53 protein-coding genes, 1 tRNA gene and 2 pseudogenes (2 of these 56 cut by a window edge) are annotated in these 56096 nt (G+C 64.9%); 33 read left to right on the top strand and 23 right to left on the bottom strand.

Annotated features, from left to right (window positions below; genetic code table 11):
* Both LPJ38_RS25020 and LPJ38_RS25015 read right to left on the bottom strand, forming a co-directional pair.
* Positions 1-1477, bottom strand: the 5' portion of a protein-coding gene (locus tag LPJ38_RS25020) for a class I adenylate-forming enzyme family protein (protein ID WP_145633988.1). The gene continues 26 nt to the left of window position 1, outside the view; 1477 of the gene's 1503 nt are visible here — the first part of the coding sequence; its start codon is at positions 1475-1477; the stop codon falls past the left edge of the window.
* 4 nt (positions 1478-1481) lie between these two features.
* A complete protein-coding gene (locus LPJ38_RS25015; RefSeq protein ID WP_167520496.1) occupies positions 1482-3344 on the bottom strand; it encodes an extracellular solute-binding protein in 1863 nt (620 codons plus the stop codon).
* Between the two features lie 259 nt (positions 3345-3603).
* On the opposite strand from LPJ38_RS25015, the gene LPJ38_RS25010 reads away from it, so the two are divergent.
* Positions 3604-4428 (top strand): invasion associated locus B family protein, encoded by an 825-nt coding sequence (locus LPJ38_RS25010; RefSeq protein ID WP_145633961.1) that lies wholly within the window; start codon positions 3604-3606, stop codon positions 4426-4428.
* A gap of 71 nt (positions 4429-4499) precedes the next feature.
* Here LPJ38_RS25010 and hspQ read toward each other — a convergent pair whose 3' ends face one another.
* The gene (gene hspQ / locus LPJ38_RS25005) at positions 4500-4832 is read right to left on the bottom strand and encodes a heat shock protein HspQ (RefSeq protein WP_008564941.1); all 333 of its coding nucleotides are present in this window, start codon (positions 4830-4832) and stop codon (positions 4500-4502) included.
* Between the two features lie 106 nt (positions 4833-4938).
* Here hspQ and LPJ38_RS25000 point away from each other — a divergent pair, with 106 nt between their 5' ends.
* Positions 4939-5892 carry an AEC family transporter gene (locus LPJ38_RS25000; protein WP_145633946.1) on the top strand — a complete coding sequence of 318 codons (954 nt, stop codon included), beginning with the start codon at positions 4939-4941 and terminating at the stop codon, positions 5890-5892.
* Positions 5893-5899: 7 nt separating this feature from the next.
* On the opposite strand, the gene LPJ38_RS24995 is transcribed toward LPJ38_RS25000, so the two are convergent.
* Positions 5900-7084: a UbiH/UbiF family hydroxylase gene (locus LPJ38_RS24995; RefSeq protein ID WP_145633934.1), complete on the bottom strand. Its 1185-nt coding sequence runs from the start codon at positions 7082-7084 to the stop codon at positions 5900-5902.
* 86 nt (positions 7085-7170) lie between these two features.
* Between LPJ38_RS24995 and pcsA the strand changes: the two genes are divergently transcribed.
* The 3 genes from pcsA to LPJ38_RS24980 all read left to right on the top strand — a co-directional run bounded on the left by pcsA (position 7171) and on the right by LPJ38_RS24980 (position 9723).
* Entirely contained in the window at positions 7171-7938 is a 768-nt protein-coding gene (gene pcsA, locus LPJ38_RS24990) for a phosphatidylcholine synthase (protein WP_145633920.1), read from the top strand.
* On the top strand, positions 7935-8669 hold the full coding sequence (locus LPJ38_RS24985; RefSeq protein WP_145633904.1) for a TerC family protein: 735 nt from the start codon (positions 7935-7937) through the stop codon (positions 8667-8669). The genes pcsA and LPJ38_RS24985 overlap by 4 nt, the downstream gene beginning before the upstream one ends.
* Positions 8670-8748: 79 nt before the next feature.
* Positions 8749-9723, top strand: a complete 975-nt coding sequence (locus LPJ38_RS24980; RefSeq protein ID WP_145633893.1) for a quinone oxidoreductase family protein — start codon at positions 8749-8751, stop codon at positions 9721-9723.
* A 164-nt stretch (positions 9724-9887) separates the two neighbouring features.
* Here LPJ38_RS24980 and LPJ38_RS24975 read toward each other — a convergent pair whose 3' ends face one another.
* Positions 9888-11084, bottom strand: a complete 1197-nt coding sequence (locus LPJ38_RS24975) for an acetylornithine transaminase (protein WP_145633885.1) — start codon at positions 11082-11084, stop codon at positions 9888-9890.
* A gap of 420 nt (positions 11085-11504) precedes the next feature.
* On the opposite strand from LPJ38_RS24975, the gene LPJ38_RS24970 reads away from it, so the two are divergent.
* On the top strand, positions 11505-12446 hold the full coding sequence (locus LPJ38_RS24970; protein ID WP_167520489.1) for a hypothetical protein: 942 nt from the start codon (positions 11505-11507) through the stop codon (positions 12444-12446).
* A gap of 172 nt (positions 12447-12618) precedes the next feature.
* On the opposite strand, the gene rimO is transcribed toward LPJ38_RS24970, so the two are convergent.
* Positions 12619-13938, bottom strand: a complete 1320-nt coding sequence (rimO, locus tag LPJ38_RS24965; protein WP_145633861.1) for a 30S ribosomal protein S12 methylthiotransferase RimO — start codon at positions 13936-13938, stop codon at positions 12619-12621.
* Positions 13939-14079: 141 nt separating this feature from the next.
* Here rimO and LPJ38_RS24960 point away from each other — a divergent pair, with 141 nt between their 5' ends.
* The 6 genes from LPJ38_RS24960 to LPJ38_RS24935 all read left to right on the top strand — a co-directional run bounded on the left by LPJ38_RS24960 (position 14080) and on the right by LPJ38_RS24935 (position 20738).
* Complete coding sequence (locus tag LPJ38_RS24960; RefSeq protein ID WP_145633849.1) at positions 14080-14643, top strand: hypothetical protein; 564 nt, start codon at positions 14080-14082, stop codon at positions 14641-14643.
* 229 nt (positions 14644-14872) lie between these two features.
* A complete protein-coding gene (locus LPJ38_RS24955) occupies positions 14873-15463 on the top strand; it encodes an ANTAR domain-containing response regulator (RefSeq protein ID WP_145633838.1) in 591 nt (196 codons plus the stop codon).
* On the top strand, positions 15460-16623 hold the full coding sequence (locus LPJ38_RS24950) for a CmpA/NrtA family ABC transporter substrate-binding protein (protein WP_145633828.1): 1164 nt from the start codon (positions 15460-15462) through the stop codon (positions 16621-16623). The genes LPJ38_RS24955 and LPJ38_RS24950 overlap by 4 nt, the downstream gene beginning before the upstream one ends.
* Before the next feature lie 336 nt (positions 16624-16959).
* Positions 16960-18744 (top strand): NirA family protein, encoded by a 1785-nt coding sequence (locus LPJ38_RS24945; protein WP_167520488.1) that lies wholly within the window; start codon positions 16960-16962, stop codon positions 18742-18744.
* The gene (locus tag LPJ38_RS24940; RefSeq protein WP_145633803.1) at positions 18741-20351 is read left to right on the top strand and encodes a sulfite reductase subunit alpha; all 1611 of its coding nucleotides are present in this window, start codon (positions 18741-18743) and stop codon (positions 20349-20351) included. Before LPJ38_RS24945 ends, LPJ38_RS24940 begins: the two co-directional genes overlap by 4 nt.
* Positions 20352-20585: 234 nt before the next feature.
* Positions 20586-20738: a hypothetical protein gene (locus LPJ38_RS24935; protein WP_008564887.1), complete on the top strand. Its 153-nt coding sequence runs from the start codon at positions 20586-20588 to the stop codon at positions 20736-20738.
* Positions 20739-20848: 110 nt separating this feature from the next.
* Here LPJ38_RS24935 and LPJ38_RS24930 read toward each other — a convergent pair whose 3' ends face one another.
* Genes LPJ38_RS24930 through pxpB form a run of 3 tightly spaced genes read right to left on the bottom strand, consistent with a single transcriptional unit; the run spans position 20849 to position 23413 of the window.
* Entirely contained in the window at positions 20849-21616 is a 768-nt protein-coding gene (locus LPJ38_RS24930; RefSeq protein WP_145633801.1) for a LamB/YcsF family protein, read from the bottom strand.
* Positions 21617-21647: 31 nt separating this feature from the next.
* Positions 21648-22685: a 5-oxoprolinase subunit C family protein gene (locus LPJ38_RS24925; protein ID WP_145633797.1), complete on the bottom strand. Its 1038-nt coding sequence runs from the start codon at positions 22683-22685 to the stop codon at positions 21648-21650.
* Entirely contained in the window at positions 22682-23413 is a 732-nt protein-coding gene (gene pxpB, locus LPJ38_RS24920) for a 5-oxoprolinase subunit PxpB (protein ID WP_145633794.1), read from the bottom strand. The genes LPJ38_RS24925 and pxpB overlap by 4 nt, the downstream gene beginning before the upstream one ends.
* A 257-nt stretch (positions 23414-23670) precedes the next feature.
* On the opposite strand from pxpB, the gene LPJ38_RS24915 reads away from it, so the two are divergent.
* Together LPJ38_RS24915 and LPJ38_RS24910 are read left to right on the top strand one after the other, a co-directional pair.
* Positions 23671-24369: a ribonuclease activity regulator RraA gene (locus tag LPJ38_RS24915; RefSeq protein WP_008564879.1), complete on the top strand. Its 699-nt coding sequence runs from the start codon at positions 23671-23673 to the stop codon at positions 24367-24369.
* Positions 24370-24386: 17 nt separating this feature from the next.
* Positions 24387-24791, top strand: coding sequence for a (R)-mandelonitrile lyase (locus tag LPJ38_RS24910; RefSeq protein ID WP_027542853.1), 405 nt, complete (start codon positions 24387-24389; stop codon positions 24789-24791).
* Between the two features lie 141 nt (positions 24792-24932).
* Here LPJ38_RS24910 and LPJ38_RS24905 read toward each other — a convergent pair whose 3' ends face one another.
* From LPJ38_RS24905 to LPJ38_RS24890, 4 genes are all read right to left on the bottom strand, one after another.
* Entirely contained in the window at positions 24933-25289 is a 357-nt protein-coding gene (locus tag LPJ38_RS24905; protein WP_145633792.1) for a hypothetical protein, read from the bottom strand.
* A gap of 171 nt (positions 25290-25460) precedes the next feature.
* Entirely contained in the window at positions 25461-26327 is an 867-nt protein-coding gene (locus LPJ38_RS24900; protein WP_145633789.1) for a DUF2147 domain-containing protein, read from the bottom strand.
* 193 nt (positions 26328-26520) lie between these two features.
* Positions 26521-27006, bottom strand: coding sequence for a hypothetical protein (locus LPJ38_RS24895; RefSeq protein ID WP_145633786.1), 486 nt, complete (start codon positions 27004-27006; stop codon positions 26521-26523).
* Between the two features lie 14 nt (positions 27007-27020).
* Entirely contained in the window at positions 27021-27803 is a 783-nt protein-coding gene (locus LPJ38_RS24890; protein ID WP_145633784.1) for a transporter substrate-binding domain-containing protein, read from the bottom strand.
* A 113-nt stretch (positions 27804-27916) separates the two neighbouring features.
* Here LPJ38_RS24890 and LPJ38_RS24885 point away from each other — a divergent pair, with 113 nt between their 5' ends.
* Positions 27917-28414 (top strand): DUF1993 domain-containing protein, encoded by a 498-nt coding sequence (locus LPJ38_RS24885; protein WP_145634635.1) that lies wholly within the window; start codon positions 27917-27919, stop codon positions 28412-28414.
* A 68-nt stretch (positions 28415-28482) separates the two neighbouring features.
* On the opposite strand, the gene LPJ38_RS24880 is transcribed toward LPJ38_RS24885, so the two are convergent.
* The 6 genes and pseudogenes from LPJ38_RS24880 to LPJ38_RS24855 form a co-directional block, all read right to left on the bottom strand.
* Entirely contained in the window at positions 28483-29028 is a 546-nt protein-coding gene (locus LPJ38_RS24880; RefSeq protein WP_167520487.1) for a hypothetical protein, read from the bottom strand.
* Between the two features lie 142 nt (positions 29029-29170).
* Positions 29171-30162 (bottom strand): annotated as a pseudogene (locus LPJ38_RS24875) (hydroxyacid dehydrogenase).
* 34 nt (positions 30163-30196) lie between these two features.
* Positions 30197-31297, bottom strand: a complete 1101-nt coding sequence (locus LPJ38_RS24870; protein ID WP_061848065.1) for an ABC transporter ATP-binding protein — start codon at positions 31295-31297, stop codon at positions 30197-30199.
* A 6-nt stretch (positions 31298-31303) separates the two neighbouring features.
* Positions 31304-32215 (bottom strand): carbohydrate ABC transporter permease, encoded by a 912-nt coding sequence (locus tag LPJ38_RS24865; protein ID WP_060736086.1) that lies wholly within the window; start codon positions 32213-32215, stop codon positions 31304-31306.
* Complete coding sequence (locus LPJ38_RS24860; RefSeq protein ID WP_145633781.1) at positions 32215-33153, bottom strand: carbohydrate ABC transporter permease; 939 nt, start codon at positions 33151-33153, stop codon at positions 32215-32217. The genes LPJ38_RS24865 and LPJ38_RS24860 overlap by 1 nt, the downstream gene beginning before the upstream one ends.
* A 130-nt stretch (positions 33154-33283) precedes the next feature.
* Positions 33284-34624 (bottom strand): ABC transporter substrate-binding protein, encoded by a 1341-nt coding sequence (locus LPJ38_RS24855; RefSeq protein ID WP_145633779.1) that lies wholly within the window; start codon positions 34622-34624, stop codon positions 33284-33286.
* Positions 34625-35099: 475 nt separating this feature from the next.
* On the opposite strand from LPJ38_RS24855, the gene LPJ38_RS24850 reads away from it, so the two are divergent.
* Both LPJ38_RS24850 and LPJ38_RS24845 read left to right on the top strand, forming a co-directional pair.
* Positions 35100-35927 carry a Spy/CpxP family protein refolding chaperone gene (locus LPJ38_RS24850; RefSeq protein WP_145633776.1) on the top strand — a complete coding sequence of 276 codons (828 nt, stop codon included), beginning with the start codon at positions 35100-35102 and terminating at the stop codon, positions 35925-35927.
* A 112-nt stretch (positions 35928-36039) separates the two neighbouring features.
* Positions 36040-36417 carry a response regulator gene (locus tag LPJ38_RS24845; protein WP_145633774.1) on the top strand — a complete coding sequence of 126 codons (378 nt, stop codon included), beginning with the start codon at positions 36040-36042 and terminating at the stop codon, positions 36415-36417.
* Between the two features lie 115 nt (positions 36418-36532).
* Here LPJ38_RS24845 and LPJ38_RS24840 read toward each other — a convergent pair.
* Both LPJ38_RS24840 and glk read right to left on the bottom strand, forming a co-directional pair.
* Positions 36533-36730, bottom strand: a pseudogene (locus tag LPJ38_RS24840) (hypothetical protein); the annotation flags it as partial.
* Positions 36731-36872: 142 nt separating this feature from the next.
* Complete coding sequence (glk, locus tag LPJ38_RS24835; protein ID WP_145633771.1) at positions 36873-37859, bottom strand: glucokinase; 987 nt, start codon at positions 37857-37859, stop codon at positions 36873-36875.
* Between the two features lie 268 nt (positions 37860-38127).
* Here glk and pncA point away from each other — a divergent pair, with 268 nt between their 5' ends.
* The 15 genes from pncA to LPJ38_RS24760 all read left to right on the top strand — a co-directional run bounded on the left by pncA (position 38128) and on the right by LPJ38_RS24760 (position 54412).
* Complete coding sequence (gene pncA / locus LPJ38_RS24830) at positions 38128-38754, top strand: bifunctional nicotinamidase/pyrazinamidase (RefSeq protein ID WP_145633768.1); 627 nt, start codon at positions 38128-38130, stop codon at positions 38752-38754.
* Between the two features lie 16 nt (positions 38755-38770).
* Positions 38771-39889: an alpha/beta fold hydrolase gene (locus LPJ38_RS24825; RefSeq protein WP_145633766.1), complete on the top strand. Its 1119-nt coding sequence runs from the start codon at positions 38771-38773 to the stop codon at positions 39887-39889.
* 134 nt (positions 39890-40023) lie between these two features.
* Positions 40024-42057, top strand: coding sequence for an NAD(+) synthase (locus LPJ38_RS24820; RefSeq protein WP_145633763.1), 2034 nt, complete (start codon positions 40024-40026; stop codon positions 42055-42057).
* 31 nt (positions 42058-42088) lie between these two features.
* Complete coding sequence (locus tag LPJ38_RS24815) at positions 42089-42472, top strand: GrlR family regulatory protein (RefSeq protein ID WP_145633760.1); 384 nt, start codon at positions 42089-42091, stop codon at positions 42470-42472.
* 89 nt (positions 42473-42561) lie between these two features.
* Positions 42562-43800: a DUF1236 domain-containing protein gene (locus LPJ38_RS24810; RefSeq protein WP_145633757.1), complete on the top strand. Its 1239-nt coding sequence runs from the start codon at positions 42562-42564 to the stop codon at positions 43798-43800.
* A gap of 446 nt (positions 43801-44246) precedes the next feature.
* Complete coding sequence (locus tag LPJ38_RS24805) at positions 44247-45062, top strand: sugar phosphate isomerase/epimerase family protein (protein ID WP_145633755.1); 816 nt, start codon at positions 44247-44249, stop codon at positions 45060-45062.
* 29 nt (positions 45063-45091) lie between these two features.
* Complete coding sequence (locus LPJ38_RS24800) at positions 45092-46729, top strand: ABC transporter substrate-binding protein (protein ID WP_145633752.1); 1638 nt, start codon at positions 45092-45094, stop codon at positions 46727-46729.
* A gap of 3 nt (positions 46730-46732) precedes the next feature.
* A complete protein-coding gene (locus tag LPJ38_RS24795; protein WP_145633751.1) occupies positions 46733-47716 on the top strand; it encodes an ABC transporter ATP-binding protein in 984 nt (327 codons plus the stop codon).
* Positions 47713-48699, top strand: a complete 987-nt coding sequence (locus LPJ38_RS24790; protein ID WP_145633748.1) for an ABC transporter ATP-binding protein — start codon at positions 47713-47715, stop codon at positions 48697-48699. Before LPJ38_RS24795 ends, LPJ38_RS24790 begins: the two co-directional genes overlap by 4 nt.
* On the top strand, positions 48699-49628 hold the full coding sequence (locus LPJ38_RS24785) for an ABC transporter permease (protein ID WP_167520486.1): 930 nt from the start codon (positions 48699-48701) through the stop codon (positions 49626-49628). Before LPJ38_RS24790 ends, LPJ38_RS24785 begins: the two co-directional genes overlap by 1 nt.
* The gene (locus LPJ38_RS24780) at positions 49625-50485 is read left to right on the top strand and encodes an ABC transporter permease (RefSeq protein WP_145633744.1); all 861 of its coding nucleotides are present in this window, start codon (positions 49625-49627) and stop codon (positions 50483-50485) included. Before LPJ38_RS24785 ends, LPJ38_RS24780 begins: the two co-directional genes overlap by 4 nt.
* A 248-nt stretch (positions 50486-50733) precedes the next feature.
* Positions 50734-52584, top strand: coding sequence for a dihydroxy-acid dehydratase (gene ilvD / locus LPJ38_RS24775; RefSeq protein ID WP_145633742.1), 1851 nt, complete (start codon positions 50734-50736; stop codon positions 52582-52584).
* Positions 52585-52977: 393 nt separating this feature from the next.
* Entirely contained in the window at positions 52978-53295 is a 318-nt protein-coding gene (locus LPJ38_RS24770; RefSeq protein ID WP_145633739.1) for a hypothetical protein, read from the top strand.
* A gap of 329 nt (positions 53296-53624) precedes the next feature.
* Positions 53625-53948, top strand: a complete 324-nt coding sequence (locus LPJ38_RS24765) for a hypothetical protein (RefSeq protein WP_060736072.1) — start codon at positions 53625-53627, stop codon at positions 53946-53948.
* 119 nt (positions 53949-54067) lie between these two features.
* Positions 54068-54412 carry a hypothetical protein gene (locus LPJ38_RS24760; RefSeq protein WP_145633737.1) on the top strand — a complete coding sequence of 115 codons (345 nt, stop codon included), beginning with the start codon at positions 54068-54070 and terminating at the stop codon, positions 54410-54412.
* A 142-nt stretch (positions 54413-54554) separates the two neighbouring features.
* On the opposite strand, the gene LPJ38_RS24755 is transcribed toward LPJ38_RS24760, so the two are convergent.
* Positions 54555-54710: a hypothetical protein gene (locus LPJ38_RS24755; protein ID WP_167520485.1), complete on the bottom strand. Its 156-nt coding sequence runs from the start codon at positions 54708-54710 to the stop codon at positions 54555-54557.
* Positions 54711-55349: 639 nt separating this feature from the next.
* Here LPJ38_RS24755 and LPJ38_RS24750 point away from each other — a divergent pair.
* Positions 55350-55439, top strand: a tRNA-Ser gene (locus LPJ38_RS24750).
* Between the two features lie 438 nt (positions 55440-55877).
* On the opposite strand, the gene LPJ38_RS24745 is transcribed toward LPJ38_RS24750, so the two are convergent.
* Positions 55878-56096, bottom strand: the 3' portion of a protein-coding gene (locus LPJ38_RS24745; RefSeq protein WP_145633734.1) for an H-NS histone family protein. The gene runs 102 nt beyond the window's last position; 219 of the gene's 321 nt are visible here — the last part of the coding sequence; the start codon falls outside the window, past its right edge; the stop codon is at positions 55878-55880.

The following is a 56096-nucleotide window of genomic DNA, read 5'->3' as shown; positions in this document are numbered from 1 at the left end:
AGGCCTCGACCATCAGAGGGTTAAGCCCGAGCTCGCTGAGCGCTTCGCGGGCGCGGGCATTGTCCTGGGCCCGTCCCGCCAGCCGGTGGCCGGAGAGGCGGTCGGGCAGGGCGGTGAGCAGCGCACCCTGGCCGAGCCGGCGGGCCCATTCCTGGAGATCGTTGGAGAGGAAGCGATAGCCGCCGACGGCCATGATGCCGGAGGGCGGCGCAGTGATGCAGATCGCCCCGCTCGGACGGTCGATCCGGGCGGCATAGCCGGTATCGACATAGTCGCGCGGCGGCTGCGCGATCAGGGCCTCGCCGACCGGCTGCGGCGGCGCGTAGGCCGCGATCGGCGCCATCGGCCCGCGCAGGCCGAGCGTGCCTTTCGGCGTCAGCAGTATCTCGCCGGCGATGGAGGAGCCGGACTGTTCGCGCGGCGCGCCATGCGGCCCCGGCATCACCGCAACCGGCATGCCGTCCTCGCCGCGGCGGGCGCCGAACAGGCCGGCCTCACCGAACAGATAGACGTCGGTCAGCGGCGCATGCGGTGCGATCCAGGCATCGCTTGCGGCGACCTGCTCGGGCGCGCGCCACAGGCCGATGACGTTGCGCAAGGTCGGCATCCGCGCGGCGAGGTCGGCATCGCCGAGCCGCAGTGCGAGCTGCGCGGGTGCGATCAGCACGTCGCATTCGTGCTCGGTGATCTGCTGCTCCAGCACCTCGCTCTCGAACGGATGATGCAGCGCCAGCGTGCCGCCCGAGAGCAGCCACACCGTGAGCGAGGAGGCCAATCCCGCGAACGACATCGGCGCGAACGCGGCCATCACGGTCGCGCCCTGCTTGACGTCGGCTTCCAGCGACATCGCCAGGCCACCCGCGATCAGGCTGAAATGCGGCCGCGGCACCGGACGAAAACCTTCAGCCGTGACGTCGAAGGAGATCATTGCCGCCTTGCGGCCGTCCTGGATCACGGCGCGCGTGGCGCCGGGCGGGCGCGCCAGCACGTCGTCGAGCGACGCCATGCCCTCCGGCAGATCTCTGCCGAAGCCGCAGACGTGACGGATCGAGAAGGCCTCGGCGGCCGCATGCATGGCAAGGTCGGCATAGCTGACGCCGTCGACCGTGCTCATGGTGACGATGGCGCGCGCGGCGGTACGGTTGAGCGCGGCGGTGAGTTCCGCATGGCGCCACAGCAGCGGCAGCACGGCGACGACGAGGCCGGCGCGATGGGCGGCGAGCACGGTTAGCACGAACTCGACCGTATTGGGCAGCTGGATCGCGATGACGGAATTGGCCGGCAGCCCCGATTCGACGAAATAGGCCGACAGCGCCTCGATGGCCGTATCCGCCTCGGCATAGGTCATGCGCCGCGGCTGGTGCCCGGTCACGCGCGCCTTGTTGAGCGGATCGAGCAGAGCGGGCGCGTGCGGCTGCCGGGTCAGCGTGCGCTGAAACAGCGTGTCGAGCGTCGGCGATACGGCTGGCTGGTTCACGGCGTCACTTTGCTTGATGAGCTTGCGGCGGCTCCTTCGACCACCAGGTTTCCGGCAAATAGCCGGACAGCGAAGTGGCCTTGGGTCGTTCTATCCGATTCCAGCGCGCGATCCATTGCTCGGATACGTTAAACAGGGGGATTGTGTAGAAGCCGGCGATCAGGGCGCGGTCGAGCGCCCGCACCGCCGAGACGAAATCCGTATGTTCACGGGCCTCCAAGAGCGCGGCGATCATGGCATCGACCGCGCCATCCCTGGCGCCCATGTAGTTGCGGGTGCCCGGATTGTCGGCGGCGGCACTGCCCCAATAGAAATACTGCTCGTTGCCGGGCGAGAGCGACTGATCCCAGCGGTTCTGGATCATGTCGAACTCGTAGGCGAGCCGGCGCTGGTCGAACTGCACCGGATCGACCGAGCGCACGGCCAGTTCGATGCCGGCGCGCTTGAGGTCGCGCTGGAAGGCGAGCGCGATGCGCTCCTGGTCGCGGGTCGTGACCATGATCTCGAAGGTGAAGGGCGCCTTGGTCGCGCGGTTGCGCAACACGGTTCCGTCGAGATCAAAGCCGGCCTCCGACAGCAGTTTCAGCGCGGCGCGCAGCGTGGTGCGGTCGCGCCCCGAGCCGTCGGTGACCGGCAGGCGGTAGCTGCCGTCCATGATGTCGGGCGGGATCTGCGCGGCGAAGGGTTTCAGCAGCTCGCGCTCGCGCGCATCCGCAGGGCGGCCATAGGCCGACAGCTCAGAGCCCGCGAAATAGCCGGCGACGCGCGCATAGAGGCCGAAGAAATAGTTGCGGTTGACCAGCTCGAAATCGAACAGCAGCGTCATCGCCTTGCGCACGCGAATGTCGGCGAAGATCGGACGGCGGGTGTTGAACACCAGGAACTCGGACGGTTGCGGCACGCCTGGCTTGACGGTGTCGCGGATCACCTCGCCGCTTCGCACGGCCGGAAAATCATAGCCGTCGTGCCAGCGCAGCGGCTCATACTCGACACGGAAATCATACAGGCCGCGCTTGAAGGCTTCGAACTGACCATTGGCCTCGCGAAAATAATCGAGCCTGATCTCGTCGAAATTGTAGAGCCCGCGACTGATCGGCAGATCGCGGCCCCAATAGTCCGGATTGCGCGTGAGCGTCACGCTGGCGCCGGGCTTCACGGCCGTGACGCGATAGGGCCCCGAGCCGACCGGGCTTGTCAACGTCGTCTCCTCGAATGTCGCGACGTCGATCGCGTGCTTCGGCAGGATCGGCATCAGGCCGAGGATCAGCGGCAGCTCGCGGTCATTGGCGCCGGTGAGGTCGAAGCGGACGGTGAGGGGATCGGTCGCCTCGGCCTTTGCAACCTTGGCGTAGTATTGGCGATGATTGGGGCGGCCGTGGTCGCGCAGGAGCTGCCAGGAGAACAGCACGTCCTCGGCGAGCACAGGCTTGCCATCCGAGAAGCGGGCGCGGGGATCGAGGCGGAAGGTGACGAAGGTGCGGTCGTCGTCGGTTTCGACCGTCCTGGCGAGCAGGCCGTAGAGCGTAAACGGCTCGTCCTGGCCGCGCGCGAGCAGGCTCTCGAACACGTAGCTCCGCATCTGCTGCACGGCCAATCCCCTGACGATGAAGGGGTTGAGGCTGTCGAAGGTGCCGAGAATGCCCCAGGTCATGCGGCCGCCCTTCGGGGGTTGGGGATTGGCGTAGGGCATGTGGGTGAAATCGGCCGGCATCGCCGGCTTGCCGTGCATGGCAATGGCGTGGGCTTGCTCTCCCCGCGCGCCGCCTGCCGACAGCCCGGCAGGCAATGTGAGGGCCAGAGCAAGGGCCAGGCCGAGACGGCAAAGGCGTCGTCCGGGGCCCTCGACGAGGCGCTGGAACATGAACATCGGCACACGTTGATTCGAGGACCGGCGGGCCTGAATCCTATCACAGGGAATTTCCCTGGGCGCAGCGCAGGATGTGGCCAAAGGCGCCTGTCGGCATTGATCTTTTCGTCGGCCACGCTAAGAAGGCACCCAATCGCGCAAGAGCGCCGAGCCCGTCACTTATCCGCCTCAATTGACGGGGAGAGAGCCGCGCCCAGGCGGCTAGGTTCGGCGCTTCGGAGCGGTTCGGGCACTTCCCGTTCAGAAAGGGTTTTCCGCAATGAATTTCCGTTACTTGGCCGCGTCCGTCCGGCCGCGCGGGCGACTTCTCGCCCTGTTGACGGCGACGGCGTTGGTCGTCCCGTTTGCCGCTGAAGCCCAAGCTCCCGCACCGGCTCCCGGCGCGCCTGCGCCGAAGGCGACTCCGGCCCCGAAGGCTGCGCCGCCGAAGGCCGCCCCCAAGGCTCCGGCGCCGGCGGCGTCTCCGCAGGCCCAGCCAGCGCCCGCCCAGGGCGGCCAGCAGCAGGGCGCAGCCCAGCCGGCCGATCAGCAGATCCAGCTGATCTACGCCCCCTGGACCAAGTTCTGCCTGAAGGGCCAGGACGCCAACGCCAAGCAGGTCTGCTTCACCGGCAAGGACGGCCGCATCGAATCGGGCCAGCCGGTTATTGCCGCCGTGATCATCGAGCCCGAAGGCGAGCCCAAGAAGATCCTGCGCGTGACGCTGCCGCTCGGCATGCAGCTCGTGCACGGCACCCGGATCATCGTCGACAGCAACGCACCGCTGCAACAGCCCTATGTGATCTGCTTCCAGAACGGCTGCATGTCGGACTACGAGGCCACGCCCGAGCTCATCAACAGCATGAAGAAGGGCCAGAATCTCGTTGTCCAGGCGATCAATGCCAACGGCGCGCCGCTGACCCTGCCGCTGCCGCTCGCCGGTGAATTCCAGAAGGCCTATGACGGTCCGCCGACCGATCCGAAGGTGTTCGAGGAAACCCAGAAGAAGCTCCAGGAAGAGCTTCAGAAGAAGGCCGACGAGCAGCGCAAGAAGCTCGAGCAGCAGGGTGGCGCGCCTGGCGCACCTCCGACCGCTCAGAAGTGATCGGGGCAATCCCGGACAAGAAAAAGGCGCTCGCTTCGAGCGCCTTTTTTCTGGCCGACGATCGGCGACGATCAGTTCAGCGACGGATTGCGCGGGCGATAGCCGCCGGCCTTGTCCTTGATGAAGATCTCGGCAACCTGCGAATGCCGGACCGGCTCGCCGGAGTCGTCGGGCAAGAGGTTCTGCTCGGAGACATAGGCGACGTATTCGGACTCAGCGTTCTCCGCAAGCAGGTGGTAGAACGGCTGGTCCTTGTGGGGCCGCACCTCCTCGGGAATCGACAGCCACCACTCCTCGGTGTTGTTGAATTCCGGATCGATGTCGAAAATCACGCCCCGGAACGAGAAGATCCGGTGGCGCACGACCTGTCCGATCTGGAATTTGGCGGTCCGCGCTTTGATCATTCCCCGTCGATAGACCAGGATTGTGGCCGATGCTAGTGCCCTTAGCGGGAATTAACCTTCGCGTCCGGGGTGGATAGCCCCCAATTTCTTAGAAAACACTTCAACAATGGTCGACATCCTCAATCTGGCTCTACCTTATTTCGGCTTGATCTTCGTCGGTTTCGCCTGCGGCAAGGTCAAGGCCCTGCCAGAATCAGGCCTCGCCTGGATGAACTTCTTCCTGCTCTACGTGTCGCTGCCGGCGCTGCTGTTCGCGATCATGTCGAAGACGCCGTTTTCGGAATTGAACAACCCGCCGTTCCTGATCGCGACGATGCTGTCCACGATTGTCGCGTTCACGCTGGCGCTGGTGGTCGGCAGGTTGCTTGGACGGTTGACCCTGCGCGAAGCGACGCTCGCGGGCCTCTCCGGCGGCTACGGCAATATCGGCTATATGGGGCCGGGCCTCGCGCTCGCGGTGCTCGGGTCGAAGGCGGCGGCGCCGACCGCGCTGATCTTCTGCTGCGACAGCATCTTCCTGTTCACGATCGTGCCGCTCTTGATCGAGCTCTCCGATCGCGACCATCCCTCGCTCGTGCACGCCTTCGGCGTGGTGCTGAAACAGATCGTGCTCAATCCGCTGATCATGTCGGCCTGCTTCGGCGCGGCAGTCGCGGCGCTGCATATCGAGATGCCGGTCGCGCTCGACCGCACCATCACGTTCCTGCAGAATGCCGCCGCGCCGACCGCGTTGTTCGTGCTCGGCGTGACCGTAGCGCTGCGCCCGTTCGAGCGCGTGCCGTGGGAGGTGCCGGGTGTGATCGCGGTCAAGCTGTTGATCCATCCGCTCGCGGCGTTCGGTCTGATGCTGGCTTTCGGTCCGTTCGCGCAGCCATGGGCTGCGACGGCAGTTCTGATGGCCTCATTGCCGCCGGCGCTGAACGTGTTCGTGATTGCCCGTCAGAACGAGGCCTGGATCGAGCCCGCCTCCGTTGCGGTGCTGCTCGGTACCTTCGCCTCCGTGGTCACGCTCACCAGCGTGATGTGGGCGATCCAGAGCGGCCGGCTGGTGTTTCCGTGAGGGGGACTTAGCTGCGCCAGGTCGGCGTCAGGCCCTCGCGCATCGCAAAACGGCGGAGCGGGCCGATGGCGCCGAGCAGGTGCATGCCGACGGCACGGACCGGCTGGAGTGGCAGGAAGTCATTGAGCAGGGAGCGGTTGGCCATGTCGATCGCAAAGGTCCGGCTCAGAATGTCCGGACGCCGCGTCCGGTCGTAGCGCTTGAGCACGTCGGATGCCCCGGGATCCTGGCCCGCAGCGATCGCTTCACCTGCGAGCCGAGCGACGTCGGCGGCATCGCGCAGGCCAAGATTGAGGCCTTGCGCGCCGATCGGCGGAACCACATGGGCGGCTTCGCCGACCAGTGCGATGCGATCAGCGCCGAAGGATTTTGGACGCTCGATTGCCAGCGGGAACAGGTTGCGCCCTGGCTCGACCGTCATGCGGCCGAGGATCGAATGCGACTGCTTCTCGATCGCGGCCGACAGTTCCTCATCGCTGAGGCTGCGCAGCCGTTCGGCCTCCGCGGGCGCCGCGACCCAGACGATGCTGGAACGGTCGCCGGGGAGGGGCACGAACACGCAGGGACCCTGCGGCGTGTGGAACTCGGTCGAGACATTGCGATGCGGCCGCGCATGGGCGACGTTGAAAGTCAGCGCCGTCTGCGTCAGCTCGCGCCGCGTCACGGCGATGCCTGCGGCGTCGCGGCACAGCGAATGCCGGCCGTCGGCGCCGACGACGAGCCGGGCCGAGAGGAATTGTGCCGAGGCCGTGCGGATGGCGACGTCGTCGGCTTCGATCACGACGCTTTCCGCCTCGTCGTCGAAGCGGACGAGGTTGGAAAACTCAGCCGCGCGTGCTTCGAGCGCCAGCATGAGTGAACGGTTGTCGATATTGTAGCCGAAGGCGTCGAGACCGATCTCGTGGCAGGAGAACCGGACCTCCGGTGCACGAAACAGCCGGCCGGTGTCGTCGACGAGGCGCATGATTTCGAGCGCGGCCGCCTTGTCCTTGCAGCGCGGCCAGACATCGAGGTTCTCCAGGAGATCGATCGAGGCCCCTAGCAGCGCGGTGGTGCGGTTGTCGGCATAGGGCACCCGTCGCGCCACCAGCGCGGTCCGCGCGCCGGCCTGTGCCAATGCGATCGCCGCTGCGAGGCCCGCCGGTCCGCCGCCGATCACGGCGGTGTCATGGAGTGTCGATGCGTCTGTCATGGAACGACCTTTGACACGGCCCGCGGCAAATTCAAGCCCACCTATTTTGCCTGATTTTATCACGAATTGTGCGATAGCGCGCCGCAATGGCTTATGTGCAAACCGGCCTCATTCTGATAGCAGAGGCCATGGATACCCCAGAGGATTCCCTCAAGCCCACCCCCGCGATCCGTGCCGCGGCGCTCTCGGTGCACGTCTTCACCGCGTTCGGCGCAGCGCTCGCGCTGCTCGCGATGCTGGAGGCCGTGCGCGAGCACTGGGCGGCGATGTTTCAGTGGCTGGGCATCGCTCTCGTCATCGACGCGATCGACGGGCCGATCGCGCGGCGGCTCGACGTCAAGAACGTGCAGCCGAACTGGTCGGGCGACGTGCTCGATCTCGTGGTCGATTTCGTCACCTACGTGTTCGTGCCGGCCTATGCGATCGTCGCCAGCGGCCTGCTGTTGCCGGTCGCCGCGCCTTTGCTCGGCATCGCCATTATCGTCACCAGCGCGTTATATTTCGCCGATCTGCGCATGAAGGCCGATGACAATCATTTCCGCGGTTTCCCGGCGCTGTGGAATGCGGCGGCGTTCTATTTGTTCCTGCTGCACTGGCCGCCGCTGTGGTCGACGCTGCTGGTTGCCGCGCTCGTCGTGCTGACCTTCGTGCCGTTCCACGTGCTGCATCCGGTCCGGGTCGTGCGGCTGCGCTGGCTGACGTTGTCGCTGATGGCGATCTGGGCGGTGCTCGGCCTCTACGTGCTGGCGATGGATTTCCGCGTCGGCACCGGCGTGACCGTGGCGCTCTGCGCCATCGCGCTCTGGATCACCTTCAGCGACGCTCTGATACGATTGGTGCGGTCCTTCGCATGATGCAACTCATCACCAGCCCCGAAGCGTGGGCCGCGCTCCTGACATTGACGGCGCTCGAGATCGTGCTCGGCATCGACAACGTCATCTTCATTTCGGTGCTGGTCTCCCGCCTTCCCGAGAAGCAGGCGCACCGCGCCCGGCAGATCGGGCTTGGCCTGGCGCTCATCTTTCGCCTCATCCTGCTCAGTCTCCTGGTCTGGCTGATCGGCCTCACCGCGCCGGTGTTCTCGATGAACGGCTACGCCTTTTCCTGGCGCGATCTCATCCTGATCGGCGGCGGCCTGTTCTTGATCGCGAAGGCCACGCATGAAATTCACGGCGAGGTCGAATCCGATCACGGCGGGAGCGAGAAGCAATCGACAGGCAGCGCCTTCGCCTGGGTGATCGTCCAAATCATCGTCGTGGATCTCGTGTTTTCTCTGGATTCGATCATCACCGCGATCGGCATGGCGGAGGACATCCGGATCATGGTCGCTGCGGTCGTGATTGCCTGCGCGGTCATGTACGTTTCGGCGGGCCCGGTATCGCGCTTCGTCGCGGAGCACCCGACCACGAAGATGCTGGCATTGGCCTTCCTCGTGCTGATCGGCGTCGCGCTGGTTGCGGACGGATTCCAGTTCCACATCCCGCGCGGCTATATCTACTTCGCGATTGCGTTCTCGGCGGCGGTCGAGTTCTTCAACGTGCTCGCCAGGCGCAATCGCAGCAAAGTCGGCAAGCCGCCGGGCTGAGCGTTCCAGTCCGGTCAAGTTGACAAGGCGAGCGCGATGTCTTTCGTTTGCCGTCAGGAAGATCAGAGGAGGTCAGGTGATGACCAAAGCCGTCCGTGTCCACAAGGTCGGAGGCCCCGAAGCCCTGGTCTATGAGAGCGTCGATGTCCCGGCGCCCGGGCCCGGCGAGGTGCGCATCCGCCAGCACGCGGTCGGCCTGAACTTCATCGACGTCTACTACCGCACCGGTCTCTACAAGGCGCCGGGTCTGCCCTTCATTGCCGGCAACGAGGCCTCGGGCGAGGTCACGGCCGTCGGGCCCGGCGTGACGAATTTCCATCCCGGCGACCGTGTCGCCTATTATCACAATCTCGGCGCCTATACCGGCGAGCGCAACATCCCCTGGGAGAAGCTGGTCAAGCTGCCCGACCACATCACCCACGAGCAGGGCGCCGTGCTGATGCTGAAGGGGCTGACCGTCTGGTATCTTCTGCACAAGACCTTCAAGGTCGAGCCGCATCATCGCGTGCTGATCCACGCCGCCGCTGGCGGCATCGGCCTGCTCGCCTGTCAATGGGCGAGGGCGCTCGGGGCGCACGTCATCGGCACGGTCGGCTCGCGCGAGAAGGCCGAGCTTGCCGAGGCCAATGGCTGCGACCACGTCATCCTCTACAACGAGGAGGACTTCGTCGCGCGCGTCAAGCAGATCAGCCGCAACGAAGGCTGCGACGTCGTCTACGACGGCGTCGGCAAGGCGACGTTCCCGGGTTCGCTGTCCTGCCTGAAGCCACGCGGCATGTTCGTCTCGTTCGGTAATGCGTCGGGTCCGGTGCCGCCGTTCGCGATCGCCGAGCTCAACAATCACGGCTCGCTGTTTGCAACGCGGCCGAAGCTCAACGACTATGTCGGCACGCGCAAGGACCTGCTGGAGGGCGCCGACACGCTGTTCGCCGCCGTTATCAACGGCAAGCTGCACGTGCCGATCAACCACGCCTATGCGCTCAAGGATGCCGCCAAGGCGCATATCGATCTTGAAAGCCGCAAGACCACGGGGGCGTCGATTTTGAAGCCGTAGGTGTGCGGTCATCATTCGTGCTCGTGTCCCGGACAAGCTGCAACGCATAAGCGTTGCGGCGCAGAGCCGGGACCCAGAAAGCGACAGGGACCCTGCGGAGAGATGGGCCCCGGCTCTGCAGCGCACCGCCGAAGAGGCGCTGCGCTGCGTCCGGGGCACAGGCCTTACGCCACGCGCCGTGCCGCGCCGGCCTTGGTCAGGATGCCGTCGAGACAATCGATCATCTCGGCGATCTCCGTCTTCGTGACGTTCAGCGCTGGCATGAAGCGCAACGTATCGACCTGCGGCGCATTCAGGAGCACGCCTTGCTCGAACGCCTGCGCCACGATGCCGGGCGCGATCGGCAGCTTGAGGTCGAGCGCGAGCAACAGGCCGCGTCCCCGCACGCCGCCGAGCCCGTGCCGGGCCGAGACCTTCTGCAGCTCGCTTTCGAGCAGCAGGCCGGCCTCGGTGACTGACTGCAAGAACTCCGGCTTCTTGACCTCGTCGAGCACCGCAAGCCCCGCCGCGCACATGATCGGGTTGCCGTTGAACGTGCCGCCCTGATCGCCATGGGCGAAGCAGGAGGCGCGTTCGGTCGCAAGCAGCGCTGCGAGCGGCACGCCACCGCCGATGCCCTTGCCGAGCGTCATGATGTCGGGCGCAATCCCGGTGTGCTCGTAGTGGAAGAGTTTTCCGGTCCGGCCCATGCCGGTCTGGATCTCGTCGAAGATCAGCAGCAGGCCGTGCGCCTCGGTAAGCGCCCGCAGCTCCTGGAGGAACTGGTCGCTCGCCGGCCACACGCCGGATTCACCCTGGATCGGCTCGAGCATCACCGCAACGGTGTTGTCGTTGATCAGCTTCGCGACCGAGGCGATATCGTTGAGCTTCGCTTTCTTGAATCCGGCGACCTTCGGTTCGAACAAGGGCTCGAATGCCTTCTTGCCCGAGGCCGACATCGTCGCCAGCGTCCGTCCGTGGAAGCCGCCTTCGAAGCAGATGATCTCGAAGGCGCCGCCCTTGTGCAGGCTGCCATATTTGCGCGCGAGCTTGATCGCGCCTTCGTTGGCTTCTGCACCGGAATTGGCGAAGAACACCTGATCGAAGGCGCTGTCGTCGACCAGGGCCTGCGCGAGCTTCAAGCTCGGCTCGTTGTAGAAGGCCGGGCTCGGCGTCAGCAGCCGCTTGGCCTGCGCGGTGAGCGCCTCAGCAATCGCCGGCGGCGAGTGCCCGAGACAATTCACGGCCCAGCCCTGCACGAAATCGAGATAACGCTTGCGGCCGTCATCCCAGAGGTAGGAGCCGGCGCCGCGGACGAATACGGCCTTGGGCCGTGCGGTGATGTCCATCAGCGCGTCATACGGATGGGTCGCGGTCGTCATGTCAAGCTCCTCTGGAGGCGGGTGGAAAAGCGGCGCAAAAGCAGAAAGGCCGCACCTTGCGGGTGCGGCCTTCTCGAAGACTTAGGCTGAAATCAGTGGTTCAGCGGCGTCGTCGGACATGGCGCACCCTCTCCTCGTCGTGGGAGCGACGGCGGAGCATTTCGGTGCGCTGATGGGTCCGAGCGTTGATCATGGGGCGCGTCCCTACAGCCGAACCACGGGACTTGTCAAGCGGACAGTTTGCGAAACACGCGTCCGGCGTCTGCCACTCGGTCCGATGTCATTCGCCAAGTCATCGATCGTCCGGTCCGAAACCATCGCGCCTCTGGCGCGTTTGTGATCGCAGGACGCGAATTGGTTCGAACCTGGCGCACCATAATGCAGACCAAGAGGGACGGGACCAACAGACAGTTTTCAGCCTTGTCCGATACGACGTACCCGATCGACCTCGACAGCATTTGTGGCGCATTTCCGCCGGGCATCGAGGCGCCGCGACTACTGGTCGACTTCGCCGGCTGGCTCGAGGGGCGTCCCTGGGGCAGCGTCGGCTGCTTCTCGCTGCAAGGCCAGTTTTCTGACTCCGCGCCGATCGTCGACGGCAGTCCGTTGCGCGACCGCTTTTCGCTGTTCATGCGGCTGCCTGATGGATCAGCCGTGGGCGGCTGGTATGGCGCGGGTCTCGACCGGGACAATCCGCCGATCGTGGGGCTGGGCTCCGAGGGCGATTACGAGCTGTTGGCGCCGAGCCTCGATGCGATGCTGGCAAAGCTCACGTCGCAGCAATTCGACAACGCCTGGAGCGATCTGAAACCGCATGAGGAGGTCGAGTGCCAGACGGTCGAGCTCGCACAATGGCTCGCCGGCCAGCCCGCTGGCGAGGCGGCCACGCCCGACGATACGCCGTCTGAGCTGCCTGACTTTCGCGGTTTTGTGGAGAAGTGGAGCCGCGATCGCGAGGACTATTGGGCCAACCATCGGCTGATGGCCGAGCTCGGCTGGCGGCTGGCTGCGCATCTGCCCAAGGGCAAGAAGCCCTGGGACCAGACGCGTTTCGAGATCGCGATCGTCGGTGCGCAATACCAGGCGCGCGTGCTCTCGCAGGGGCCGCAGCCGTTCGAAGAGGCCGCTTCGATCGAGTCTCTGCTACGAGACCTCCGCGAGGAGATGCGTCGTGCGCAGCCCGAACTTGGCCTGTGGTACGCGATGAATTTCGGGCTGCATGCCGACGGCCGGATCATGCCGAGCTTCGCGTACGATCTGCGCCCGACCATTGACGGCGCGCCGGCGCTGCTATCCGAAGCGAAGGCCGATCTCGCGCGTGCGCCCAGGCCAGAGCGCTGGGTGCCGAAATGGCTGGTTTGATGAAGCTCTAGCTGCAGCGACACTCGCGGCAGCGCTGTTGCACGCGAATGTTCAAGAGGTCGTCATGCCCGGGCTTGTCCCGGGCATCCACGTTCTTGGCGCCGACGAAAAGGCGTGGATGGCCGGGTCAAGCCCGGCCATGACGTTGCGGAAGCGTCAGTACACACCGGCGTCAAAACCCCGCGACGCTGCCGTGCAGGTCGTATGCGTCGGCGCGCTCGATCTTGGCGGTGACGATCTCACCGACGCGCAAGGGACGGCGGCTGGAGAGATACACCGCGCCGTCGATCTCCGGCGCATCGGCCTTCGACCGGCCCTTCGCCACCGTCGGACCGACCTCGTCGATGATGATCCGCTGCCGCGTGCCGACCTTGCGCTTCAGCCGGCGCGCCGAGATCTTCTGCTGGCGGGCCATCAGCGCGTTGTAGCGCTCCTGCTTGACCTCTTCCGGCACGGGGTTCTCGATCGTGTTCGAGGTGGCGCCGGCGACCGGCTCGTATTTGAAGCAGCCGAGACGATCGATCTCGGCCTCGTCGAGCCAGTCGAGCAGATAGGCGAAGTCGGCATCGGTCTCGCCGGGGAAGCCGACGATGAAGGTCGAGCGTAGCGCGAGATCAGGGCATTCCTCGCGCCAGCGCTTGATCCGCGCCAGCGTCTTGTCCTGCGCCGCCGGCCGCTTCATCGCCTTCAAGACGTCGGGACTCGCATGCTGGAACGGGATGTCGAGATAGGGCAGCACCTTGCCCTCATTCATCAGCGCGATGATCTCGTCGACATGCGGGTAGGGGTAAACATATTGCAGCCGGACCCAGGCCCCGAGCTCGCCGAGCTCGCGCGCGAGATCGAGGAATTTGGCGCGGACCTGACGGTCCTTCCACGGGCTCTCGGCATATTTGAGATCGACGCCATAGGCCGAGGTGTCCTGCGAGATCACCAGCAGCTCCTTGACGCCGGCGCCGACCAAGCGCTCGGCCTCGCGCAGCACGTCATCGGCGGGGCGCGAGACGAGGTCGCCGCGCAGCTTCGGAATGATGCAGAAGGTGCAGCGGTTGTTGCAGCCCTCGGAGATCTTCAAATAGGCATAATGGCGCGGCGTCAGCTTGATGCCCTGCGGCGGTACCAGGTCGAGATGCGGATTGTGCGCCGGCGGCAGCGCGCGGTGCACGGCATCGAGCACGCTCTCATATTGCTGCGGGCCTGTGATGGAGAGCACGCCCGGATAGGCCTGCTCGATCGCTTCCGGTTCTGCGCCCATGCAGCCCGTTACGATCACCTTGCCGTTCTCGGCCATGGCTTCGCCGATCGCCGAGAGCGATTCCTGCTTGGCGCTGTCGAGGAAGCCGCAAGTGTTGACGATGACGATGTCGGCCCCGTCATGCTTGCGGGCGAGTTCGTAACCCTCCGCGCGCAGGCGCGTGATGATGCGCTCGGAATCCACCAAGGCCTTGGGGCAGCCGAGTGACGTGAATGAAATGCGCGGCGCTCTGTCCATGTATTCGCCTGGGCTCTACATCTGAATTGTTAGGATTTGCGGCCCAAGTAATTGAACCTATGAAAAAATTCAACAACTAACGTATGCGGTGCAGTGCTGAAACAGGAGGTTTCGGGCTTGATCCGAGGGAGTTAAACCGCGATGGGCCGTTTCATCCTTGGCTTGGCTTTCGTTACCGTTTTCTATGGGGTTATGTTCCCGGCGCGAGCTGAAGTCGACAAAATCCTCCATGTCTGCGACCGGCAAGAGCGAATGTGTCCGGAATTCAGGCCACGCGTGACAGCGCCCGATGGGTGGACCAGGGACGAGGCCGCGAGCCTCAAATACGGCGCCTCGATGTTCGTGCCCAACGGGAAGACATTCGGTAGAGCAGAAGCAATCATCTACGCCGAAGGCCGCTACAACAATGACCGGACCGAATTGGGTCAATGGGTCGCTGCCAGTGATCGGGATTGGGCGAAGACATCCGGAAAGAATGCCAAGATCACCACGCTTCCCTCGGTCAACCCCAAGGTCATCATCAAGCGCTACGACAATCCATCCCTGAAGGACCAGCCGATCGAAGTGATCGCGCATTACGCCGATCTCGACGAGGATGGCAATTCCTACGTCGTGCGGCTAGCCGTCTCCGGCCGCAATGAGGCGGCGGTGCTGGCCGCCGTGCCGCTTCTTGAGAAGATGATCGTTGGCGCGAAGATTCCGTGAGAGCGTATTCCCAGATACAGCTGCCGTCGGGCGGGAATGGGCGGCTTAAGAGCTTTCATTCGTTCCCTCAGGCGCACCGAGCGACACGAAGCTGACCTTGGCCGCAGCCGTCCGATCTGTATCTGATCCACCTGATTGATCGGCCTGAGCTAGTTCCAATTGCCATCATTACAACCCTTTGCATGGTTCGCGGGCGTGCTATGGATGAATCACCTGCCGCGAGTGAGCCATGAGCGCCGAACAGTCGCCCAAAATCGTGATCGTCGACGAAAGCCCTGTCAGGGCCGCGATCCTTGAGGAAGGGCTGCGGGAGGCCGGGTTCACCCAGGTCGTCCATATCAGCGAGATGCAGAGCCTGCTTGCCCGTATTTATGCGGTGGACCCCGACATCATCCTGATCGATCTGGAGAACCCCAGCCGCGACGTGCTGGAGGCGATGTTCCAGGTCAGCCGCGCCGTGAAGCGGCCGATCGCCATGTTCGTCGACCAGAGCGATTCCGCCTCGATCCAGGCCTCGGTCGAGGCGGGGGTATCGGCCTACATCGTCGACGGGCTGAAGAAGGAGCGCATCAAGCCGATCCTCGACCTCTGCGTGTCCCGCTTCAACGCCTTCGCCAAGCTCCAGGAGGAGCTGGAGCGCACCAAGTCGCAGCTGGAGGACCGCAAGATCATCGAGCGCGCCAAGGGCATCCTGATGAAGGTGAAGGGCCTCACCGAGGATGAGGCCTATGTGCTACTGCGCTCCACCGCGATGCGCGAGAAGAAGAAAATCGGCGAGATCGCGCAGTCGATCATCACCGCGTCGGAGATGCTGAAATGACCGCTCCCCTCCGCATCGGGTTCATTCCTCTGGTCGATGCCGCAGCCCTGATCGTTGCAGTCGACAAGGGGTTCACCGCCGCCGAAGGACTCGAAGTCGAACTGGTGCGCGAGGTCTCCTGGTCCAATGTCCGCGACAAGCTCAATATCGGCCTGTTCGACGCTGCACATCTGCTCGCGCCGGTGGCGATCGCGTCCTCGCTCGGGCTCGGTCACGTCAAGGTGCCGATCGCCGCGCCCTTCAATCTCGGCATCAACGGCAACGCGATCACGGTCTCGCCTGCGCTTCACGCCGCGCTGATGGAGGAGGTCGACGGCGACCGCTTCGATCCGCTCGTGACGGCCAAAGCGCTGGCGCGCGTGGTGGCCAAGCGCCGCAAGGCGGGTGCAGATCCGCTCACCTTCGGCATGACCTTTCCGTTCTCGACCCACAATTACCAGCTGCGGTTCTGGATGGCGGCGGCCGGCGTCGATCCCGACGAGGACGTGCGGCTCGTGGTGCTGCCGCCGCCCTACATGGTCGACAGTCTCGCCAACGGCCATGTCGATGCCTTCTGCGTCGGTGCGCCCTGGAATTCGGTCGCGGTCGATCTCGGCATCGGCCACATCCTGCATTTCGTCTCCGACATTCTGGTCCGCGCGGCGGAGAAGGTGCTGGCGGTCCGTCAGGTCTGGGCCGACAAGCATCCGGACGTGGTCGCCGCCCTCGTGCGCGCGGCGGTGAAGGGGGCCGAGTTCATCGAGGAGCCGGCGAACCTCGCCGAGGCGGCGCAGATCCTGGCACAGCCCGAGCGGATCGGCGTCGATGCCGAAGTCATCCAGCGCACCCTGACGGGACGGCTGAAGATCTCGCCGGATGGCACCTTCCGTGAAAGCGGCCGCTATCTGCTGGTCGGACGCGAGGAGGCCGGACGTCCCGATCCGGTTCAGGCCGCCTGGCTCTATGCGCAGATGGTGCGTTGGGGGCAGGCGGGCTTGAGCCCGGACGGCGTCAAGACCGCCATGGCCGTGTTCCGGTCTGATCTCTATGATGCCGCGCTCGGCCGCCGGCGGTCCGACGAGGCTCCCGCGGCCATCGGGGCCTTTGCCGGTCCTGCCTTCGATGCCGACAATATCCGCGGGCATCTCGAGGCCTTCGAGGTCGGACGCTGGAAGGCCTGATTCGTCGCTGCATAGCGTTTGAGCAGTTGGGTTCATCGACCAAATTTTGAGCGGCCTGCTCGAATTTCATGAGCGCCTCGGGCACCGGAGTTTTCCGGTAGCCTCGCTAATCCCTTGAAACCACAAAATCTTTCTTTTCGCTAAAGCTGGCACGCAACTTGAATGTTGCAGTGCGGCCAGCTTGTCACAGGTGCCTGCTGAGCCGAGTCCCGTAGCAACGAAGCTGATCGGACCGTTAGGTGGCCAAGCCGGCTCTCGTGCCAGCAGGTTCCCTTTCGGGTCGCGCCCATTTCCGTCGATGCCACCCCGGTGGCCGCAGGAGCTTCGTTACCGACCATGAAAATCGATACGCTCGCAGTCGACTTCACCGACGAGCAGAAACGCTATCTCGAAGGCTTCACGACCGGCTTGCAGATCAGCCGGGTCGGGCGCGGTCTCGGCGGCGGTGGCACCGGCAAGGCCAGCACTGAGCCCACCGGTCCTGATGCCGTGCACATCAAGGCGCAGGACAAGGTCATCGCCGCGGGCAAGAAGCTCGCCGACCAGGAGAAGTTCAAGCGCGACGAACATCCCTTCGACGCCTATCCGCGGCTGCGCCAGCAGGCGCTCGACAACGCGCCGCCGAGCCCGGCGGACAATTTCCGCTGGCGCTATTACGGCATCTTCTATGTCGCGCCGACGCAGGACTCCTACATGAGCCGCCTGCGGATTCCGAACGGCATCATGAAGCACTGGCAGCTGTCCGGCCTGGCCGATCTCGCCGACGAGCTCTGCGGGCCCTATAGCCACGTCACCACGCGCGCCAATCTCCAACTGCGCGAGATCCCGCCGAAGCACGCGATCAAGCTGCTCGAGGGCATCCAGGAGCTCGGCCTGTGCTCGCGCGGCTCCGGCGCCGACAATATCCGCAACGTGACGGGAACGCCGACCGCCGGTATCGATCCGCAGGAGATCATCGACACGCGGCCCTATGCGCGCGAATGGCACTATCACATCCTCAACGACCGCTCGCTCTACGGTCTGCCGCGCAAATTTAACGTCGCCTTCGACGGCGCCGGCAGGATCGCCGTGCTCGAGGAGACCAACGACATCGCGTTCACCGCTTATGAGGTGAAGGACGGCTTCGGCGTCGAGCCCGGAGTGTGGTTCCGCCTCGGCCTTGGCGGCATCACCGGTCACAAGGACTTTGCGAAATATTCCGGCATCATCGTCAGGCCGGAGCAGGCCACCGCCGTCGCCGATGCCATCGTGCGCGTGTTCATCGACCATGGCGATCGCACCAACCGCAACAAGGCGCGGCTGAAATACGTGCTCGACGCCATGGGCCATGACGGTTTCCTCAAACTCGTAGAGGAGCGGTTGAAGACGCCGTTCACGCGCGTGCCGGAAGAGGCGTTCGCGCCGCGGCCGGCCGCCGACCGCATGGCGCATGTCGGCGTGCACAAGCAGAAGCAGGACGGCCTCAACTGGATCGGCGTGTCGCTGACTCTCGGCAAGCTCACCTCCGAACAGATGCGGGGCCTTGCCAAGGTCTCGCGCGATCTCGGCGACGGCGAGATCCGCCTCACGGTCTGGCAGAACCTGCTGATTTCCGGGGTGCGCGACGAGAATGTCGCGCTTGCGGTCGCGGCGATCAAGCAGATCGGGCTCGCAGTCGAAGCCTCACATATCCGTGCCGGCCTGATCGCCTGCACCGGCAATGCCGGCTGCCGCTTCGCCGCTGCCAACACCAAGCGCCATGCCGCCGAAATCGGCGACTGGTGCGAGCCGCGCGTCGCGATGGACAAGCCGGTCAACATCCACGTCACCGGCTGTCACCATTCCTGCGCGCAGCACTACATCAGCGATATCGGCCTGATCGGGGCGCGCGTGCCGATCAACGAGGAGGACACGGTGGAGGGCTATCACCTCTTCACCGGCGGCGGGTTCGGCCCCGACGCGGATGTCGGGCAGGAGGTCTATCACGACCTCAAGGCCGAAGACGCGCCGAAGACGGTCGAGGCGCTGCTCAAGGCCTATATCGCCCATCGCGCGTCTGCCGATGAAAGCTTCCTCTCCTTTGCGCGCCGCCACGACGGCGAAACGCTGCGCAAGCTTGCCGATGCACAGGTGTCCGCATGAATCAGATCACGCCTCCGCCGAAGCTCGATATCATTCCCGCCAGCGCGCCGTTCTCGGACGCGCAGCGCTCCTGGCTGAACGGCTTTTTCGCTGGACTGCTGTCGCCTGATCTCGCCGCGCCGCTGTCGGCGGAGCAGGGCGCCGCCGTCATGCAAGGCGCAGCCGGTGACGGTGATGATGGCGAAGCGCCGTGGCACGACCAGACCATGCCAATCGCCGACCGGATGAAGCTCGCCGAGGGCCGCCCCGTGCGCCGCAAGATGATGGCGGCGATGGCGCAGCAGGATTGCGGCCAGTGCGGCTACAATTGCCACGACTATTCCGAGGCGATCGCGAGCCGCAGCGAAGCGCGGCTCAATCTCTGCGTTCCCGGCGGTAAGGACACCGCGCGGATGCTGAAGTCGCTGTACGAGGAGCTCGACAAGGCGCCTGCGGCCAAGGCGGCGGACAAGGCCGATGCTCCGGCGCCGGCCGTCACCGTCACGATCGCAGAGCCGGGCCGCTCGCGCGACAACCCCGTTGCCGCGACCTTCCTGTCGCGCCGTCTGCTCAACAAGGGCAAGTCGGAGAAGGAGACCTATCACGTCGAGTTCGATCTCTCCGAGAGCAAGCTCGACTACGTGGTTGGTGATTCCTTCGGCGTGTTCGCGCGCAACGATGTCGGCCTCGTCGACCAGATCATCGCGCTGCTCGGGGCCTCTCACACCACCAAGGTCAACGGCAAGACGCTGCGCGAAGTGCTGATCGACGACGTCTCGCTGTCGCCGGCGCCCGACTCGCTGTTCGAGCTGATCTCCTTCATCACCGGCGGCGCGGCGCGCGAGAAGGCGCGGGCGCTGGCGCAGGGCGAGGATCCCGATGGCGATGCCGCAACCCTCGACGTCATGGCGGCGCTGCAGAAATTCTCGGGCACGCGGCCGCATCCGGAGGCCTTCGTCGAGGCGCTGGAGCCGCTGCAGCCGCGGCTCTACTCGATCTCGTCGTCGCACAATGCGACGCCGGGCAAGCTGTCGCTGACGGTCGATTCCGTGCGCTACCTCGTCGGCAAGCGCAAACGGCTCGGTGTCGCCTCGACCTTCCTCGGTGAACGCATTGCTGAGGGCGAGAAGCTCAAGGTCTATGTACAGAAGGCACACAATTTCGGCCTGCCGCAGGATGCGAAGACGCCCGTCATCATGATCGGCCCGGGCACCGGCATCGCGCCGTTCCGCGCCTTCCTGCTCGATCGCAAGGCGACCGGTGCGCCCGGCAAGAACTGGCTGTTCTTCGGCCATCAGCGCAGCGATTGCGACTTCTTCTACCAGGAAGAGCTCAATGCGATGAAGACATCAGGGCTTCTCACGCGCATGTCGCTGGCCTGGTCGCGCGACGGCGAGAAGAAGTTTTACGTACAGGATCGCATGCGCGAGGTCGGCCGCGAATTGTGGACCTGGCTTGCCGAAGGCGCGCATCTCTACATCTGCGGCGATGCCAAACGCATGGCCAAGGACGTCGAGCGTGCGCTGGTCGACATCGTCGCCCAGTTCGGCGCACGTTCGACGGATGAAGCCGTCAGCTTCGTCGCCGAGCTCAAGAAGTCCGGCCGCTTCCAGGCTGACGTTTACTAGGGTGTCACGCAAATCGGCTGACTCGCCCTTGGGCGACCGTCATCCGATTGTCATCCGCGGGTTCCCGCCAGCTTGGATTTTAACGAATAGGATTCTCGGAACCGGGGACTGTAGAGAATTTGTACCCGCGATGGGCCGGCTTGAGAGAATCCCCATCGCTATTTTTGCCACCGTCTTGCCTCCCGCCCTGGTTGATCCTTCATAATCCCGCAAATGGGGCGTTGGAGATCGACCATGCGCGAACTATCGGCGGAAGCCAGGCTGCACTTTTACGCGCGCTCGCTCTCGCGGCGGACCGGGGCGAGCATGCACCATATCGCGATGTACAGCGCTTTCGCCGTCATCGCCGCGATCGTGTTCGGCACGCTGTCGGTGCATCCGTTTTGATTTAGATGCGTAGGGTGGGTTAGCCGAAGGCGTAACCCACCAACTACGTTTCCGCATTTGCTGAAGCATGGTGGATTACGCTTCGCTAATCCACCCTACAAACAAAGCTTTCACCCGCGCTTGAACGGCGCCACCTCGATCCCTGCATCCTTCAACGCCTGACGCACGCCGCGCGCGATGTCCACCGCGCCGGGCGTGTCGCCGTGGATGCAGACGGTGTCCGTGCGCATCTTGATGATCTTGCCGGTCACCGAGACCACCGCGCCGTCCTGCACCATGCGCACGACGCGATCGGCGATCGCCGTGGCATCGTGCAGCACCGCGCCCGGCTTCTTGCGCGAGACCAGATTGCCGTCGTCCTCATAGGCGCGGTCGGCGAACACCTCGTGCACCATCGGCAGGTTGGCCGCTTCACCCGCCTTCACCAGTTTCGAATTGGCGAGCACGACGAAGATCAGATTGGGATCGACCGCCCTGATGCCGGCGGCGATCGCCTTCGCCGTCATGTCGTCCTCGCAGGCGACGTTGGAGAGCGCACCGTGCGCCTTCACATGGGTCACCTTGTGACCGGCCGCAGTCGCGATCGCCTGCAGCGCGCCGATCTGGTAGGCGACGAGGTTCTCGATCTCGGAGGCCTTCAGCCCCGCGATCGGATGCCGGCCGAAGCCGTGCAGGTCGCGATAGCCGGGATGCGCGCCGACCGAGACGCCGCGCGCCTTCGCCAGCTCCACCGTCCGGCGCATGATGTCGGGGTCGCCGGCATGGAAGCCACAGGCGACGTTGACCGAGCTCGCCAGCTCGATCATCGCGGCGTCGTTACCCATCTCCCACGCGCCAAATCCTTCGCCGAGATCGCAATTGAGATCGACTGTCTTCATGGTTGCTCTCCGCCTCTGGTCTTGTTGCCGTTCACGGTTCTGCCGCGACCTGCCACGTCCCGGCATCGACGGCGCTCACGGCATAGCCCGCAACGTTGGCGTCGCTGAGTGCCTCGATGTTGAGCGCAACCGTATCGGACGAGCGCAGGCGATCGGGCAGGTTGCGGATCGCTTGCGCGAATTTGCGCGCCTCATCCTGCGCCTCGGCCATGCTGACCGCCTTGAAGCGGAACGCCGTTCCCGCCGAGGTTTGCGCGAGGCGGCCGACATCGGCCGTGATCACGGTTGCGATCTTGGGATAGCCGCCGGAGGTGCCGCGGTCCATCATCAGCGCGATCGGCGCGCCGTTGCCGGGCACCTGGATGCTGCCGTTGACCGTGCCGTCGGAGACGATGTTGTGGCCGTGCAGATGCTTGATCGCGGGGCCTTCGAGCCGGTAGCCCATGCGGTCGGAGGTCGCCGAGATCTTCCACTCGCTATCCAGGAACAGCGCCTTGTTGGCGTCGTCGAACTCGTCGTCCTGCGGCCCCAGCAGCACGCGGATCGGACCGCCCACGGGCTTGGGCAGCTCGATCCGCAGCTCGCTCGCGCCGCTCGCGGCATCGACGCTGAACTCGTCACCGGCCTGGAGCGGGCGCGGGTAGGGGCTGCCGAGCCCGGCACGGGCATTGACCGCAAGGCTGCCGAACACCGGCTCGCCCTTGATGGCGCCTTCGATCGCGAGATAGGTGAAGGCGCCGCCACGGGCAAAGCCGAGCGTCAGCGTTTCGCCGTCCTTCAGCGTCACCGAAGTGCCCATCGCCACCGGGCTGCCGGCAACGTCCGCATTGCGCGGCGCGCCTGACATTGCAACGCGCACTGCCCCGTCACGCGCGGTGAAGGACGCTCCGAACGGGCCGATCTCGACGGCGGCGGCGAACGGTGCGTTGCCGACCAGCGTGTTCGCCGCAGCCAGCGACAGCCGGTCCATCGCCCCGCTCACCGTCAGGCCATAGCGTTGCGCGCCGAAGCGGCCGCCATCCTGGACGGAGCTTGCAGGACCGATGCTGGCGACGACGAGCCGGCTCATGCGTCCACCTGCTCGGCGACGATCTCGCCGGCTTCCGCAGCGCGGTCCAGTTCGTCGAACGTCTTGTGGTCGATGGCGAAGAAGGTCACGCGGTCACCGGGCTCGGTGAGGAAGGTCGGATTGCGATGGAGCTGATAGGTTCTGACGGGCGTGCGGCCCAGAAGGTGCCAGCCGCTCGGCGCGGCCAGGCATTGGATGCCGGCCTGGACGCCGCCGACCGAGATCGTGCCGGCGGGCGTCAGCAGCCGCGGGTTTTGCCGCCGCGACATGTGCAGGAATTTGTCGAGGCCGCTGAGATAGGACCAGCCAGGCGTGAAGCCGATCATGGCGACCTTATAGTCGCCGCCGGCATGACGGGCGACGATGTCGTCGGGCGTGGTGCCGAGCGTCTTGGCGACGTCCTCGAGGTCGATGCCGTGCTCGCCGCCATAGGCGACGGGAATGCGCCAGCGGCGGGCCTTGGTGGCCGGCGGCAGCGGCTGGCTGGCCAGCGCGAGCAACTTGTCACCGAGCGTATCGAAGCCGATCTCGCCGGGATCGTAATGCACCAGCAGCGAGCGATAGGTCGGCACGGTCTCGGTGATGCCGTCGATGGGCGCCGCGGCAAGCGCCTTGTCGAGCGCCAGCACGCGCTGGTTGGCCTCGTCGTCGATGGTGTGGCTGAACTCGACCGTGACGGCGCTGTCGCCACTGGGCAGGAGGCGGGGCGGGGGAAGCGTCGCGGCCATGAGCTGTCGAAGAGCTGTCGAAATCGGGCTTCGGAGGAGGCGGCCCTCAGCGTGAGAGTTCCGCCTCGTCCTGCTTCGCGTAAATGCGCCCGCAAGTCCAATAAATTAATGCAAGGGGGTGCGATAAAGCCTTGTTATCGCGTCGCATAATAGCCCGGCGGCCTTGCATTATTGGCGGTCTCTTCGCTCTTGACGCAAGGGCTGCGGCTCGCAAGATGCGCGCGTTCTTTCCCACACCTCGGAGCTCGTCTGTTTCCATGTCGCTGTCCCCCGAAGCCCGCAAGACCCTCGCCGGCATCACCACCGCCACCATCACCACGGTCCTGCTGAAGAAGGGCCTGCGCAACGTGTGGATGCGCGGTGCGCGGCCGCTGCGTCCGGGGCTGCCGCGTCTGGTGGGACCTGCCTTCACGCTGCGCTTCGTGCCGGCCCGCGAGGATCTGGCGACGCCGGAATCCTGGTCGTCGCCGATCTCGACCCGCACCGCGATCGAAGCGATGCCCGACGGCTGCATCGCCGTGGTCGACGCCATGGGCATCACCGATGCCGGCATCTTCGGCGACATCCTCTGCGCGCGCATGGTCAAGCGGGGCGTCACCGCACTCGTCACCGACGGCGTCGTGCGTGACGTCGAGGGCGTGCTCGGCACCAATCTGCCGGTCTGGTGCGACGGTTATGCCGCGCCGCCGTCGGTCGCGGGCCTCACCTTCGTCGGCTGGGGCGAGCCGATCGGCTGCGGCGGGGTTGCGGTATTCCCGAACGATATCGTGGTCGCCGATCAGGATGGTTGCGTGCTGATCCCGCAGGCGATGCTCGATCACGTGCTCAACGAAGGCGTCGAGCAGGAGCGCATGGAGGCCTGGATCGTCAACGAGGTCAACAACGGCGCGGTGCTGCCGGGCCTCTATCCCATGAACGCCGAAACCAAGGCGCGCTACGCCGCCAGCAAGAAGTAACGAAAAACGAGGACCCCATGGAGATCACTGTTGCAGGCACGCGCCCGACCCGCCGCGCGCCCAAGGAAAACTTCACCGGAACGGTGTGGCAGGACCCCGTCATCATGGCGCCCGCGCCGGCACGGTTGAACTGCTCGCGCGTTGCATTCGAGCCGGGCGCGCGCACCAATTGGCATCACCATCCGCTCGGGCAGACGCTCTACGTCATCTCCGGCGTCGGACGCGTCCAGACCAAGGGTGGTCCCGTCAGGGAGATCCGTCCCGGCGACACCGTCTGGATTCCGCCGGGCGAGTTGCACTGGCACGGCGCATCGCCGACCAACGGCATGTGCCACATCGCCATGCAGGAAGCGCTCGACGGCGTCTACTCGACCTGGCTAGAGCCGGTGACCGACGCGGAGTACGGAGCCGCGGTCGGCTGAAGCTCTCGTGTCCCGGACAAGACGCATCGCACAGGCGATGCGGCGCAGAGCCGGAACCCAGAACCTTCAACGACCAAAGATGCTGGGTCCCGGCTCAGCGGCGTAGCGTTGCACGCTGCACCGCGTCCGGGACACGGACGCTCACATCCTTTCCGCCGTCCATGTGCCCGTGCACATGGCGCCGCGCCAGGTGCCGGAGCCGGACGTTCCGCTGAGCCGGCCAAAGCCGACGGCGCGCTTGATGCCGGTGCTCAGGGTGACGTTGATGCGGCCGGCATCGGCGACGCGGCCCGACGCCGTCACTGCGGCGCTGCTCGATGCGATCTGGCCGTTGTTGATGCCGATCGCGACGGTCGCGCCGTTGCCGCAGGCCTGGCTCGATGAGGCGATGCGGACGTTCCACGCGCCGTCGAAACTGCTCGTCGCAGCGTTCGCCGGTGCGAGCGGGACAGCGATGACGGCGGCGGCGGCGAAGAGAGCCTTGCGAAACGCGTTCATGACACGCCCCTTTGGTTGACCATGCGGGGACGGTGACATGCGTGCGGAACCGGCGATGTGAGGGCTGTCACGCGCGCAGGAGGCTGTGTGAGCCTGCGCACGCCGGCACGGCAGGGCGCAAAGCAAAGGGGCCCGCATCATGGGCCCCTTGTCTTCGCAAGAACGATCAGATCAGTTCACCCGCGTCCAGGTCTGGCCGCCGCAAAACATGCCGCCGAAGGCGCAGCCTTGCACGCGCAAGCGGTCGGTGCCCTTCATCGCGATGGTCGAATCGTAGGTCGATCCGGAATTGGGATCGAGGATGCGGCCCGACCATTTCTGGTCCTTGCCGGGCTTCATGTTGATCAGGACCTGCTCGCCGTTCTGGTTCGATTTGCTATCGACCGAATAGCCGCAGAGATTGCTGCCGCATTGCTCGATGCGGACCTTGCCTTCCTTCTCCTCGGTGAGCCAGACGCCGAGCGGCGAGCTGAGGTCGCGCGTGGGCGCGGTTGCCGGAGCAGCCGGTGCTGCGGCCGCCTGCACGGGAGCGGGAGCGGGAGCGGGAGCGGGAGCCGGGGCGGGCGGCGGAGGTGGCGCCGCTGGCGCAGTGGCCACGGTCGGAGCGGGGGGCGGCGCCACGGCGGGCGCGGCCTGCTGCTCGGCCGGCGCCGGGGCCGGCGGGGGGAGCACGGCCGTATCGGCCGGCGCGTTGGTCGCAGTCGTGGTCGGCGGCGGAGCCGGCGGTGGCGGGGCCGGAGGCGGTGCAACGGCCGCAGCTGCAGGCGCCTGCGCGGCTGCGGGCGGTGCGACAGGAGCGGGAGCTGGTGCCGGTGCGGCAGGCGCCTGCGGATCGACCGTGGCCTGCTGCGGCGCCTGCTCGTTCTTCTTGGCCTTCTTGGGCTTGCTCTGGCCCGTATTGTCATACACGCCGGGAATCTGGACCGTGCCGCGGTCCGGATCGATCCGGATGGTGCGGCCGCCATATTCGAAAGTGTACTGGGCCTGTGCAGCCGTGCTCGCCAAAAGGAATGCGGCCGTGGCCAACAGCTTCCTCATTTCCGTCTCCTGAACCGGTGGTCCCCGCACCGACGCTTACGCGCCGATCCGATCTTCAAAAGTGATCTAGATCACTGTTCTCGGTATGAGTCGTGCTCGCGCCGACCTTGGTTCAATAACGCCGAACTCTGCCTGGAGTTGGGCGGGCGGCGCCCGGCCTGCGCTTGGTCGGTGAAAATCCGGCGCGCCGCGCCTATTTCCGCGGGCAGCCCGCACTGGCCGCCTGTTGGGCGCGGGCAAGCGCTGCGTCGTTGGCCTTGTCGGCATGGACATCGACCGAGCCGACGAGGCAAGCCTTTGCGCCGCTGATCGCAAACACGGAGAGCTCCTGGAGCTCCTTCTCATCGTCGACCGTTCGCCAGGTACGGATCACCGCGGCCCTTGGGACACCGCCACGCATGATCCATTGCACCTTTTCGCCGAACGACTTGCCGGCACCGCGCCATTGCGCAGTCGGTCCGGACACCTTCTCGATCGCGCTGCGAGGCGCGATCGTGATCGATACGATGTTGCCTTCGTCGGCAAAGCTCACGACGTAACCGGCCGGACCCGGGCAGGTCCACAGACCGAGTTCGTCTGTCGACTCGTCCTTGCAGGCCGGCCCGGTTGCGGGCGTGAACTTCGTCTGCGCGAGCGCGCCCTGGACTCCGCCGATCCCGAGCAAGATTGCGATTGCCAATTCCCTTCGCATTGCTAATCGAACCACGCCGCGTAGATATTCTTGTAGCTGCCGTCTTCCATGGAGATGTGCAGCCACTGGTCGACGAAGGCTTTCAACGCCATGTCGCGCTGGAGCCAGTAGGCCTTCTCGGAGAAGTCGAACGGCTTTTCGGGATGCACCGCGCAGAGCACGCCGGCGTGCTGCTTCTGCTGGTAGCGCGTCTCGGAAGCGTCGGTCATCATCAGATCGGCGTTGCCCTTGGCGATCTCATCGAAGATCACGGTATTGTCGGCGAACACCGTGATCTCGGCCTCCTTGATGTTGGCACGTGCGAAGCGCTCGTTGGTGCCGCCGGGATTGACGATGATGCGAGTGCCCTTCTTGTCGATGTCGGCGATGCTCTGGTACTTGCCGACATCGGCGCAGCGCGCGATCGGCGTCTTGCCCTCGCGCATGATCGGCGTGGAGAAAAAGCCCTTCTTCTGCCTATCGAGCGTGACCGAGACGCCGCCCATGGCGATGTCGAACTGGTCGGCCTCGAAATCCTTCATCAACTTCGGCCAGGCCGTCGGTACGAATTCGACCTTGACGCCGAGCGCCTTGCCGAGCGACTGCGCCATGTCGACGTCGAAGCCGCTGAACTGCTGCGTGGTCTTGTCCAGGTAGGTGAACGGCTTGTAGTCGCCGGTCATGCCGACGCGCAAGGTGCCGCGCTTGACGATCTCGTCGAGGCGCGAGGACGATGCCTGCTGCGCATGCGCCGAGACAGTCACCAGCAACGTCACGGCCAAAGCCGTCCAGATTCGAGCGATCATCTCTTTTCCACCCATGCCCGAGCTGCCATTATGCAGCTCTTGAGTGTGGATTTAGACCAGATGCTCGTTGTTGGCGAGGTGGAAGTGAAGGAAATTCAGAGATGACAATTTCGATGTACGAGGCTTCGGTGGGCTTCTTCGTGCCTTATTTGCGCAACCTGTCCACGCTGCTCGACAAGGGCGTCGCGTATGCCGAGGTTCGCAAGTTCAACCCGGCGGTCCTGCTCGGGATGCGCATGGCGCCGAACATGTACGATCTGGCGCAGCAGGTCGGCGAGGCCTGCCGCCATGCCACGGTCGCTCCGGCCTTGCTGGCCGACCGCGAGCCGGTGGCGCTGCCGGTGCTCGAGCACGACATGGCCGGGCTTCAGGCGCGCATCGCGACATCGATCGAGTTCATCGAGAGCCTGCCGCGCGCCGAGATCGACGCGTCGGCCGAACGCAATGTTTTCTTCAGGCTGAAGAACGGCACCGAGCTGCCCTTCACCGGGCGGGCGCTGTTGCTGACCTTCAGCGTCCCCCAGTTCTTCTTTCACGTGACGACGGCCTACGACCTCTTGCGGCATGCCGGCGTCGAGCTGGTGAAGAAGGACTATCTAGGAAGGAAGTAGTTGGGCGGGTTCGGTGCACACCTCTCCCTTCGGGAGAGGCGTGCGGAGAGATCGGGGCGCAAACTGCCCTACGCTTCGCCCTTGCGCTCGTAATCGGCGAGCGAGCTGCGGCCGGCGATCTCGCTGCGCAGCTCTTCGAAGCGACGGTGTGCCTCGTCCTCGCGCTCGTCGACGAAGCGCACGGCGGCCTCGCTCGTCATCGGGCCGCTGATCACGGGGGCGGATTGCTCGCCGATGGTCTCATGGACGTAGAACTGGTCGTCGTCGCCGCGATGGACCGTCCATTTCAGCCGGATCGCCACCATCGGGCCGGGGCCGACCTTGCTGTAGCCGTCGGCATCGGTGTGCTCCGGCACCAGCGGCTGCTCCTCAACCAATGGATGCTCGTCGACCGATGCATGCTCGTCGAACGATGCATGCTCTTCGACCGACGGATGCTCTTCAGCCGCCTGATACGCGTCGACGACCCGCTGATCGTCGGCGTCCGTGTGCTCGCGCTCTCCGGCAACCACGATCTCGGTCTCGGTTTTGCGAATGACGAGAACGGGCTCGGGGTTCTCCAGAATGCTGGCGATGGTGGCCAGCGTTTGGTCGGTCGGATCGATCTCTGACAAGGGGGCATCCTCCAGCTCGACGCGCCGGCCAGTCTGTCCCGCTGCCGCCGCGCTTCCGCCTCCATTACGCGCGCTTGATTAAGGCTGAGTTGGGGCCCGATCTGCACCAAAATGGGACGCTTTCTGGCGTGCCGAAGGCGCTTTATCGGCCCAGCACGTCCTGATTGATGATGTTCTGGCGGATGGGATCGCCGTCCAGCACACTGAGGATGTTGCGCGCGGTCTGCTCGCTCATGCGGCTCACAGCTTCGACCGTAACGCCGGCGACGTGGGGCGCCATGATGACGTTGGGCAGCGCGAACAGCGCGTTGCTGATTGGCGGCGGCTCGACCTCGAACACGTCAATGCCGGCGCCGGCGAGCTTTCCGGAGGTGAGGGCGTCGTACAGCGCAGCTTCCTTCACGATTCCGCCGCGCGCGGTGTTGATGAGATAGGACCCTGGCTTCATCCGTCCGATCCTGTCAGCATCGAACAGGCCGATGGTTTCCGGCGTCTTGGGGCAGTGGATGGTGACGAAATCGGCGCCCGGCAGTGCGGCATCGAGATCAGTGACCGGCTCGCATCCGGCCGCCTTGATGTCGGCGGCGTCCTTGTAGGGATCGTAGACCTGCACCTTCATCTCGAACGCCAGACAGCGCTTGGCGGTGCGGCTGCCGATGCGGCCGAATCCGATGATCAGCACGGTCTTGCTGTAGAGATCGAACGGCAGCATGCCGAGGCGGTCGGCCCAGGTGCCCTCCTTGACGCAGGAATGCAGCTCCTGCGCGCGCTTGGCCAGCGTCAGCATCATGAACAGCGCCGCTTCCGCGACCGATGGCGAGTTGGCGCTGCCGGCGACCATCAGCGGCACCTTGCGGCGGGAGAGGGCGGGCACGTCCACGGCGTCATAGCCGACGCCGATGCGGGTCACCACCTTCATGTCTCTTGAGGCTTCGAGCTCGGTCTCGCCGAAGGCGGTGGCGCCGAGCGCCACGCCATGGACGGAGCGTGGCTCTTCAGCAGGGCTTCGAAATCCTTGGCCGAGATCAGGTTCGGAAATTCGACGAGCTCGATATCGTCCCGCTGGGTGAGGAGGGCGCGCGCCCCTTGCGACAAAGTTTGCGTAACGAAAATCTTCTTCTTGTTGGTCGCCATCATCCCCTGCCTGCGCGAGTTTCTTGTCCGGCCCTCATAATACGAGGCCGGACGCCTCGTTTAGCAGGTGCATGTTGTTGAGGTCCATCGCCAAACGCATGGGTGCTCCGTCCTTGGCGCCGGCGTTGGGATTGACGCGGCCGCAGATCGGCGTGCCCTCCAGCCCGAAATAGACCAGCGTCTCCATTCCCATCGGCTCGGTGACGTCGAGCACGGTCTCGAAGGTCTCGACGCCGGGTTCGAGATGCGCGTGCGCCTCGGTGAGATGCTCGGGGCGAAGGCCCAGCAGCAGCTTCTCGGTGCGCGGCAGCGCATTGTAGCGCGCGGCGCGGGCGGGCGGCAGCGGAAAGGCGATGCGGTCGGTGAGGCGGATTTGGAGCGTGCCGCCGACATCTTCGAGCCGGCACGGGATGAAGTTCATCGCGGGCGAGCCGATGAAGCCTGCAACGAAACGCGTCGCAGGCTTGTGGTAGAGCTCGTTCGGCGTGCCGATCTGCTCGATCTTGCCCTTGTTCATGACCACGACGCGGTCGGCCAAGGTCATGGCCTCGACCTGGTCGTGGGTGACGTAGACCGTGGTGGTGCGCACCTTCTGGTGCACCTTCTTGATCTCGATCCGCATCTGCACGCGGAGTTTCGCGTCGAGATTGGACAGCGGCTCGTCGAACAGGAAGACCTTCGGATTGCGCACGATGGCCCGGCCCATGGCGACGCGCTGGCGCTGGCCGCCGGAGAGCTGCTTCGGCTTGCGGTCGATCAGGTCGGTGATGTCGAGGAGGCGGGCAGCCTCGGTCACCCGCGCCTTGATCTCGGCCTTGGGGTAGTGCTTCAGGCGCAGGCCGAACGACATGTTCTCCGCGACCGTCATGTGCGGATAGAGCGCGTAGTTCTGGAACACCATCGCGATGTCGCGGTCCTTCGGCGGCACATCGTTGACGATGTCACCGCCGATCATGATGTCGCCGTCGCTGATGTCCTCGAGGCCGGCGATCATGCGCAGCGTCGTCGACTTGCCGCAGCCGGAGGGGCCGACCAGCACGATGAACTCATGGTCGGCGATGTCGAGGTCGATGCCGCGCACGGCTTCGACATCGTCGTAACGCTTAACTACCTTCCGCAAAGCAACGTCAGCCATGAGACATCAACCCTTTGTCGCACCGGCGGTCAGGCCGGCAATGTAGTAGTCCATCAGGAACGCGTAGATGATCAGCGGCGGCGCGGCGCCGAGCAATGCGCCGGTCATGATCTGCCCCCAGTTGAAGACGTCGCCCTTGATCAGCGTGGTGGTGATGCCGACCGGCAGCACCAGCTGATCCACCGACGTCGTGAACACCAGGGGATAGAGGAACTGCGCCCAGGAGACGGTGAAGGCGAAGATGGTCGCTGCGATCAGCCCGGGCAGGGCGACGGGGATGAAGATCCGCGTCAGCGTCTGGAGCCAGGAGGCGCCGTCGATGAGGGCGGCCTCGTCGAGCTCCTTCGGGATCGAGGCGAAATAGCCGATCATGATCCAGGTGCAGAACGGCACCGTCAGCGTCGGATAGATGAACAGCAGCACGTACCATTTGTTGAGCAGCGTAATGCCAGTCACGTCCTGGACAACCGCCAGCATCTTGAACAGCGGAATAAACAACAGACTGTCGGGGACCAAATAGGTCAGGAAGACGCCGGTCGCGAGCGTCGTCGAGCCCCAGAACTTCATCCGCGCCAGCGCAAACGCCGCGGGAATGCTGATCAGCATCGTCACGATCACGACGACGATGGAGACGATGGCGGAATTCCAGAAGAAGCGCAGAAACTGGTTCGAGGTCAAAAGCTCGACGTAGTTCGACAGGGTGGGATTGAACACCCACCAGGGGTTGGTCGCCGCCGAAATCTCCGCGCTGCTCTTGAGCGAGGTGATCAGCATGTAGATCGGCGGGGTCAGCGAGAAGATCGCGAACAGCACCAGGAAGAAGTAGGACCAGCGCAGCGCCCAGGCGCGATCCCGGCTCATGCTGCGGTATTTGACCTTCCGCGTGGGGCCGCTTTTGTCGATTGCGAGCGTGCTCATCAGGCTTCGTTCCCACGTTTGCTGACATCGCGCAGAATGAAGATTGCCGCGACTGCGAGGATTGGCACCATGAACAGCGAGACGCAGGCGCCGAGCGGAATGTCGCTGCTTTGAATGCCGACCTGGAACGCCCAGGTGGCGAATATGTGCGTGGAGTCCAGCGGGCCGCCCGAGGTCAGGATTCGCACGATGTCGAAATTGGCGAAGGTGACGATCAGCGAGAACAGCGTGGTGATGGCAATGATGTTGCGCATCATCGGCAGCGTCACGTACCAGATCCGCTGCCACCAATTGGCGCCGTCGATGGCGGCCGCCTCGTAGAGCTGGTCCGGCACCGATTTCAGCGCCGCCAGGTACATGATCATGAAGAATGGTGCGCCATACCAGACGTTGACGAGGATGACCGAGAAGCGCGCCCAGAAGGTGTCGCCGAGCCAGGGGATCGGGCCGATGCCGAAGAACGACAGCGTGTAGTTGAAGGCGCTGTAGGAGGGGTCGAACAGCCACAGCCAGGCCAAAGTGCTCATCGCCGGAGGGATCACCCACGGCACCAGCAGCATGCCGCGCCATTTGCGTTGGCCCTTGGCCGGCAAATTGTGCACGAAATGAGCGACGATGAAGCCCAGCAGCGCTTTGAAGAACACCGCGGTGATGGCGAAGATGCAGGACTGCCTCACGACCATCCAGAACGTGTCGCGCTTGAACAGGAAGGTGAAATTGTTTAAGCCGACGAACTTCTGCATCGACTTGTTCAGCGTCGCCAGATGCATGGAGTAGAAGGCCGGATAGAGCACGAGCGAGGCGATCAGCAAAATCAGCGGCAGCGTCAGCAGGAACGCCACCGTCGATTTCCGCCCGAGAACATTGCGAAGGCTGGTTCGTTTGCGCGAGCTTGCGGCGCGGACGGAGCGAGCTTGCTCAACGACGACATCGGCCATGGTCAGACTTTCCTGCGGAAGGTTCAATGCAAGCCGGCCATATCGGTCGGCTTCTCTCGAAAGAGGATGGAACGGTCGGAATGATCGGCGGCTCACGCGCAAGCGCGCGAGCCGCCGTGATCCACCGGCATCAGCTCCGCATGAAGCCTTCGCACTCGCCCTCGGCCCAAGCGAGCGCCTGTTCCATTGTCTCGCCGCGCGCATACCGTAGCGCCAGCTTGGTCAGCGTCGCCTGGCTGTAGATCTGCTGTGCGATCTTCGGAGGAGCCGGCGAGGCCGCGATCGACATCGTCTGGCGGCCATGCGGGTCGGGATAGCTATAGAGCGTGCCCTTCGGCGGTCCTTCCTCGGCCCACGTCTTCAGCTTCGTCATGTTTGCGAAAGCCGGGAGGTCGTAGCCGCCGCTCGCCGCGACGAACTTTTCGATCGACGAGGGTTGCGACAGATGGGTCAGCAGGCTCTTGGCGGCTTCCTTGTTCTTGCCGAAGGCCCAGACGCCCCAGAAATAGGGCAGGAACGGTGCGAAGCGGCCCTTCGGACCGGCCGGCATGCCGTGCGTCCAGCATTGCTCGGCGACCTGCGGTGCGTCGCGTTTGGCAACGGCCCATGAGCTCGGCGGATTCAGGATCAGTGCGCCGCGGCCGGAGATCAGCCATTTGTTGTTGGACGCGTCATCCCAGGAGGCGGCGTCTGCCGGAAGCACCGCGATCAGCTTCTTGTAGAATTCGAGCGCCTGGCGCACGGCGTCAGTCTTCACCGTGATGTCCCCCTTGGCGTTCACGAGCTCGGCGCCGAATGACTGGAAGATCGCGCCGGCGGTATCGACGCTGTCGGTGGTCTCGCCGAGGCCGATCCCGAACGGCACGCCGGCCTTGTTGCAGGCTTCGGCGGCCTTGAGAAAAGTGTCGGTCGTCCAGTTCTCGTCCTTTGGCGTGCTGCCCGCCGGATACATCTCCTGGACGTCGATGCCGGCATGCTTCTTCATCAGGTCGATGCGGGAGCAGGGGCCCTTGATCTGGCTGCCGACGGTGGCAGGGACGGCGAGCCATTTGCCGCCGGCCTGGCCGAGATATTTGGTCGTGCCGTTCACCTCGCCGTTCTGCTTGATGATCGGCCCCATGATGTCGGTGACCGACTCGAGCTGGTCTGCATAGGCGTGCGGCCACCAGGTCGGCATCTGGAGAATGTCGTGACCGGATTTCGCCTGGGCTTCGGCGGCGACGGTCAGTTCGAGCTTCTTGTTGTTGCTGGTGATGTAGTCGATGGAGACTTCGACCTTCTCCTTGGCGGCCCATTCGTTGACGAGGTCGGTCGAGGCCTTGTTCGCGCCGGGGACCCAATGGTCCCAGAAGCCGATCGAGAGCTTGCCGGCGGCGTAAGCGCCCCGAACATAGGGCGCTGAGATCAGCGCCGCGGAGGACATTGCAGTGGCAGCCACAAATTGACGTCGGGTCAGTGTCTTGCGTGACATCTCGTTTCCTCGCCTGGGTGCTTGTTGTTGGAGTTTCCTCTGAGACTTTCTTTTCGAGTTGTTATTGTTCGATTTTCTTATTGGTGCCGCCGGCCTGCGAGAGAAAATCACGCAAGCGGCAGCAAATTGGTAGCGCGATCAGATCATGATTGATCGCGTCTGTCGAGAAAGCCGAACGGCTTCTTTCTCTAGAACTATTGGCGTGCTCGGCGATCGTCGCGATCGCATGTCGGGATCACGCGTTGCACGTCGGTGCGAGGTTTATTTTGCGATGCACACTTCGCGCAAACGAGTCAGCGAGCCATCCGTGCGCAATTACGCCGCAGTTTCAAATAAGCCTGCATAACCGCTTCGCGCGAAAGACTTTTCAGGCGTGGACGGCGATCGGCGGCGTCTGGACCTCGGCGCGGCCGAAACGATAGAGTTGCAATTGGCGAGAGCCTAACAGGCCAGCCGATCGACGATGGAGACGAGAATGATCAAACCGGCGCTGCGAGCGCGGCTTCACCTGCGACGATGGTTTGCGCTGGGATCGGTACTCGCGCTGCTGCTCGGCACGGCCGCGGTGGCGAATGCCCAAGGTCTGGTCAAAGGCGTTCAGGAGGGGGCGGCGGCAGGAAACAAGGCGGCAGGTCCGGTCGGCGGCGTGCTCGGCGGCGCCATCGGCGGCGTGGTGGGCGTCTTCACCGGCGTGCTCGGCGTCGGCAACAGTCCCAATCAGGCGCCACCGCCCAAGGAGCCCAACAGGGAGGCCAGCAAGGACGCGAAGGACTCAAAGCAGCCGGCCGGCAAGGACAAGGATGCCAAGAGCGCCAAGGCAAGCAAGGGCGCCAAGGCGACCAAGGAGGCCAAGAACGCCCCGCCGGGCGGCAAGGACAATAAAGACAGCAAGGATAATAAAGACAATCAGGGTGTCACGGTCCTGACCCAGCCCGGCGCACCGCAGCAGACCGCGGAGCAGATCGTCGCCAACAGCGATGCCTATATCGAGAGGATCAAGACCGAGCTGAACCTCACGCCCGATCAGGAGAAGCACTGGTACGGCTTCTCGAGCGCCATGCACTACCTGGGGCACAATGGTGCGGAGCGGCTCAACCTGCGGGTTGCCCGCGCCAAGCGCGATCCGCCCGACGACATCATCGAGCAGATGCGCAATGAGTCCCAGTTCCTGATTGACCGGGCTGCGGACCAGCGCAACGTCGCCGACGCGGCCGAGCCGCTCTTTTCGAGCCTCGACGACAAGCAGAAGCAGGTCTTCATCCAGGAGATGGTGCGCCTGAGCCACGAGCGCGGATTGGATTAATCAAGTTGAATCGGATCGGGCGCGTCTGAATTAACGGAGCTCGCCACGAAATCGTGTATCCTCTCCGCAATTCGGTTATGGTTAGCTTGGTAAGGCTGACTGTGGGGTTGATATGGCGGACGGACTCTCCGTTTTCCTGGTCGAAGACGAGGCGTTGATCCGGATGATGATCGCCGACATGGTGGAGGAACTCGGCCACCACGTTGTCGCGGAAGCGGACAACGTGCGCGACGCCAGCGCCTTCGCCATGACCGCGCAATACGATCTGGCCATCCTCGACATCAACCTGATGGGCGTCTATGTCGATCCCGTCGCCGACCTGATCGAGCGCCGCGGCAAGCCGTTCCTGTTCGCCACGGGTTACGGCCCGGAGCTGCTGCCGTCCTTGCTCCGGCGCAGGCCCATCCTGCGCAAGCCGATCGCCATGGATCAGCTCAAGGCAATGATCGATTCGATGTTTCCGGAAGCACCGGCGAAGACGCCGCACTGAGCGACGGCGAAGACGCCGCACTGGGTGACGGCGAAGTCGCCGCGCTGGGTGACGGCGAAGTCGCCGCACTGGAATCAGCGGCAGGACCGCGCGTGAGGAGCGCGAGGTCGCGGTATCGGCCGTTCTTCAACACTGTAGCAATGGTCTGCGCGGTCATGGCGGCACGATCCGAGGCGCGCTGGGCCGCCAGCCGGTCCTTCGCCTTCTCCTCGATCAAGAGCTCGATCAAGGCCAGCCGCTTGTCCTCGTTATCCGCCTCGGTCAGCAGGCGGTGATAGCGGTGATAGTCGAAACCCAAATCCTGCTTACGCATGTCACGCCCCCCGCAACTACGCCACACACCGGGCAGGAGTGTTTCGCATCGGGAACAACCAGGCAAGCAGATCCTGCGCGGAACCACGCGGATACCTTAATCAGTTGTGAATTGTGGAACCGGCGGAAACCGACGCCGTCGCTCAATTCGCATTGTGCTCGGCGAACATCTTGAGCCCGACGAAGCTCGCATCCGGCTTGATGACCAGCCGGGTCGGAATGTTGCGCAAGTAATCCTGGAAGCGCCCCTTGGCCTCGAAGCGTGCGCGGAAGGCGGAGGCCGCGAGGAATTCCGGAAAACGCGGCGCGATTCCACCGGCAATATAGACACCGCCGCGGGCGCCAAAGGTCACCGCGAGATTGCCGGCGACCGAGCCGAGGATGGCGCAGAACATGTCGAGCGTCGCGCGGCTGATCGGGCAGCTGCCCTCCAGCGCGGCTTTGGTGATGGCGGCGGGATCGCGATGCGGCACCTGGGTGCCGTCGACCTCGGCCAGAGCCTCGTAGAGACTTTGCAGGCCGGAACCCGAGAGCGCGCCGCGTTCGATCGAGACATGGCCGAGGCGCTTGCGCAGACAGGCGATCAAGCGTTCTTCGCGCTCGTTCTCCGCCGGCAGGGTCGCGTGACCGGCCTCCGTCACCACCGCCAGCCGCGCGCCATGGCGCTCGACCAGACAGGATACGCCAAAACCGGTGCCCGGGCCGACCACGAGGAGGGGTTCTCCAGGCAGGCCATCCTGTCCACCGAGCGGGATCAGGTCGGCAGGCTGCAAGGCGGGCAGGGACCAGGCCACCACCTCGAAATCGTTGAGCACGTGGACGCTGTCGAAACCGAGAGTGGGTTGCAGCTCGTTGCCGTCGATGACCCAGGGACTGTTGGTCATGACGCAGCGATTGTTGGTCACGGGCCCCGCAACCGCCAGCACGGCTCGTCGGGGCGTTTGACCACCGGCCCGGCGTGCGAGGACATCGACGATGGCTTCCCGGACGGTTGGGAAGTCGGCGACCTTCACATAGTCGATTGGTCCGGCCGGATCGCAGCCGCTGGAGTCGACCTGGCTCAGCGCGAAGCGCGCGTTGGTGCCGCCGATATCGGCGAGAAGCATCTGTTCTGTCTTGCCGATGGTCATGGCGATATGGCTGCCGCAGCTTTGCCGGCTGCGGGAACCGCTTCCTCCGCTTTCTCCGATCGCAAATTGCGAACGGCTTTCAGAATCCGTCCTTGGGTGCGGCTAGTCAACACGGACGACATCAAACCGTTGCATCCCGACAGCTCGTCCGGTGACCAATTCGCGCAGCTTTTCGCACCGGCCAGCGGTTGCGCGACAGCGCGGGAAGGCCGACACTAAGGGAGCGCGCGGTGACTAGCGCCGTCCCGCCGCAGATGGAAAGAAAACGATGAAGATTTCCGACCGCGACGTGCTGCTGATCATCGACGTGCAGAACGATTTCTGCACCGGTGGAGCGCTCGCCGTTCCCGGCGGCGAGAAGGTCGTCCCCGCCATCAACCGAATCGCCCAAAAATTCACCAATGTGGTGCTGACCCAGGACTGGCATCCAAGTGACCACGTCTCGTTCGCGCCGAACCATGCGGGCAAGCAGCCGTTCCAGACCATCGAGCTCGACTATGGCACCCAGGTGCTGTGGCCGACGCATTGCGTGCAGGGCACCGCGGGCGCCGAATTCCACCGGGAAATCGACGTCGACAGGGCGAATCTCGTGGTCCGCAAGGGCTTTCGCCGCGGCATCGATTCCTATTCGGCATTGTTCGAGAACGACAAGAGGACGCCGACGGGCCTGCTCGGATATTTGCGCGAGCGCGAGCTGAAGACCGTCTTCGTCGCCGGCCTGGCGCTGGATTTCTGCGTCCGCTTCTCGGCGGAGGACGCCCGCAAGGCAGGCTTCGAGGTTGCCGTCATCGAGGATGCCTGCCGCGGCATCGACCTCGATGGCTCTGTGGCCGCGGCTCATCGCAGTTTCAGGGAGCTCGGCATTTCGGTGATCGGCCTCGAAGCGTTCCTGTGAGGAGATCGAGATAGCCATGGCGGACAAGACCAGCAAACAGTCGCACGGACCCGGGCACCCCCCCGATGACCCACTGCTGTGGCCGTTTGCAGCCGCGCGGCTAGCCATGGACGCCTGCTTCTGGTGGCTCGATCGCGGTGCACCAGTGGAGCAGGATGAGAGCAATCTGCCCTGGACCACGCCGAACGCCGTCGCACTGGAGCTTGCGACCATGCGGCTGCGCGATTGCACGCGGACGCGCTCCGGCCAGCCGGCGCTGGTCTGTGCACCTTATGCGCTGCACCGGGCCCTGGTCGCCGACTTCGCGCCCGGCCACAGCGTGGTGCAGTCGCTCCAAGCCAGGGGCATCGACCGGGTCTATCTTACGGAGTGGCGATCAGCTTCGCCCGACATGCGCTATCTCTCGATCGACAATTACCTCTCCGATCTCAACGTCGCCGTCGACGAGATCGGTGCGCCAGTCGATCTCGTCGGCCTGTGCCAGGGCGGCTGGCTGTCGCTGCTCTACGCGGCGCGCTTTCCGGCCAAGGTGCGGCGCCTGGTCTTGGTCGGGGCCCCGGTCGACCTCTCGATCGAGTCGTCATTGTCGCGGCTCACCCGCAACGCCCCCGACCTGGTCTACGACCAGCTCGTCGCGCGCGGCGGCGGCAATGTCAGCGGCGAGGAGATGCTGCGTCTGTGGTCGAAGACGCCAAGCTGCGACGACATCGAGGCGGCGTTGCAGAGGGATATTTCGGACGAGGAGGGCGCCGCGCTGCTCGCCCGTTTCGATCGCTGGAATACCGAAACGCTCGATCTGCCGGGCACCTATTATCTTCAGATCGTCAATTGGATCTTCCGGGAGAACCGGATCGCCGGCGGCGCATTCGTCGCGCTCGGCCGCACCGTCGACCTCAAGGACGTCAAGGTGCCGATCTTCCTGCTGGCCGGACTGGACGACGACGTCGTGCCGGCCGCGCAGGCGCTCGCCACCGCCGGTCTCGTGGGCACGCCGCCGCCCTTCATTGCGGCGGCGTCCGAGCCGAGCAATCATCTCGGCCTGTTCATGGGAGCGCGGACCCACGCTCATGCCTGGCCCCGGATCGCCGAATGGCTGCGCGGCGACCTGTCTGGAGTTCTGGCCCGCAGCGCCTGACGTGCGGGCGCCGGGCGGCCATGCAAGTCCGTTATGCATGACGGCGGATGGCCTGCACGGGGCCGGGTCGATGGGTTACATATGACGTCGAAGGGGCGGCTGCGGCCGCGACAAGATCAAAGGTACTGCGCTCGATGAGTTTTCACTCGATCTACGCCCATGGATTTGCGCGCGTGGCGGCGTGCGTCACCACCTCCCATGTGGCAGATCCCTCCGCGAATGCTGAGGCCATCCTGGCGGCGGCGAATGCCTGCCACGAACAATCGGTGGCGGTCGCCGTGTTTCCCGAGCTGTGCCTGTCCGGTTACGCGATCGAAGACCTCGTCAAGCAGGATCCGCTGCTCGATGCGGTCGAGCGCGGGCTCGTGGCGATCGTCGAGGCCTCATCGGCGCTGATGACGGTCCTGATGGTCGGCGCGCCGCTGCGCTTTGGCAATCGCATCTACAATTGCGCCGTCGTTATCCATCGCGGCAACGTCCTCGGTGTGGTGCCAAAGAGCTATCTGCCGACCTATCGCGAATTCTACGAGGGGCGGCACTTCGCCTCGGGCGCCGGCATCGCCGGCGAGACGATCTCGTTTGGTGGCTTGCACGCGCCGTTCGGTATCGATCTGTTGTTTTCGGCCGAGGACGTTCCGGGCCTCACCATCGGCGTCGAGATCTGCGAGGATATGTGGATCCCGGTGACACCCGCCTCCGAGCTCGCGCTCGCGGGCGCCAGCGTGCTGATCAACCTCTCGGGCAGCCCGATCACGATCGGCCGGGCGCGTTCGCGCGCGCTGCTGTGCCAGTCGACATCGGCGCGCTGTCTCGCAGCCTACGTCTATTCCGCTGCGGGGGCAGGCGAATCGACCACCGATCTCGCCTGGGACGGCCAGACCTCGATCTACGAGAACGGCGCGCTGCTGGCCGCGGGCGAGCGGTTCCGCCAGGGCGGCCAGATCACCTATGCCGACATCGATCTCGACCTGCTCAGGCAGGAGCGCGCGTTGATGGGCACCTTCGACGACAACCGTCGGCAGCGCGAGGCGTTTTTCCGCAAGGTGACATTCGCCCTGAAGCCGCCGGCTGATGACATCGGCTTCCTGCGCAAGATCGAGCGCTTTCCGTTCGTGCCGAGCGACGAGAGCCTGCTCGAGCAGGATTGCTATGAGGCCTACAACATCCAGGTCGCCGGTCTCGTGCAGCGCATGCGCGCCACCGGTACCAAGCGCGTCGTGATCGGCGTTTCGGGCGGGCTCGATTCCACCCATGCTCTGATCGTTGCCGCCAAGGCGGTCGACCTGCTCGGCCTGCCGCGCCAGAACATCCTCACCTACACCATGCCGGGCTTTGCCACCGGCAGCGAGAGCAAGACCCATGCGCTGGCGTTGATGAAGGCCTTACAGACGAGCTGGCAGGAGCTCGACATCCGCACCACCGCGACGCAGATGCTCAAAGATATCGGCCATCCCTTCGGCAAGGGCGAGAAAGTCTACGACGTCACCTTCGAGAACGTTCAAGCGGGCCTGCGCACGGATTATCTGTTCCGGCTCGCCAACCATCATGGCGGCATCGTCATCGGAACCGGTGATCTCTCCGAGCTCGCGCTCGGCTGGTGTACCTACGGGGTCGGCGACCAGATGGCGCATTACAACGTCAATGCCGGCGTGCCGAAGACGCTGATCCAGCATCTGATCCGCTGGGTGATCTCTTCCAAGCAGTTCAGCGACGACGTCAACCGCACGCTCGGCGCGATTCTGGCAGCCGAGATCTCGCCGGAACTCGTGCCGGTGGAGGCCGGCGAGAAGCCGCAGAGCACGGAAGCGGCCGTCGGTCCCTACGAGCTGCAGGATTTCAACCTGTTCTACACGTTGCGCTTCGGCATGCGTCCGTCCAAGATCGCCTTCATGGCGCAGCATGCCTGGAAGGACGCCGCCAAAGGGGAGTGGCCGCCGGCCTTCCCGACCGATCGGCGCAAAGCTTACGAGCTGGCCGAGATCCGGCGCTGGCTCGAAGTATTCCTGCGCCGCTTCTTCGCCTTCAGCCAGTTCAAACGCTCGGCGATGCCGAACGGGCCGAAAGTCTCGGCCGGCGGTTCGCTGTCGCCGCGCGGCGACTGGCGCGCGCCGTCGGATGCGAGCGCCGCGGCGTGGCTCGAGGATCTGGAACGGAACGTGCCGACCTGATCGGGACGGCGGATCGACATGGAGATGAGCGATGTCGGCCGGGGATGGAGCAGAGGCGGGCGCGGAGGCCGGGGTCGTCAACGGCCTCTACATCTTCGACATCGAGATGCGTGATGGCAAGCGCGGACAGGCCAGGGGCGTGGTCATGCTCTGCGACGGGCGCATCATGGGTGGGGACAGCTATTTTTACTACACCGGCAGCTACACGTTCCGGAACGGCAAGTGGCGCGGCGACATGATTGTCAATCAGCATACTGAAGCCATCGGCAGGACGCTCGCATTCGCCGGCCGCGAGGTCACCTGCGGCTTTTCGGGGCACTATTCCGCCGGTGGCGCCGAGGTCGAAGGCATGGCGCTGGTCGGCAAGACCACCGTGACATTCACGGCCCGCCTCACGCTGAAGGACGCAATGTGAACCCGGCCTGATCCCTCCGCGTTCCTGCTCAGGAACCTTCGCACCCACAGAACGTTCGCGTCTGTTGTTGTGATTTCGAGGAGAGGGACATGCGCAGGCACTTAATGTTATCGACTGCAGCTATCGGACTGATGCTTGCTTCCGGCGTTGCTTACGCCCAGGCACCCGGTGAGCGCAGGGACGAACCGCGGCGGACTGAGGAACCGGCGAAGGGCGCCGGGCCGCAGCGCGGCGGAGCCCAGGAACGTGTTCAAGAGCGCGCCCAGGGCGCTCAAGAGCGACTCCAGGGCCCAGGCCGTGAAGAGAGGGGCGGCGCTGCCAAGCAGGAGGCGAGCGACGACAAACGCCAGTCACCGAGTTCTGCCGAGCGCAACCAACCAAAGACGAGGGATCAGGCACAAGACTCCCGCGAGCCTTCGCGCGATCGCAACCGTGAGGCGGAGGGCACGAAGCAGGGGCGCGACAGCAAGAGCAGTGCTGAGACTAAGCAGGACAAATCGGCGCCACAGAAATCAACGGCCGAGTCCGAGAAGTCCAAGACTGGCCAGCAGAACGAGCGGACTGGCGCCACAGCCAACCAGAACGAGCGCAACCAGGCCCAGCCGCCGCGCAATGCGGCCGAGCAACAGCCACCGGCGCAACAGAATAACAGGCCGGCCACCGCCACCGACACGAACCGGACAGCTCCCACCAACAATGCGCAGACCGCACCCGGCACATCTAGCACACAGACCAATCAGGCCACGCAGACCAACACGCAGGTCAATCAGCAGGCCCAGGTGACGAGCGAGAAGCAGGTCCGGATCTCCGAAACGGTCAGCCGCGCACGGCTGGCGCAGCCGGTGCGCAATCTGAACATCTCGATCCGGGTCGGCGAGACGATTCCCTCGCGCGTGCGGCTGCATCGGCTTCCGCCCGAGATCGTCTCGATCGAGCCTGCCTATCGGGACTACGAATATTTCGCGACGGAAGACGAGGTCGTCATCGTGGAGCCGCGCTCCCATCGCATCGTCAGCCAGGTGCCTCGTGATCCCTCGCGCGCCCGCGCCCAAATGGGCGGCAGCACCTCGTCATCAAGCATGGCTGCGGCTGGTGGAAACATGGTGAACTGCCAGGTCATGCGGCGTGATGCCTCCGGCAATGTGGCCCAGGCCGAACCGACAACCGTGGGTTCGACAGCGCGCACCGATTCCCCGAGCGTGATCGTGCAGATGCCCGGCGGCGGCTCGTCCGCGCCGATCGCCCTCGGCGCTCCCGCGGGCAACATCGTGGTCGCGACGCAAGGGCAGGGCGATTGCACGGTGACGCTGGAGCCGCAGACGCGCTAACCCAAAGACTACGTTGAAACAACAACGCGCCGCCCGGATGCCCCACCCGGACGGCGCGTTGCTGCGTTCAATCTAAAAAGTTTCGAGGTCCGGAGTGCCTAGGAGTCCGGACCTCGTCACCTTGCCCCAGCCTTCAATCCCCCGCCCCATGTGGTCCCCCAACCCCATGTAGCGCGATCAGAGGGTGATGCCCGTGGAAGTGGCCGCCGATCGATGTCCCGCGATGTACGCGAAGGTTGGTTAGGATTCCATTCCGGGTCACTACGGACTCGATACCGCTTGCCCTGTGTTCGTTCGGCATCGGTGCGCCCGTCGTGCCTGATCCGGAAGCGACAACCAGCAAGATGTCCACATCTCACCGGCACCTCTCAACCTGCATTTCACCAGCCTGTCATTGAACTGGTCTAGCGCTGCTCCCGTCATCGCTGACGGCCAAGGAGCAAGCCATGTCGAAGCCGGTGCTGGGCGCCGCATTGTCCATCAAATCGATCCCCGCGCATCGCGACTGGCTTCTGGAACGGCAACGCGATCTCGAGGTCCAGGATTTCTTCCGCGCCGATCTGCTCGATAGCGATTGGCGCAGCGCGGCGAGCGACATCAAGCAGATGCTCGCGGGCCACACCGGCCGGCTCGGCATTCACGGCCCGTTCTGGGGCTTCAAGATCGATAGCCACGATCCCATGATCCGTCAGGCCGTGACCAAGCGCCTGCTCCAGGGACTGGAAGCCGCCGAGTTCCTCGGCGCGACGCAGATGGTGATCCATTCGCCGTTCACGACCTGGGACCACAACAATCTCGATCTTTATCCTGACAATCGCGGCAATCTCGTCGAACGCGTCAAGGCGACGCTCGCCGAAGTCATTGCGCGCGCCGAGACGATCGGCTGCGAAATCGTCATTGAGAATATCGAGGACAAGGATCCGCGCGACCGCGTGCGCCTCGCCAAGGCGCTCGAAAGCAGTAAGGTCCGCGTCTCGCTCGATACCGGGCACGCCAACTACGCTCACATCTCCACCGGCGCGCCGCCGGTCGATTACTACGTCGAAACCGCTGGTGACATGCTGACCCATGTGCACCTCCAGGACACCGACGGCTTTGCCGACCGGCACTGGGCGCCGGGCGAGGGCAACATCCCGTGGGTCGCGGTGTTCCGCGCGCTGGGACGGCTGAATTCCAACCCGCGGCTGATCCTCGAACTCCGCAACCATGACGACGTCCGCGCCGGCGCAGCCCATCTCGCCGCGCTCGGGCTTGCCGAATAACCGACATCACAAAGGGCAGGGTCACCACCATGAGCAAGCTCACCCGTCGCACCATCCTGAAATCCGGCGGCGCTGCCGCAGGCACGTTGCTTCTGCCGCGCTTTGCGATCGGGCAGGCCGACAATCGTCCGTCGGTGACGGTCGCCGTGCAGAAGGTGACGAACGCCAACGTGCTCGACGTGCTGCGCGAGCAATCCAATGTCGGCGAGCGGGTGTTCTTCTCCTCGATCTGGGAAGGCCTGATCTCCAAGAACTGGCGCGGCAATCTCGAGGCCGTGCCGGGCCTTGCCACCGAATGGCGCCGCATCGACGACCAGACCGTCGAGCTGAAGCTGCGGCAGGGCGTCAAATTCCACAATGGCGACGAGCTCACGGCGGAGGACGTCGTCTTCACCTTCAGCCGCCAGCGCATGTTCGGCGAGACCGAGGCCAAGAGCCGCTCCACCATCCAGGCCTTCGAGAAGATCCCGACGCCGCGCCCCGGCAAGGAGCTGCCGCCGGATGTTCCCGCGGTCGCCCGCCGCATCTGGCCCGACCTCGTGCGCGTCGACGCCGTCGACAAGTACACGGTGCGCTTCTACAACGCGACGCCCGACGTCACGATCGAGGGCCGTCTGATGCGCTACGGCTCCGACATCATGAACCGTCGCGCCTGGGAAGAATCTGCGAGCTATCTTGAGTGGGCGCGCAAGCCCGTCACCACCGGTCCCTACAAGGTCGTGGAGCTCAAGCCCGACGTGTCGCTGACGCTCGAAGCGCACGACGAATATTGGGGCGGCCGTCCGCCGCTCAAGCGCATCCGCTTCCTCGAAGTGCCGGAGGTCGCAAGCCGCATCAACGGACTCTTGTCGGGCGAATACCAGTTCGCCTGCGACATCCCGCCGGACCAGATCGCCGGCATCGAGAAGAACGCGGCGTTCGAAGTGCAGGGCGGCACCATTCTCAATCACCGCCTGACCGTGTTCGACAAGAACCACGCCGTGCTCGGCAATCCGCTGGTCCGGCGCGCCTTCACCCATGCGATCGACCGCCAGGCGATCGTCGACAGCCTGTGGGCCGGCCGCACCCGCGTGCCGAAGGGCCTGCAATGGGAATTCTACGGCGACATGTTCAACGCCGATTGGAGCGTGCCGGCTTACGATCCCAAGCTCGCGCAGGATCTGTTGAAGCAGGCCAACTACAAAGGCGATCCGATCCCCTATCGCTTGCTCAACAATTACTACACCAACCAGGTCGCGACCGCGCAGGTGCTGGTCGAGATGTGGAAGTCGGTCGGCCTCAACGTCCAGATCGAGACCAAGGAGAACTGGTCGCAGATCATGGAGCGTGCGCCTAGGCGCGCCGTGCGCGACTGGTCGAACTCGGCTGCTTTCAACGATCCGGTGTCTTCGCTGGTCGCCCAGCATGGCCCGAACGGCCAGCAGCAGCAGATCGGCGAATGGACCAACACCGAGCTGAACAAGCTCTCGGAGTTCCTGGAGACCTCGACCGATCGCGCGGCGCGCAAGAAGGCGTTCCGCCGCATGCTGGAGATTGCCGAGCGCGAGGATCCCGCCTACACCGTGCTGCATCAGAACGCGACCTTCACGGCCAAGCCGAAATCGATCAAGTGGAAGGCGGCGCCCGCCTTCGCGATGGATTTCCGCGCCGGCAATTTCGAGGCCTGAGCGGTGCCGCCGCTGGTCAGCATCAGGGACTTGCGCGTCGCCTTTGGCGGCGTGCCGGTCCTGCGCGGCGTCGACATCAGCTTGCAGAAGGGCGAGGCTCTGGGCCTCGTCGGCGAGTCCGGGTCGGGCAAGTCGGTGACGTGGCTTGCTGCCCTCGGCCTCTTGCCGCGCCACGCCGAGGTCTCCGGCTCGGTGCTGCTCGACGGCCGCGAGATCCTCGGCGCGCCGGCCGCCGCGCTCGACAAGGTCAGGGGCGGGCGGGTCGCCATGATCTTCCAGGATCCGGCCAGCGCCCTCAATCCGGTGCTGACCATCCGCAGGCAGCTCTGCGAAGCGCTGGCGCTGCATCGCGATCTCTCGGGCGAGGCGCTGAAGGCGGAAGCCCGGCGGCTGCTCGATCTCGTCGGAATTCCCGATGCGGCGCGGCGGCTGTCCGCCTATCCGCACGAATTCTCCGGCGGCCAGGTCCAGCGCATCATGATCGCAATGGCGCTTGCCGGAAATCCCGACCTCCTGGTCGCGGATGAGCCGACCACCGCGCTCGATGCCACCATCCAGGCGCAGATCCTGGAGCTGCTCTCCACGGTCCGCCGCGAGATGAGCATGGCGATGGTCCTGATCAGCCACGATCTCGGCGTCGTCGCCGAGAACTGCGACCGCGTCGCGGTGATGTATGCTGGCCGCATCGTCGAGGAGGCGCCGAGCAACCAACTCTTCGCCGATCCCGTGCACCCCTATGCGCAAGGCCTGATCGGCGCGCTGCCGCCGCTCGATGGACCGCGGCGGCGGCTGACCGCGATTCCAGGCACCGTGCCCGATCCCGCGCACATGCCCGATGGTTGCGCCTTCGCGCCGCGCTGCATGCTGGCGGTCGAGCCGTGCGGCCTTGCCGCGCCGAGCCCGGCGCCGATCGCAGACGACCGCAGCGTTGCCTGCATCCGCGCAGAGGCCTCGCGCCGCGCGCTGCCCGGGATCGCCGCCGAATGAGCGTGCCCCTCGTCGAGGTGTCCGCGATCTCGCGCAGCTATGCGATGCGTTCCGGAATGTTCGGCCGCGCCACGGCGGTTCATGCCGTCGACGGCGTGTCGCTGACGATTCCCAAGGGTGAGACGCTTGGCCTCGTCGGCGAATCCGGCTCGGGCAAATCGACGACGGGCCGCATTGTGCTTGGCCTTGAGCCGCCCGATAGCGGCGAGGTGCGGTTCGACGGTAGGCCAATGGCTGCGCCGGGAACGGCTGCGTGGCGAGCCCAGCGAGCGCGCATGCAGATGATTTTCCAGGATCCGCTGGGCGCGCTGGACCGGCGGCTGCCGGTCGCGACGCAAATCCGCGAGCCGCTGGACATCCACGATCTCGGCGCGCCCGCCGAGCGCGAGCATCGCGTCCGCGAGCTGCTGCGTGCCGTCGAGCTGACACCGGCCCATAGCGCGCGCTATCCCGGTGCGCTCTCCGGCGGCCAGCGCCAGCGCATCGTGCTGGCGCGGGCGCTGGCCACGAAGCCCGATTTCCTGGTCTGCGACGAGCCGGTCAGCGCACTCGACGTCTCGATCCAGGCGCAGGTGGTGAACCTGCTTTGCGATCTCCAGGCGCAGCTGTCGCTGACGCTGCTGTTCATCAGCCACGATCTGCGCGTCGTCCGGCAGATCAGCAACGTCGTCGCCGTGATGTATCTCGGCCGCATCGTCGAGCTCGGCACCGCCAACGATCTGTTTGCGCGGCCCGAGCATCCTTATACGCAGGCGCTGGTCTCGGCCTCGCCCGCGCCGGGCCGCCGTAGCGCGAGCCGCATCGTGCTGTCGGGCGACCCGCCGAACCCGGCAGCGCGACCGCAAGGCTGTGCCTTCCACCCGCGCTGCCCGCGCGCGGTCGCGCGCTGCAGGAGCGAGGTGCCTGCACTCGCGGCGATCGGCGGCGACCGGCAGGTCGCGTGCCATCTCGTCACGGGCGCCGAAACGCGGGATGCAGCCTGATGGGACGCTATTTCGCGATCCGCATCGGACGCGCGGCGCTCACGATCGTGCTCGTCGTCACCTTCGCCTTCATCGTGCTGCGTCTCTCCGGTGATCCCGCGCTGATGATCCTGGGACCGGAGGCGCCACCGGAGGTGCTCGCGGCGTTCCGCAAGGCCTGGGGTCTCGATGATCCCATCTGGGCTCAATATTTCGACTATTTCGGCGCCATCGCCAAAGGCGAGCTCGGCCGCTCCATGCGCGACGGCCGCCCTGCGATCGAGCTCGTGCTGGAGCGCATTCCCGCGACATTGGCGCTGACCTTGCCGGCGTTCTTCTTCAAGGTGGCGCTCGGCATTCCCGCCGGCATCTACGCCGCGCTGCATCGGGGCTTGGCGATCGACCGCGTGGTGATGATGACCGCCGTTGCCGGTTTCACCGTCCCAAGCTTCGTGCTCGCGCTTCTGCTGGTCCTCGTCTTCGCCGTGCAGCTCGGCTGGCTGCCCTCGGGCGGGCAGGACAGCTGGCGCCACGCCATCCTGCCCATTGCGACGCTGAGCCTCGGCGGTGCGGCCGTGCTGGCGCGCTTCACCCGCAGCGCGATGCTGGAGGTGCTGGGCCAGCCCTACATCCGCACCGCCTCGGCCAAGGGCGTGCCGTGGCGCAAGGTCGTGACCTCGCATGCGCTGCCGAACGCGGCGATCCCCACCGTCACCATCCTCGGCTTCATGGTGGGCACGCTGATCGCCGGCGCGGTCGTGGTGGAGAGCGTGTTCGCCTGGCCCGGAGTAGGGCGCCTGCTCGTCGTCGCCGTCGCCAACCGCGACCTCGCCGTCGTGCAATGCATCCTGCTGCTGGTCGCCATGACCATGGTGACGTCCAACCTGATCGTCGATTTCCTCTATGGCTTCCTCGACCCGCGCCTGCGCACCAAGGGAGCGCATGCATGACCGACGCGACGCTGAAGGATACCGCCACACGCCGCCACATCAGCCTTCCGGCAATCCCGGTGTCGGTCGCACTCGCGATCACCTGGATCGTCGCGATGCTGCTCATCGCCGCCTTCGCCGAGAAGATCGCGCCCTACGGCTTCACCCAGCTCGATCTGCGCAACCGGCTGGCCGCGCCCGGCAATGCCGCGCACTGGCTCGGCACCGACGAGCTCGGCCGCGACGTGCTATCGCGTCTTCTGGTCTCGATCCGGATCTCGCTCCTGATCGCGTTCGGCGCCACCGCGATCTCGGCCGTGGTCGGCACCACGCTCGGCTTTCTCGCCGCGCATTTTCGCGGGTTCGTCGAGCAGCTGGTGCTGATGCTGACCGACTTCCAGGCCAGCATGCCCTTCCTGATCATGGCGCTGGCGGTGCTCGCCTTCTTCGGCAACTCGCTGCCGCTCCTGATCGGCCTGATGGGCCTGTTCGGCTGGGAGCGTTACGCCCGCATCGCGCGCGGCCTTGCGATCTCGGCCAATGCGCAAGGCTATGCCGCTGCCGTGCGCCAGCTGGGCGCGACGCCGTCGCGGATCTATCTCCGCCACATCCTGCCCAACATCGCTTCGACCCTGATCGTCTCGACCACCTTGGTATTCCCCGAGGTGATCCTGATGGAATCAGGCCTGTCCTTCCTCGGCCTCGGCGTGCAGCCGCCGATGACCAGCCTCGGCAACATGGTCGGCTACGGCCGCGAGTACCTGACCCGGGCGCCCTGGATCATGCTGGCCCCGGCGACCACCATCGTCGTGACCACGCTGGCGGTCTCCGTGATCGGCGACTGGCTGCGCGACCGGCTCGATCCGACGTTGCAATAGAAACTCCGTCATGGCCGGGCTTGTCCCGGTCATCCGCGACCTTTCCCCGGCACCAAGAACGTGGATGCCCGGGACAGGCCCGGGCATGACGACTGAGATCGCACTTGCCCCCGCGCCGGGAGCAGAGGAGCCCTGTCCGCCCCAAGTTCCCGTTGCGCGCGTTCCTGGCCTGCGCTATCCGGCCGGAAAGGCCTGAGGCGGCTCCACATTTTCCCGCCCTGGCTGCCAAACCCGAGGACGGAACCGCCATGCCAGCCTATCGCTCCCGCACCACCACCCACGGCCGCAACATGGCGGGTGCCCGCGGCCTCTGGCGCGCGACGGGCATGAAGGACGCCGATTTCGGCAAACCGATCATCGCGGTCGTCAACTCCTTCACCCAGTTCGTGCCCGGCCATGTCCATCTGAAGGACCTCGGCCAGCTCGTGGCCCGCGAGATCGAGCAGGCCGGCGGCGTCGCCAAGGAGTTCAACACCATCGCGGTCGATGACGGCATCGCCATGGGCCATGACGGCATGCTCTACAGCCTGCCGTCGCGCGAGCTGATCGCCGACAGCGTCGAGTACATGGCCAACGCGCATTGCGCCGACGGCCTCGTCTGCATCTCCAACTGCGACAAGATCACCCCCGGCATGCTGATGGCCGCGCTGCGGCTCAACATCCCCGCCGTGTTCGTCTCGGGCGGCCCGATGGAGGCCGGCAAGGTCAAGCTGCAGGGCAAGACCAAGGCCGTCGACCTCATCGACGCCATGGTGGCCGCGGCCGACAGCAAGGTCAGCGACGAGGACGTCAAGGTGATCGAGCGCTCGGCGTGTCCGACCTGCGGCTCCTGCTCGGGCATGTTCACCGCCAACTCCATGAACTGCCTGACCGAGGCGCTCGGCCTCGCGCTGCCCGGCAACGGCTCGGTGGTCGCAACCCATGCCGATCGCAAGCGCCTGTTCGTCGAGGCCGGCCACACCATCGTCGATCTCGTCCGCCGCTATTACGAGCAGGACGATGCGTCCGTGCTCCCGCGCAACGTCGCGAACTTCAAGGCGTTCGAGAACGCGATGACGCTCGATATCGCCATGGGTGGCTCGACCAACACCGTGCTGCATCTGCTCGCGGCCGCCCATGAAGGGCAGGTGGCGTTCACCATGAAGGACATCGACCGCCTCTCGCGCCGCGTGCCCGTGCTGTGCAAGGTGGCGCCGTCCGTCGCTGACGTGCATGTCGAGGACGTGCATCGCGCGGGCGGCATCATGGGCATTCTCGGCGAGCTCGACCGCGCTGGGCTGATCGACACTTCGGTCTCGACCGTGCACGCACCGACCATGAACGATGCGCTGGAGCGCTGGGACATCAAGCGCACCAAGAGCGAAGCGGTGCGCACCTTCTATCGCGCCTCGCCGGGCGGCATTCCCACCCAGGTCGCCTTCAGCCAGGAGCGCCGGTACGACGAGCTCGATGCCGACCGCGAGAAGGGCGTCGTGCGCGATCTCGAACACGCGTTCAGCAAGGATGGCGGTCTTGCGGTGCTTTACGGCAACCTCGCGCAGGACGGCTGCATCGTGAAGACCGCCGGTGTCGATGCCTCGATCCTGAAATTCTCCGGACCTGCGCGCGTGTTCGAGAGCCAGGACGCCGCCGTCGAAGGCATCCTCGGCGGCAAGGTCGTCGCCGGCGAGGTCGTGGTCATCATCTACGAAGGCCCGCGCGGCGGCCCCGGCATGCAGGAGATGCTGTATCCGACCAGCTATTTGAAATCGATGGGCCTCGGCAAAGCCTGTGCGCTCGTCACCGACGGTCGCTTCTCCGGCGGCTCCTCCGGCCTGTCGATCGGCCATTTGTCGCCGGAAGCGGCCGAAGGCGGCAACATCGGTCTGGTGCGGACCGGCGACGTCATTGCCATCGACATCCCGAACCGCAGCATCAGCCTCGAGGTCTCCGACGAGGAGCTCGCCAAGCGCCGCGCGGCGGAAGAAGCGAAGGGCGATGCCGCCTGGCAGGCGCAAGGCCGCAAGCGCAACGTCTCGACCGCGCTGCAGGCTTACGCCGCGCTCACCACCAGCGCCGCGCGCGGCGCGGTACGCGAGGTGAAGCGGCGTTCGAGATAGGTGCCTGATCGGTAGCGCCAAGCCCGCTTCATCGCTCCGAAAGGACGCGCGATCTCCTATCGGGAGCGCGCGCCGATGCACGGTTGCAGGTCGTGTAGGTGGAATGAAGCTTTGGAAAGAAACGGCCCCCGCCTCTGGGGGGCTAGTTGGGGGTGAGGCGAGGGCCGTTTGCGAAGTGGGCACCCGACGTGCGGGCTTGCCCGCCAGGCACCTATCACCATAATACATTTATCCCCAATCTGCTATTTAATTCTTATTTATTTCGTTTTGTTTATAATTTAATTGTGCCATCCTATGAGAACTGCGGAAGTTCATTTTCCGGATCTCGCCGGAGGCGGACGCCCTGTTCAGATTCGTCCGCAACGGTCCGGATTGCCAGTAGCGGAGTAAGCCATGAGTCACGCTCCATCAATCGTGCCGCAGCTGACCACAGATCGGGACGTCTATCTCGTGCTCGATGATTTCGGCCGGCGATTGGGCCGCGCCTGGTGTGAAACAGCGGAAGAGGACGCCAATCGCGCGACCCTGCTCAGGCATCTGGTCGAGGGACAATATCTCCATCCCGCCCGGGTCGTGGCCTTCAATACCGCGGAAGGATGGTCGCGAGATTGCACCGCGGAGATTGCCGACGAGTTGCGTCGCCGCTTTGTCGAATTCGAGGAGACCGATCCCTCGCTGCTGGAGTTCTTGGAACGAGCGGCGAGGCGTTGAAGCTCGACCTCGCAGAGGCGAGTAACGCTTGGGGGGCGCTCGAACGGATCACCCTTGCGATGTTCGATTGCCGGCTCGCGCTCCCAGACGTCACGCTGACTTCGATGCGAACGCACGGCGTGCGCGTTAATGCGCGTGGTCAATGAGTTCTTACCGTTCAGCCGCGAAGGGCCGTTCGCATTAAGGATGCCCGGACGAAGTTCGGCAGCCCTGGATTTTACCGCGTATACTGCGCCGACCTTCGCACATCCATTTCGGGCAACTGGGGCGCCGCCGCAATGTCTCGTACTCTCGCCGTTGTTTTCTCCACCGCCGTCGCCGTGATTTCCATGACGGGCGCAGCCTCCGCCGGCTGCTACAATTGCTACACGCCGCCGCCCTGTACGACCTGCTATCAGCAGCAATATGTCGCGCCGCAATACCGCACCGTAGACGAGACCGTGATGGTCTCGCCGGGCTCCGTCGTCGCGCACCGCACGCCGGCGCAGTACCGCACCGTGATGGTGCCGCAGACCGTGATGGTGGCACCGCCCAGCGTCCAGTACGAGCGCATCCCGCCGCAATACGCCACACGCCAGCGCGTCGAGATGGTCTCGCCCGGCTATTCCTATTACGCGCCGGTGCAGATGAACTGCGCATCCTGCGGCTACTGAGCTGAACCCAGTCACGACGAATAGTCGCGCGGCGCTCCTTGCGGGGCGCCGCGCTTTCTTTTGCGCGAGCCAAAGGTGAGGAGCTTTGAACCGCCGAGCGCGGAACGACACGAAACGGCATGAGCTTGTTTCTCGCCTCCCTCGAGCGACCGCAACTCGGGCTGGTCGCCGCTCTTGCTGTTTCGTTGATCTGCGTCATTGCGATCGTCTGGTCGGTCGGCTCCACCGACCGCGTCACCTATCTCGGCCCGGACCACGGCCAGGAACAGACGATCGCGCAGGTCCGCCTCAAGACGCTTCCGCAAGGGAGTTACGTGATCGAGCGAGGCGCGATCTACAAGGCTATGCGGGCAGGGTGCCGCTACGACGTCAATTACAGCCCGCAAGTTGGCCGCCACGTCAGCGCTCGTCAGAGGACCAAGTATATCCGGAGCGCCGTGCTGGTTGATTGCCCGTCCAGCTAGGGGTGGCTGATGGCGGCCAGTTTGACGAAGGAGCGAGCCGAGTGGCTGCTACATCTTCGGACGTCCTCGCACGTCGGACCGCCGCATTCTCCAAACGACAAAGGCCCGCCAGCATGAACGACGTGCACCAGTCGCGGCGGCGTCAATGACGAGACTTGCCTTCTCGGTTGAGTAGCTCCAGTCGTCGTTCGAGCTGGTCCTTCTTCGCCAGAATCCTGGCGGCGAGAATTTCGTTGACGAGGCTGTGGAGTTGCCACAGCTCTTCAAGAGGCATGCTCTCAAATGGCTTCCGCTCCATGGATCCCCCCGACTCACACGGGGCGATAGCTTGAAGTTAACAGACGGAGCCGGCAACCAAACGTCGGTCGAGCGCGAAGGTTATCTACACCTTGCTTCTGGGCCTTGGGGTTGTGGGATGCCGCGATGTCTTAAGTGTACTTGTCAGCCGTTGACCTTGAGTTGACTCGCCTTGCGTGAACCGGCAGGCCTTCCATTTACGTTAAGAATAGACCCTTCAAGCGAGCGGCACGCTCCTTGCCATGTGGACCTCCACAGCATGGAGGCGTGCACCGATGGGACAGCGTATTCGTATCTTGCGACGTCCAAAGCCCAGCTTGGCACATATGACTCGCCAACTGGTGAGATTGCTGAATGCGATCGAAGAGCTCGAAGAGCTGAGAGAAAGAGTCCGCCTCGCCGAGGCGGGCCGGGTGCTGCACTAGCCGTCCAGAAGCGGCTGGGCCATTCCTCGATCGCGATCACCATGGATATCTGGTGTCCCTTGATGCCAAACATGCACGGGAAGGCCACCGCGGCGGTTGACGTCGCCACGCGCGCCGCCATAAACAAGCGAACCGACGACGTTGGGTAGCAAAGCGGTCGCAGAGTCCTCGAAATCCCCTGCGGAGCGATGAAAAGCTAAACAATTTCAAGGCGTGGAAGGGTGGCCGAGTGGTTTAAGGCACCGGTCTTGAAAACCGGCGTGCCCGCAAGGGTACCGTGGGTTCGAATCCCACCCCTTCCGCCAAAATGCAAGAAAATCAACCACTTAGACGCTGGCTTGCACAAACGAACGCTCAGCGATCGCGTAGCTGCCATGCTCATTCGATCGCTGTTGGTCGCGTTCGTCGGCTAGGCCAGCCCCTGTTTATTGGCGGCCGGGACCACTATGGCCATCGGTACTCCTCGTGGATTCCATGAACCAATGTTGGGATCCGATTGGCAATGCAGCCGGACCATGCTGCTCGCGGGCACGATAGCAACGGGCCTTCACCTCTGAGCAGGGCCGCGAATGTGCCCGTGACCTGTAGTTCGAGCGCAACCAAACGGTGGAGTTCAGCAATCTCGTCAAGCACAACGCCTCGCCACCCGCTCGCTCTCCCGGGTGCAAGGGGTTACCCTCGTGTTCGTTCAGTCCATTGGTCAACTCGATCGCACGGGCAGCGCTCAATTTGTCTGCCGCTGTTCAACGGGAAGCGCGGTTGATTAGGAAATCGTCCAGCTTCCGGCCGCCTCGAAGCTGCGGCCGGAGCCATCGAGGCAGCCTACCGCGACCTGACCAAGTCTCCGCCGGGTTCTTCGGATTGCAATATTTGGGACGAACCGGCGGATATGGACGACGTTTACGATCGAACCGTTTGGCCTCGTCGGCCAGTCCAATTTTGACGAGCCGTTCCTCCAACTG

The sequence above is a fragment of the Bradyrhizobium daqingense genome, from assembly GCF_021044685.1.
Lineage (GTDB): Bacteria > Pseudomonadota > Alphaproteobacteria > Rhizobiales > Xanthobacteraceae > Bradyrhizobium > Bradyrhizobium daqingense.
Note: the sequence above shows the minus strand (reverse complement) of the source record. Positions and strands in the feature narration are given on the sequence as shown.

Bases quoted from the DNA above. Each gene is read 5' to 3' on its own strand.
- LPJ38_RS24845 (WP_145633774.1), top strand. From the start codon at position 36,040: ATGGCGGACGGACTCTCCGTTTTCCTGGTCGAAGACGAGGCGTTGATC.
- LPJ38_RS24815 (WP_145633760.1), top strand. From the start codon at position 42,089: ATGTCGGCCGGGGATGGAGCAGAGGCGGGCGCGGAGGCCGGGGTCGTC.
- LPJ38_RS25000 (WP_145633946.1), top strand. From the start codon at position 4,939: ATGGTCGACATCCTCAATCTGGCTCTACCTTATTTCGGCTTGATCTTC.
- LPJ38_RS24960 (WP_145633849.1), top strand. From the start codon at position 14,080: ATGGGCCGTTTCATCCTTGGCTTGGCTTTCGTTACCGTTTTCTATGGG.
- LPJ38_RS24925 (WP_145633797.1), bottom strand. From the start codon at position 22,685: ATGAGCCGGCTCGTCGTCGCCAGCATCGGTCCTGCAAGCTCCGTCCAG.
- pncA (WP_145633768.1), top strand. From the start codon at position 38,128: ATGAAGATTTCCGACCGCGACGTGCTGCTGATCATCGACGTGCAGAAC.
- hspQ (WP_008564941.1), bottom strand. From the start codon at position 4,832: ATGATCAAAGCGCGGACCGCCAAATTCCAGATCGGACAGGTCGTGCGC.
- LPJ38_RS24805 (WP_145633755.1), top strand. From the start codon at position 44,247: ATGTCGAAGCCGGTGCTGGGCGCCGCATTGTCCATCAAATCGATCCCC.
- LPJ38_RS24825 (WP_145633766.1), top strand. From the start codon at position 38,771: ATGGCGGACAAGACCAGCAAACAGTCGCACGGACCCGGGCACCCCCCC.
- LPJ38_RS24900 (WP_145633789.1), bottom strand. From the start codon at position 26,327: ATGAGGAAGCTGTTGGCCACGGCCGCATTCCTTTTGGCGAGCACGGCT.
- LPJ38_RS24890 (WP_145633784.1), bottom strand. From the start codon at position 27,803: ATGATCGCTCGAATCTGGACGGCTTTGGCCGTGACGTTGCTGGTGACT.
- LPJ38_RS24810 (WP_145633757.1), top strand. From the start codon at position 42,562: ATGCGCAGGCACTTAATGTTATCGACTGCAGCTATCGGACTGATGCTT.
- LPJ38_RS25015 (WP_167520496.1), bottom strand. From the start codon at position 3,344: ATGTTCATGTTCCAGCGCCTCGTCGAGGGCCCCGGACGACGCCTTTGC.
- pcsA (WP_145633920.1), top strand. From the start codon at position 7,171: ATGGCTTATGTGCAAACCGGCCTCATTCTGATAGCAGAGGCCATGGAT.
- LPJ38_RS24870 (WP_061848065.1), bottom strand. From the start codon at position 31,297: ATGGCTGACGTTGCTTTGCGGAAGGTAGTTAAGCGTTACGACGATGTC.
- pxpB (WP_145633794.1), bottom strand. From the start codon at position 23,413: ATGGCCGCGACGCTTCCCCCGCCCCGCCTCCTGCCCAGTGGCGACAGC.
- LPJ38_RS24860 (WP_145633781.1), bottom strand. From the start codon at position 33,153: ATGGCCGATGTCGTCGTTGAGCAAGCTCGCTCCGTCCGCGCCGCAAGC.
- LPJ38_RS24760 (WP_145633737.1), top strand. From the start codon at position 54,068: ATGAGCTTGTTTCTCGCCTCCCTCGAGCGACCGCAACTCGGGCTGGTC.
- LPJ38_RS24755 (WP_167520485.1), bottom strand. From the start codon at position 54,710: ATGGAGCGGAAGCCATTTGAGAGCATGCCTCTTGAAGAGCTGTGGCAA.
- LPJ38_RS24780 (WP_145633744.1), top strand. From the start codon at position 49,625: ATGACCGACGCGACGCTGAAGGATACCGCCACACGCCGCCACATCAGC.
- LPJ38_RS24785 (WP_167520486.1), top strand. From the start codon at position 48,699: ATGGGACGCTATTTCGCGATCCGCATCGGACGCGCGGCGCTCACGATC.
- LPJ38_RS24955 (WP_145633838.1), top strand. From the start codon at position 14,873: ATGAGCGCCGAACAGTCGCCCAAAATCGTGATCGTCGACGAAAGCCCT.
- LPJ38_RS24885 (WP_145634635.1), top strand. From the start codon at position 27,917: ATGTACGAGGCTTCGGTGGGCTTCTTCGTGCCTTATTTGCGCAACCTG.
- LPJ38_RS24765 (WP_060736072.1), top strand. From the start codon at position 53,625: ATGACGGGCGCAGCCTCCGCCGGCTGCTACAATTGCTACACGCCGCCG.
- LPJ38_RS24905 (WP_145633792.1), bottom strand. From the start codon at position 25,289: ATGAACGCGTTTCGCAAGGCTCTCTTCGCCGCCGCCGCCGTCATCGCT.
- LPJ38_RS24855 (WP_145633779.1), bottom strand. From the start codon at position 34,624: ATGTCACGCAAGACACTGACCCGACGTCAATTTGTGGCTGCCACTGCA.
- LPJ38_RS25010 (WP_145633961.1), top strand. From the start codon at position 3,604: ATGAATTTCCGTTACTTGGCCGCGTCCGTCCGGCCGCGCGGGCGACTT.
- LPJ38_RS24945 (WP_167520488.1), top strand. From the start codon at position 16,960: ATGAAAATCGATACGCTCGCAGTCGACTTCACCGACGAGCAGAAACGC.
- LPJ38_RS24995 (WP_145633934.1), bottom strand. From the start codon at position 7,084: ATGACAGACGCATCGACACTCCATGACACCGCCGTGATCGGCGGCGGA.
- LPJ38_RS24790 (WP_145633748.1), top strand. From the start codon at position 47,713: ATGAGCGTGCCCCTCGTCGAGGTGTCCGCGATCTCGCGCAGCTATGCG.
- LPJ38_RS24910 (WP_027542853.1), top strand. From the start codon at position 24,387: ATGGAGATCACTGTTGCAGGCACGCGCCCGACCCGCCGCGCGCCCAAG.
- LPJ38_RS24850 (WP_145633776.1), top strand. From the start codon at position 35,100: ATGATCAAACCGGCGCTGCGAGCGCGGCTTCACCTGCGACGATGGTTT.
- LPJ38_RS24800 (WP_145633752.1), top strand. From the start codon at position 45,092: ATGAGCAAGCTCACCCGTCGCACCATCCTGAAATCCGGCGGCGCTGCC.
- rimO (WP_145633861.1), bottom strand. From the start codon at position 13,938: ATGGACAGAGCGCCGCGCATTTCATTCACGTCACTCGGCTGCCCCAAG.
- LPJ38_RS24935 (WP_008564887.1), top strand. From the start codon at position 20,586: ATGCGCGAACTATCGGCGGAAGCCAGGCTGCACTTTTACGCGCGCTCG.
- LPJ38_RS24950 (WP_145633828.1), top strand. From the start codon at position 15,460: ATGACCGCTCCCCTCCGCATCGGGTTCATTCCTCTGGTCGATGCCGCA.
- ilvD (WP_145633742.1), top strand. From the start codon at position 50,734: ATGCCAGCCTATCGCTCCCGCACCACCACCCACGGCCGCAACATGGCG.
- LPJ38_RS24980 (WP_145633893.1), top strand. From the start codon at position 8,749: ATGACCAAAGCCGTCCGTGTCCACAAGGTCGGAGGCCCCGAAGCCCTG.
- LPJ38_RS24985 (WP_145633904.1), top strand. From the start codon at position 7,935: ATGATGCAACTCATCACCAGCCCCGAAGCGTGGGCCGCGCTCCTGACA.
- LPJ38_RS24915 (WP_008564879.1), top strand. From the start codon at position 23,671: ATGTCGCTGTCCCCCGAAGCCCGCAAGACCCTCGCCGGCATCACCACC.
- glk (WP_145633771.1), bottom strand. From the start codon at position 37,859: ATGACCATCGGCAAGACAGAACAGATGCTTCTCGCCGATATCGGCGGC.
- LPJ38_RS24975 (WP_145633885.1), bottom strand. From the start codon at position 11,084: ATGACGACCGCGACCCATCCGTATGACGCGCTGATGGACATCACCGCA.
- LPJ38_RS24820 (WP_145633763.1), top strand. From the start codon at position 40,024: ATGAGTTTTCACTCGATCTACGCCCATGGATTTGCGCGCGTGGCGGCG.
- LPJ38_RS24865 (WP_060736086.1), bottom strand. From the start codon at position 32,215: ATGAGCACGCTCGCAATCGACAAAAGCGGCCCCACGCGGAAGGTCAAA.
- LPJ38_RS24940 (WP_145633803.1), top strand. From the start codon at position 18,741: ATGAATCAGATCACGCCTCCGCCGAAGCTCGATATCATTCCCGCCAGC.
- LPJ38_RS24770 (WP_145633739.1), top strand. From the start codon at position 52,978: ATGAGTCACGCTCCATCAATCGTGCCGCAGCTGACCACAGATCGGGAC.
- LPJ38_RS24930 (WP_145633801.1), bottom strand. From the start codon at position 21,616: ATGAAGACAGTCGATCTCAATTGCGATCTCGGCGAAGGATTTGGCGCG.